Here is a 41,605-nt window from a genome sequence, read left to right on the forward strand (position 1 = left end):
ATAAAGAGGTAATTACAAATATAAAAAATATATTAATTGATGTGAAGATTGGTAGATCAGAGGGTTATAGAGCTTATAATAATGTTAAATTTGCTTATTTGTTAGGTAGTTTAGGTGCAGCTAAGATTAGGGAAATAATAAACGTTCATTTAAATATTCTTCAAGCTCAAAACGAAGCTAGTTTGGCTTTGAATAAATTAAATCAAGGTGAAAGAAAAGAAAAATTGCAGATTGATTTTAATAGTCATGTGAATGGTTACCCATTGCACTTAAAAAGTCTCTACCATGATCTTAAAGCTGATAATGTTTATAATAATGTCATAAAAAGTGATTATGCTAATAAGTATCTTGAGATTAAAAACGCTGCTGAATACATTTCAAGCGAAAAAGACATTTAATGAAGTAATTAGTACCATAGTTAGTATTTAAGCAAGGGTACTTAAAGATAGTAATTAAATTTTCAACATCGAAAGTTTTTAATTTATGTAGGTAAATTATATACAGGTAAATTAGAGGTGAATAAGGGATAAATATTGGTAGGTAAACATTTAAATACATGTATAAATGTTGAGTATGAATATATAGACAATAATGCTTGAAGATTGCAGTGATATATTGTTATAATGGTTTTATATTAAAACAATTATAACAATAAATTTATACAATAATACAATAAGTTTAATTTTAAAAAGGAGATATTAAATGATAAGGATAAAATGTCTCAGTTCATTATTAGTATTAATAATAATATTATCATTGCTAGTGGTGAGTTGTCGTAATTTTTCATTTCAAAAAAGAGGTGGAACAAACGATGAGGCTTTAACACAATTAGGAATAAATCGTAGATTTGTTTTAGATGCTGAGTTCAATAAATTGCTAGACAAATTGCAGCTATTGGATGGAGAGAAACAAATAATTGCATATATAAGAAGTATAGTAACTGATCCTAAGATTGGTAACGAATTTTTAAGGACTTACACTAATCTTGAATTTAGTAATTTATTAAATGCATTAGGTTCTGATAAGGTTAAGGAAATTATAAAAAATCATTTAAAAGATTGTAAAAAAAGGCCCCCAATTATATCAAAAATCCAAGCACTAATTGATAGTTTTAATAGAAATGATGAAGTAAAGAGAGTTTTTCAATCGGAATTAAATTATAAAAGTGATTATGCATTGCATTTAAAAGAGTTATTTAATCGTGATAATCCTAATTATGTTTATAATGAAATTATGAAAGATGATTGTATTGATGATCTTCTTGAGGAAATAGAGGATGCTCAATACATTTTAAATTATGAGACTTTATATGCAAAGTTATCTATTGATGATAAGAAACACCTTGATTTTATACGAAATGTACTAATTAATCCTCCTATGGGCATTGTGCTTGATCCTAAGAAGCCTTTTAAGATTTATAATATTCATGAATTTGAGCTCTTGTTGGGTAGGATGGGTGTTGCTAGGTCTGAGGAAATTGTAAGGATACATAAAAATGTTTTGAAAGAAGAAGAAAATACTCGAAGGTCTCTAATTACTGCTATGGAAGGTCAGATGAAACAAAGCTTATTTAGACGTTTTAACAAGCACCAGGATGGTTATAGAATTCATTTAATGTATTTATTTTTCCCTTATGCAGGATCTGAGAATAATGTGTATGATGCCTTTAAAAATAGTAATTATGCTGATGAGTATATTGCTATTCGAAACGAAGCTCTAAGCATTAGAGTAAATAAGATAAGATAAGGATTAATGAACGCGGTGGTTAATCCTTAAATTAGTTTAAATTAATGTTATTAAGATTAAAAATAGTAAGTAAATAAAAAAGCTTAAGCCTTAAACGTACACATTTAAGGCTTTTAGTTTGTATGAATATATTTATCTAATATACATACTTTATACAAATGAAGAAAATATTTGCAGACCAAGATGGATATATAGATATATAGCATTATAATAATATAATAATACTATTTTTATATTATTATAAATTTATATAATGGTGTATTAAAATATATTCAAATTTTAAATTTAATTTGAAAAAGGAGATATTGGGTGATTAAGTTAAACTATTTCAGTTTGTTTTTAGTATTAATATTTTTATTATTGCTAGTTATAAGTTGTGATTCAGGAAGCAAGGCAGGAGCAGGCCTAGGAGCAGGAACAAATACAAGAACAGTAGTAAATCCAGGAGGAGTAGTAAAGCCAGGAAGAGCAGTAAATCCAGGAGGAGCAGGAACAAATACAAGAACAGTAGTAAATCCAGGAGGAGTAGTAAATCCAGGAGGAGCAGTAAATCCAGGAGGAGTAGTAAAGCCAGGAGGTGCAGGACTAGGTGCAGGAGGATCAGGAGGTGCAGAAGAAGCAGGACTAGGTGCAGGAGGATCAGGAGGTGCAGGAGAAGCAGGATTAGGTGCAGGAGGCGCAGGATTAGGTGCAGAAGAAGCAGGACTAGGTGCAGGAGGTGCAGGACTAGGTGCAGGAGGATCAGGAGGTGCAGGAGGTGCAGGAGGATCAGGAGGTGCAGAAGAAGCAGGATTAGGTGCAGGAGGAGCAGGAGGAGCAGGAGGTGCAGGAGGATCAGGAGGTGCAGGAGGCGCAGGAGGAGAGGATTATGGCATTAAAGCTCCAAGGCTTAAAGCAATGTTAGATGATCTTAATGGATCTATAGAAGGAAAGAAGGCAATTGGTTATATACGAAAAATACTCATTGATAAGTCTGATAATATTGAGGATAAGTTGTATAATCGCTTAAATAAATTAAAAGCTGATGTTATGATTGAAAAAATAATAAATCCTACTGTGAGCCTTTTGAGTGCTAGAGATGAAGCTTTAAAAGTTAAGGAAGATCCAACAAATGAAAGCATAAAATCCAGATTGCAAGATGTGTGTGATAGGTATGATGCTTTAGTTAAAAGAGCATTTAAGCATTACTTTGTTGATAATATCGGTTTAATAGATCGTGTGGTAGATACTGTTACTAGTTGTGCTTCTAAGTTTAGCAAGTTTAAAGAGATGATTAAAAATCCACGTGTGATGGATGTATATGCCTGGCTTGATGCTGATGAGCGTGCCATAATTGATGAGATAGAGCAGATAGTAATTGGTGGTGGTACTTATGACAAAGCTAGGTTTAATAATATGTTAAATAGTATAGGTGATTTTGATATTTTTAACATTATACTGGCTTGTAAAAAGGTTTCAATTGAGCAGAAAGCAGCTGATGAAGCTATAAAAGGTGTTTCTGATGATGCAAAGAAGCAAAGATTGAGGGGTGAGTTTAATGAATTCGAAGTAAGATATTATTCTCATATAAGATATGCTTTTGCTCTACCTCTTAATGAATTGTATTATGCTATTAATCATTATTATAATGGCTATTATGCTGACTTTTATGGTATTAGATTAGAGACCGAAGATAGTTTCTAGGTAATTGGTACGACAGGTGTTGGTAGTTAATCCTTAAATTAGTTTAAATTAAGATTATTGATATTGAAAATAGTAAGTAAAAAAGTTTAAGCCTTCAACGTGTACGTTTAAGGCTTTTAGTTTGTATCTATAATAGATAATTAGATAAAATATATAAATTAAACAAATTTATTTAAAGAAATAAATAAAATAATTGCAGATCAAGATGGATATATAGATATATAGCAATATAATGGTATATTAAAAAGTTTTAATTTGAAAAAGGAGATATTAAATGTTAAAGATAAAATGTTTCAGTTTATTACTAATATTAATCTTGCTATTATTGCTATTTATAAGTTGTGATTTAGGAATCAAAGCGAGAACAAATACAGGAGCAGAGGTAATAACAGAGACAGTAGGAGATGAAGAGGAACTAGCATATTTGGATGATATTATTGATCCAAAGCTTAAAGCATTGTTAGATAAGTTTGGGGTATCTAGATCAGGAAGGAAGGCAGTTATTTACATACGAGGAGGCCTCATTGGTGATATTGTTTATGATCGTTTAAATAAATTAGAAGCTGATGTTGTGATTGAAAAGATAATAAATCCTACTGTGAGCCTTTTGAAGGCTAGAGGTGAGGCTTTGAGAGTTATTCAAGATCCAACAAATGAAGGCGTAAAAGGCAGATTGCAAGATGTGTTTAATAGGTATGATAATTTAGTTGATATAAGAGGAAAATTTATTTACGTCGTTGGTTCAGAAGATAGTTTTGCAAATGCTGTTACTCGTTATGCTTCTAAATTTAGAAAGTTTAAAGAGATGGTTAAAAGTCCACGTGTGATGGATGTATATGCCTGGCTTGATGATGCTGATCGTATTACAATTGATGAGATTGAGAAGGTAGTAATTAGTGATACTTATGACAAGGATAAGTTTAATAATGTTTTAAATAGTTTAGATGATTATCGTATTGTTAGAATTATAGAGATTTATCGAGGTATTAAAATTAAGCAGGAGGAAGCTTTGAAAGCTATAGATGCGGTTTCTGATATTGCAGTAAGTCAAGACTTGCAAGCTAGATTTGATAGGCTTAAAGGTGAGTATAATTCTCATATAAGAGATGCTTTTAATAAATCTTCAGGTGAATTGTCTTTTCAGCTTACAAATGATAGTAATAAATATCGTAGGGGCTTTGATGTTATTAAAAGCAACGCTGAAGCTGCCAAAGCACATGGTGCGGCAGGTGGTGGTAGTTAATTCTTAAATTAGTTTAAATGAAGATTATTAATATTAAAGATACTATTAAAGATAGTAAGTAAATAAAAAAGTTTAAGCCTTAAACGTGTACGTTTAAGGCTTTTAGTTTGTATCTATAATAGATAATTAGATAAAATATATAAATTTATTTAAATAAACAAAATAATTGCAGATCATAATTGTATGCTGTTATTATGTTTATATATTATATTCATTATAATAATATAATAAAATTTTTTTGAAAAAGGAGAGATTTAATGGTAGATATAAAGTGTTTCAGTTTATTACTAGTATTAATATTTTTGTTATTGCTAGTTATAAGTTGTGGTTCAGAAATCAAAACAGGAGAAGGAACAAATACAGGGGCAGGCACAGAAGAAGGAACAGGACCAGAAGAAGAAGTAGGAGATGAAGATGAGCTAGCATATTTAGATGATGAGTTTATTGATCCAAGTTTTATAGCATTATTAGATAAGTTTGGGGTATCTGGAGAAGGAAGGAAGGCAATTGGTTATATACTAGGAAAAGTCGATAATATAGAAAAAATCAATAATGATGATGTTTATGATCGTTTAAATGAATTAGGAGCTGATATTACGATTAAAAATATAATAAATCCTACTGTGAGTCTTTTGAAGGCTAGAGGTGCAGCTTTAAAAGGTATTGAAGATCCAACAAATGAAAGCATAAAATCCAGATTGCAAGATATGTTTGAAAAGTGTGATCGTTTATCTGCACTTTACTTGTGGGAGTTTTTTGGTAGACTAATCGAAGAAAATGATTTTTTAGAGTTTATTACTCGTTGTATTTTTAGGTTTAGAAAGTTGAAAGAGATGGTTAACAATCCACGTGTGATGGATGTATATGAATGGTTTGATGCTGATGATCGTGCTACAATTGATGAGCTAGGGAATATGGTAATTAGTGGTACTTATTACAGATCTATATTTAATAAGGTGTTAAATAATTCAGGCGATTATCTTGTTATTAAAATTGTAGTGGCTTATCAATCTATTCAAAAAAGGCAGGAGGAAGCTTTGAAAGCTATAGCTATTGTTCGTAATGAAGCAGTAAGGCAAGTATTGCAGAATCGTTTTGATAAACTCAAAGGTGATTATGATTTTCATATAAGAAAATCTTTTAATCAAGGTCGATATGGCTTGTATTTGCAAATTATGACTGATGGTAAGAAATATCGTGAAGCCTTTAATGCTATTCAAAAAGCCGCTCAAGTTGCCAGATCTGACAAAGCACGTGGTGCGACAGGTAGTGGTAGTTAATCCTTAAATTAGTTTAAAGTAATATTAAAGATAGTAAGTAAAGAAAGTAAAGCCTTAAACGTGTATATTTAAGGCTTTTAATTTGTATATATTAGGTAAAATATGTATAAATAATATAAATATATTTAAATAAACAAAATATTTGCAGATCACAGGTATATACTGTTATTATATTTGTATAATATATTCATTATAATAATATAATAAGTTTAATTTGAAAAAGGAGATATTGAATGGTAAAAATAAAGTGTTTCGGTTTATTACTAGTATTAATATTGTTATTATTGCTAGTTATAAGTTGTGATTCAGGAAACAGAGCAGGAGCAGGTCTTGGTGCAGGAGGAGGGACAGAATTAAAAGATGAAAATGAAGATGAAGATGAAGATGAGCTAGCATATTTGGAGGAGGAGGTTACTGATCCAAGACTTTTGGCATTGTTAGATAATTTTGGAGTATCTAAAGCAGGAAAGAAGGCAATTGGTTATATACGAGGAAGATTCAGTGCTAGTGATGATGTTTATGATCGTTTAAATGCATTAGGAGCTGATGTTACGATTGAAAAGATAATAAATCCTACTGTAAGCCTTTTGAAAGCTAGAGGTGAAGCTTTAAGAGTTATGAAAGGTACAACAAATGAAAGCATAAAATCCAGGTTGCAAGATATGTTGAATAGGTATGATACTTTAGTTGAAAGTGTATGGTATAACTTTTTTTATAATAAATTGATTGGAGAAGATGTTTTTGTAGAATTTGTTACTCGTTATGTACCTAAATTTAGTAAATTTAAAGAGATAGTTACAAATCCAAGTGTGATGGATGTATATGCCTGGCTTGATGCTGATGAGCAAGCTACAGTTAATGAGATAGAGAATATAGTAATTAGTGGTACTTATGACAAAGATAGGTTTAATAATATGTTAAATAGCTTAGGTGATGTTAAGATTATTGAAATTATAAAGGCTTATCGAGGTATTAAAATTAAGCAAGGAGAAGTTCAGAATTCTATAAATACTGTTCCTGATGATGCAGAAAAGCAAGGGTTGCAAGTTAGATTTAATACGCTTCAAGGTGAGTATGATTCTCATATAAGAGATGCTTTTAATAAAGCTTCAGGTGAATTGTATTCTCAGATTATAGATGGTAATAATAGATATCATGATGACTTTATTGGTATTCAAAACAATTTGAGAGCTGCCGCAGCTGCCAAAGCTGCCAAAGAAGCTGCCATAGCTGCCGAAGCTGCCAGAGCTGCCATAGCTGCCGAAGAAGCTGCCATAACTGCCGCAGCTGCCGCAGATGCTGCCGAAAAAGCCGCAGCTGCCAAAGCTGCCAAAGCTGCCAAAGAAGTTGCCAGCGCTGCCGCAGATTTTCTCATGGCTATCGGAACTGCCAAATATGTTACCATGCCTGCCGTAGTTGCCAAAAAAGCCAAAGCTGTCGAAGAAGCCGAAGCTGCCAAAAAAGCTGCCAAAGCTGCCGAAGCTGCCAGAGTTGCCGCAGCTGCCGAAGTTGTCAGAGCTGCCGCAGCTGCCAGAGCTGCCAAAGCTGCCGAAGAAGCTGCCAGAGCTGCCATAGCTGCCGCAGAAGCCAGAGCTGCCAGATCTGACAAAGCACGTGGTGCGGCAGGTAGTGGTAGTTAATCCTTAAATTATTTTAAATTAATATTAAATATAGTAGGTAAAGAAAGTTTAAGCCTTAAATGTACATGTTTAAGGCTTTTAATTTGCATATATTAGGTAAATAATATAAATATATTTAAATAAACAAAATATTTGCAAATCACAGGTATATACTGTTATTATATTTGTATAATATATTCATTATAATAATATAATAAGTTTAATTTGAAAAAGGAGAGATTTAATGGTAAAAATAAAGTGTTTCGGTTTATTACTAGTATTAATATTGTTATTATTGCTATTTATAAGTTGTGATTCAGGAAACAGAGCAGGAGCAGGTCTTGGTGCAGGAGCAGGATCAGGAACAAATACAAGAACAGAATCAAATACAGAAACAGAAGTAGGAGACGAAGAGGAGCTAGCATATTTGGAGGAGGAGGTTACTGATCCAAGACTTTTGGCATTGTTAGATAATTTTGGAGTATCTAAAGCAGGAAAGAAGGCAATTGGTTATATACGAGGAAGATTCAGTGCTAGTGATGATGTTTATGATCGTTTAAATGCATTAGGAGCTGATGTTACGATTGAAAAGATAATAAATCCTACTGTAAGCCTTTTGAAATCTAGAGGTGAAGCTTTAAAAGTTAAGGAAGATCCAACAAATGAAAGCATAAAATCCAGGTTGCAAGATATGTTAAATAGGTATGATACTTTAGTTGAAAGTATATGGTATGACTTCTTTTATAATAGATTATTTGGAGAAGATGTTTTTGTAGAATCTGTTACTCGTTATGTACCTAAATTTAGTAAATTTAAAGAGATAGTTACAAATCCAAGTGTGATGGATGTATATGCCTGGCTTGATGCTGATGAGCAAGCTACAGTTAATGAGATAGGGAATATAGTAATTAGTGGTACTTATGACAAAGCTAGGTTTAATAATATGTTAAATAGCTTAGGTGATGTTAAGATTATTGAAATTATAAAGGCTTATCGAGGTATTAAAATTAAGCAAGGAGAAGTTCAGAATTCTATAAATACTGTTCCTGATGATGCAGAAAAGCAAGGGTTGCAAGTTAGATTTAATACGCTTCAAGGTGAGTATGATTCTCATATAAGAGATGCTTTTAATAAAGCTTCAGGTGAATTGTATTCTCAGATTATAGATGGTAATAATAGATATCATGATGATTTTATTGGTATTCAAGACGATGTGGAAGCTGACGAAGTTCTCAGAGCTATCGAAGCTGCCATAGCTGCCAAAGCTGCCGAAGCTGCCAGAGTTGCCGAAGAAGCCAGAGCTGCCGCAGCTGCCGAAGCTGCCAGAGTTGCCGAAGAAGCCAGAGCTGCCGCAGCTGCCGAAGCTGCCAGAGTTGCCGAAGAAGCCAGAGCTGCCGCAGCTGCCGAAGCTGCCAGAGTTGCCGAAGAAGCCAGAGCTGCCGCAGCTGCCGAAGCTGCCAGAGTTGCCGAAGAAGCCAGAGCTGCTGCAGCTGCCGAAGCTGCCAGAGTTGCCGAAGAAGCCAGAGCTGCCGCAGCTGCCGAAGATGCTGCCATAACTGCCGCAGAAGCCGCAGCTGCCGAAGCTGCCATAGCTGCCGAAGCTGCCAAAGCTGCCGCAGCTGCCGAAGAAGCTGCCAAAGCTGCCAGAATTGCCGCAGCTGCCAGAACTGTCGAAGCTACCGCAGCTGTCGAAGCTGCCATAGCTGCCGAAGCTGCCATAGCTTTCGAAGCTGCCATAGCTGCCGATGCTGCCGAAGAAGCTGCCGCAGCTGCCTCAGCTGCCAGAGCTGCCAAAGAAGCTGCCAGAGCTGACGAAGAATCCAGAGCTGCCGCAGCTGCCGAAGATGCTGCCATAACTGCCGCAGAAGCCGCAGCTGCCGAAGCTGCCAAAGCTGCCGAAGCTGCCAAAGAAGCCAAAGCTGCCGCAGAAGCTGCCGAAGCTGCCAGAGTTGCCGCAGCTGCCAGAACTGTCGAAGCTACCGCAGCTGCCGCAGCTGCCAAAGCTGCCGAAGAAGCCAAAGCTGCCGAAGCTGCCAAAGCAAGTGGTGCGGCAGGAGGTGTAGTTAATCCTTGAATTAGTTTAAATTAAGATTATTGAGATTAAAGATAGTAAGTAAAGAAAGTTTAAGCCTTAAACGTACACGTTTAAGGCTTTTAATTTGTATGTATAGATAAATATATTTAAATAAATAAGATAATTGCAGATCACAGGTATATACTGTTATTATATTTGTATATTATATTTATTATAATAATATAATTTATTTAATTTGAAAAAGGAGATATTGAATGTTAAATATTAGACATATCAGTTTATTACTAATATTAATATTTCTATTATTGCTAGTTATAAGTTGTGGTTCAGGAAACAGAGCAGGAGCAGGAACAAATACAGGAACAGAAGAAGGAACAGGATTAAGAACAGATGTAGAAGTAAAAGCTGAAGAGGAGCTAGCATATTTGGAGGAAAAGGTTACTGATCCAAGACTTTTGGCATTGTTAGATAATTTTGGAGTATCTGAAGCAGGAAGGAAGGCAATTGGTTATATACGAGAAAACCTCACTGGTGATGATGTTGATAATTTTTTTTATAATCGCTTAAATGAATTAGGAGCTGATGTTACGATTAAAAAGATAATAAAGCCTACTGTGAGCCTTTTGAGGGCTAGAGGTGAAGCTTTGAGAGTTATTGAAGGTACAACAGATGCAGGTGTAAAAACCAGATTGCGACTTGTGTTTAATAGGTATGATGATTTAGTTAATATAAGAGAAAAATTTAATAACTTATTGCTTGAAAGAGATATCTTTGAAAAGACTGTTACTCGTTATGCACCTAGATTTAGAAAGTTTAAAGAAATGGTTAAAAATCCAAGTGTGATGGATGTATATGCCTGGCTTGATGCTGTTGAGCGTACCACAATTAATGAGATAGGGAAGATAGTAATTAATGCTACTTATGACAAAGTTAGGTTTAATAATATGTTAGATAATTTAGGTGATGGTTATATTGTTAGAATTATAGAGATTTATCGAGATATTAAAATTAAGCAGAAGGAAGCTTTTAATGCTATAACTACTGTTTCTGATGATGCAGTAAAGCAAGATTTGAAAGATAGATTGAAGAGGCTTAAAGATGAGTATGATTCTCATATAAGAGATGCTTTTAATCAAGCTGTAGGTGAATTGGCTCGTCAAATTCTGATTAATCGTGATGTATATCTTGGTAGATTTAATAGTATAAAAGTAACCGCTCAAGCTGCCAAAGCAAGTGGTGCGGCAGGTGGTAGTAGTTAATTCTTGAATTAGTTTAAATTAAGATTATTGAGATTAAAAATAGTAGGTAAATAAAGTTTAAGCCTTAAACGTGTACGTTTAAGGCTTTTATTTTGTATATATAGATAAATATATATAAAATATTAAACAAATAAACACAATGTTTGCAGATTAAGGTGGATATATAGATATATAGCATTATATTATTATAATAATGGTATTATTATAAATTTGTATAATAATATATATAAAATATATTCAAATTTAATTTGAAAAAGGAGATATTGAATGGTAAAGATTAGACCTATTAGTGTATTACTAGTATTAATATTGCTGTTATTGCTAGTTATAAGTTGTGGTTCAGGAAGCAAAGCAGGAGCAAATACAAGAGCAGGAGTAAAGCCAGTATCAGGAGCAGGGACAAATACAAGAACAGAACCAAATACAGATGCAGAAGTAGGAGACGAAGAGGCGCTAGCATATTTGGAGGATATTAGTGATTCAAAGCTTAAAGCATTGTTAGATAATTTTGGAGTATCTGAAGCAGGAAGGAAGGCAATTAGTTATATACAAGGAATCCTCAGTCTTGATTATAAGAATGGATTTGATGATGATTTTTATAATTGCTTAAATAAATTAGGAGCTGATTTTTTGATTAAAAAGATAATAAAACCTACTGTGAGTCTTTTGAGGGCTAGAGGTAAAGCTTTGGAAGTTATTGAAGGTACAACAGATGAAGGCGTAAAAACCAGATTGCAAGATATGTTAAGTAGTTGTGATATTGTAGTTTCTGTAGCATGGAATCCCGATCGTGCTAACTTAATCTTTCGAGAAGAGCTGTTTGCAGAGATTATTACTCGTTATGCACCTAAATTTAGGAAATTTAAAGAGATGGTTAAAAATCCACGTGTGAAGGATGTATATGTATGGTTTAATGCTGTTGAGCGTGTCATGATTGATGAGATAGAGAAGATAGTAGTTAGTGCTACTTATGACAAGGATAAGTTTAATAGTATGTTAAATAGTTTAGGTTATTATCGTGTTGATCGTATTTTATATTATTATCGAGAGGTTAAAATTAAGCAGAAGGAAGCTTTGAATGCTATAGCTACTGTTTCTGATGATGCAGAAAAGCAAGCTTTTCAAGCTACATTTAATACGCTTAAAGATGAGTATAATTCTGATATAAGAGATACTTTTAATCAATCTTCAGATAAAATTTATGCTTATTTTATAAAAATTGTTAAATATTTTAATGAATTTTCTTATCTTAAAGACGACGCCAAAAAAGCTGTCGAAAGAGCCGCTGCAGCTGCCAAAGCAAGTGGTGCGGCAGGAGGTGTAGTTAATCCTTGAATTAGTTTAAATTAAGATTATTGAGATTAAAGATAGTAAGTAAAGAAAGTTTAAGCCTTAAACGTACACGTTTAAGGCTTTTATTTTGTATATATAGATAAATATAATGTTTGCAGATTAAGGTGGATATATAGATATATAGATATATAGCATTATAATATTATAATAATGGTATTATTATAAATTTGTATAATAATATATATAAAATATATTCAAATTTAATTTGAAAAAGGAGAGATTTAATGGTAAAAATAAAGTGTTTCAGTGTATTACTAGTATTAATATTGCTGTTATTGCTAGTTATAAGTTGTGATTCAGGAAGCAAAGCAGGAGCAGGACTAGGAGCAGGAACAAATACAAGAACAGTAGTAAAGCCAGTAACAGGACTAGGTTCAGTAACAGGATCAGGAGTAAAGCCAGGAACAGATAAAGAACTAGATGCAGTAACAGTAATAGATGAAAGAACAGAGCCAAAAACAGAAGAAGAAACAGAACCAAATACAGATGTAGAAGTAGGAGATGAAGAGGAGCTAACATATTTGGAGGACAAGGTTACTGATCCAAAGCTTAAAGCATTGTTAGATAATTTTGGAGTATCTGAAGCAGGAAGGAAGGCAATTAGTTATATACAAGGAATCCTCAGAGTTTCTTATAAAAGTGAATTTGATGATAAGTTTTATAATTGCTTAAATCAATTAGGAGCTGATGTTGTGATTGAAAAGATAATCAAGCCTACTGTGAGCCTTTTGAGGTCTAGAGGTAAAGCTTTGGAAGTTATTAAAGGTATAACAGATGCAGGCGTAAAAAACAGAATGCAAAATATGTTAAGTAATTGTGATATTGCAGTTCCTTTTGCATGGCATCCCAGTCCTGATCACTTAACCTTTCTAGAAAATGATTTTGCAGAGATTATTACTCGTTATACACCTAAATTTAGAAATTTTAAAGATATGGTTAAAAATCCACGTGTAAAGGATGTATATGCCTGGCTTGATGCTGATGAGCAAGCTAAAATTGATGAGATAGGGAATATAGTAATTAGTGTTACTTATGACAAGGATAGGTTTAATAATGTGTTAAATAGCTTAGGTGATTATCGTGTTGCTCGTATTTTATATTATTATCGAGAGGTTAAAAAAATGCAGAAGGAAGCTTTGAAAGCTATAGACGGTGTTTCTGATGTTGCAGAAAAGCAAGTGTTTCAAGCTAGATTTAATGCACTTAAAGGTAAGTATAATTCTTATATAAGATCTGCTTTTAATAAATCTTTATTTGCATTGTGTCTTCAGCTTTTCTCTTCTTTTGAATATTCTAATAGATTTTCTAAGATTAAAGACGACGCCAAAAAAGCTGTCGAAAGAGCCGCTGCAGCTGCCAAAGCAAGTGGTGCGGCAGGTGGTGTTAGTTAATCTTTGAATTAGTTTAAATTAAGATTATTGAGATTAAAGATAGTAGGTAAAGAAAGTTTAAGCCTTAAACGTGTACGTTTAAGGCTTTTATTTTGTATATATAGATAAATATATATAAAATATTAAACAAATAAACACAATGTTTGCAGATTAAGGTGGATATATAGATATATAGCATTATATTATTATAATAATGGTATTATTATAAATTTGTATAATAATATATATAAAATATATTCAAATTTAATTTGAAAAAGGAGAGATTTAATGGTAAAGATTAGACATATCAGTGTATTACTAATATTAATATTGCTGTTATTGCTAGTTATAAGTTGTGGTTCAGGAAGCAAAGCAGGAGCAAATACAAGAGCAGGAGTAAAGCCAGTATCAGGAGCAGGGACAAATACAAGAACAGGAGTAAATCCAAGAACAGATAAAGAACTAGGTGCAGTAACAGGATCAGGAGTAAATCCAAGAACAGATAAAGAACTAGGTGCAGTAATAGGATCAGGAGTAAAGCCAGGAACAGATAAAGAACTAGATGCAGTAACAGTAATAGATGAAAGAACAGCGCCAAAAACAGAAGAAGAAACAGAACCAAATACAGATGCAGAAGTAGGAGACGAAGAGGCTCTAGCATATGTGAACAATATTAGTGATCCAAGACTTCAAGCATTGTTAGATAATTTTGGAGTATCTGGAATAGGAAGGAATGCAATTATTTATATGCAAAGAATCTTAACTGTTGATGATATTTATGATCGTTTAAATGAATTAGGAGCTGATGTTACGATTGAAAAGATAATAAAACCTACTGTGAGCTTTTTGAGGACTAGAGGTAAAGCTTTGAGAGTTATTGAAGGTACAACAGATGAAGGCGTAAAAACCAGATTGCAAGATATGTTTGAAAAGTATGATATTTTATCTTTATCTTACTTGTGGGAGGTTTTTAATAGATCGATCAAAGAAAATGATTTTGTAGAGTTTATTGCTCGTTGTGATTCTAGGTTTAGAAAGTTGAAAGAGATGGTTAACAGTCCACGTGTGAAGGATGTATATGCCTGGCTTGATGCTGATGATCGTGTCACAATTGATGAGATAGGGAATATAGTAATTAGTGGTACTTATGACAAAGATAGGTTTAATAATATGTTAAATCTTTTAGAAGATTCTCTTGTTATTAAAATTGTAGTGCTTTGTCAATCTATTAAAAAAAGGCAAGAGGAAGCTTTGAAAGCTATAGACGGTGTTTTTGATGATGCAGTAAAGCAAAAATTGAAAGCTAGATTTAATACGCTTAAAGATGAGTGTAATTCTTATATAAGAGATACTTTTAATCAAGGTCGATATGGCTTGTATTTGCAGATTATGACTGATGGTGATAAATATCGTAATGACTTTAATGCTATTGAAAAAGCCGCTGCGGCTGCCAAAGCAAGTGGTGCGTCAGGTGGTGTAGTTAATCCTTGAATTAGTTTAAATTAAGATTATTGAGATTGAAAATAGTAAGTAAAGAAAGTTTAAGCCTTAAACGTACACGTTTAAGGCTTTTAATATGTATATATAGATAAACACAATGTTTGCAGATTAAAATGGATATAATAATATATTAATATAATAATGATATAATACTATTATTGTATTATTATAAATTTGTATAATAATATATATAAAATATATTCAAATTTAATTTGAAAAAGGAGAGATTGAATGTTAAATATTAGATATATCAGTGTATTATTAGTATTAATATTTTTATTATTGTTAGTTATAAGTTGTGATTCAGGAAGCAAAGCAGGAAAAAATACAAGAGCAGTAATAAAGCCAAGAGCAGGATCAGGGACAAATCCAAGACCAGAACCAAATACAGAAGTAGAAGTAGGAGATGAAGAGGCGCTAGCATATTTGGAGGATATTAGTGAGCCAAATCTTAAAGCATTATTAAATAAGTTTGGGATATCTGAAGCAGGAAGGAAGGCAATTGGTTATATACAAGAAATCCTCAGAGTTTCTTATAAGAATGGATTTGATGATAAGTTTTATAATTGCTTAAATAAATTAGGAGCTGATTTTGTGATTGAAAAGATAATAAATCCTACTGTGAGTCTTTTGAGGGCTAGAGGTAAAGCTTTGGAAGTTATTGAAGGTACAACAGATGCAGGCGTAAAAACCAGATTGCAAGATATGTTAAATAGTTGTGATAATGTAGTTTCTTTTGCATGGCATTTGTATTCTAATCACTTAATCTTTTACAAAGATAGTTTTGCTGATGCTGTTACTCGTTATACACCTAAATTTAATAAATTTAAAGAGATGGTTACAAATCCACGTGTGAAGGATGTATATTCCTGGCTTGATGCTGATGAGCAAGCTACAGTTAATGAGATAGGGAATATAGTAATTAGTGTTACTTATGACAAGGATAAATTTAATAATGTTTTAAATAGTTTAAGTGATTATCATGTTGTTAAAGTTATATCTTTTTGTCGACTTGTTAAAATTAAGCAGGAGGAAGCTTTGAATGCTATAACTACTGTTTCTGATGATGCAGAAAAGCAAAAATTGCAAGTTATATTTAATACGCTTCAAGGTGAGTATAATTCTCATATAAGAGATACTTTTAATCAATCTTTAGATAAAATTTATGCTTTTTTTATAAAAATTGTTAGATATTCTAATGGATTTTCTATTCTTAAAGACGACGCCAAAAAAGCTGCCGAAAGAGCCGCTGCAGCTGCTCAAGCAAGTGGTGCGTCAGGTGGTGGTAGTTAATCCTTGAATTAGTTTAAATTAAGATTATTGAGATTAAAGATAGTAAGTAAAGAAAGTTTAAGCCTTAAACGTACACGTTTAAGGCTTTTAATATGTATATATAGATAAACACAATGTTTGCAGATTAAGGTGGATATATAACATTATAATAATATATTAATATAATGTTATAATAATACTATTATTGTGTTGTTATAAATTTGTATAATAATATATTCAAATTTAATTTGAAAAAGGAGAGATTGAATGTTAAATATTAGATATATCAGTGTATTATTAGTATTAATATTTTTATTATTGCTAGTTATAAGTTGTGATTCAGGAAGCAAAGCAGGAAAAAATACAAGAGCAGTAGTAAAGCCAAGAGCAGGATCAGGGACAAATACAAGACCAGAACCAAATACAGAAGTAGAAGTAGGAGATGAAGAGGCGCTAGCATATTTGGAGGATCTTAGTGAGCCAAATCTTAAAGCATTATTAAATAAGTTTGGGATATCTGAAGCAGGAAGGAAGGCAATTGGTTATATACAAGAAATCCTCAGAGTTTCTTATAAGAATGGATTTGATGATAAGTTTTATAATTGCTTAAATAAATTAGGAGCTGATTTTGTGATTGAAAAGATAATAAATCCTACTGTGAGTCTTTTGAGGGCTAGAGGTAAAGCTTTGGAAGTTATTAAAAGTACAACAGATGCAGGTGTAAAAACCAGATTGCAAGATATGTTAAATAGTTGTGATAATGTAGTTTCTTTTGCATGGCATTTGTATTCTAATCACTTAATCTTTTACAAAGATAGTTTTGCTGATGCTGTTACTCGTTATACACCTAAATTTAATAAATTTAAAGAGATGGTTAAAAATCCACGTGTAAAGGATGTATATTCCTGGCTTGATGCTGATGAGCGTGTCTCAATTGATGAGATAGAGAAGATGGTAATTAGTGATACTTATGACAAGGATAAATTTAATAATGTTTTAAATAGTTTAAGTGATTATCATGTTGTTAAAGTTATATCTCTTTGTCGAGATGTTAAAATGAAGCAGGAGGAAGCTTTGAATGCTATAACTACTGTTTCTGATGATGCAGAAAAGCAAAAATTGAAAGCTAGATTTAATACACTGAAAGATAGGTATAATTCTGATATAAGAGATACTTTTAATCAATCTTCAGATAAAATTTATGCTTATTTTATAAAAATTGTTAAATATTTTAATGGATTTTCTATTCTTAAAGACGACGCCAAAAAAGCTGTCGAAAGAGCCGCTGCAGCTGCTCAAGCAAGTGGTGCGTCAGGTGGTGTAGTTAATCCTTGAATTAGTTTAAATTAAGATTATTGAGATTGAAAATAGTAGGTAAAGAAAGTTTAAGCCTTAAACGTACACGTTTAAGGCTTTTAATATGTACATATTAGATAAATACAATGTTTGCAGATTAAGGTGGATATATAACATTATAATAATATATTAATATAATAATGATATAATACTATTATTGTATTATTATAAATTTGTATAATAATATATTCAAATTTAATTTGAAAAAGGAGAGATTGAATGTTAAATATTAGACATATCAGTATATTACTAGTATTAATATTTTTATTATTTCTATTTATAAGTTGTGGTTCAGGAAACAAAGCAAGAGCAAATACAAGAACAAAACCAAATACAGAAGCAGAAGTAGGAGACGAAGAGGCGCTAGCATATTTGGAGGATATTACTGATCCAAGACTTTTGGCATTGTTAGATAATTTTGGAGTATCTAAAGCAGGAAGGAAGGCAATTGGTTATATACAAGGAGTCTTAAGTGTTTCTTATAAGAATGGATTTGATGATAAGTTTTATAATTGCTTAAATAAATTAGGAGCTGATTTTGTGATTGAAAAGATAATCAAGCCTACTGTGAGCCTTTTGAGGGCTAGAGGTGAAGCTTTGAAAATTATTAAAGGTATAACAGATGAAGGCGTAAAAACCAGATTGCAAGATATGTTAAATAGTTGTGATATTGTAGTTCTTTTTGCATGGCATCCCGGTTCTGATCACTTAACCTTTCTAGAAAATGATTTTGCAAAGACTGTTACTCGTTATGCTTCTAAATTTAGGAATTTTAAAGAGACGGTTAAAAATCCACTTGTGAAGGATGTATATGCCTGGCTTGATGCTGATGAACAAGCTACAATTGATGAGATAGATAAGATGGTAATTAGTGATACTTATGACAAGGATAAATTTAATAATGTTTTAAATAGTTTATCTTATTATCGTGTCCTTAGAATTATAGAGATTTATCAAAAGGTTAAAAAAATGCAGGAGGAAGCTTTGAAAGCTATAGAAGGTGTTTCTAATGATGCAGCAAAGCAAGCTTTTCAAGCTAGATTTAATACGCTTAAAGATGAGTATAATTCTTATATAAGATCTGCTTTTAATAAATCTTCAGGTGAATTGTATTATGATTTTAAAAGAATTTATGAATGTTTTGTAGATTTTTATAATATTAAAGTCGAGGCTCAAGCTTCCAGAGTTGCCAAAGCAAGTGGTGCGTCAGGTGGTGTAGTTAATCCTTGAATTAGTTTAAATTAAGATTATTGAGATTAAAGATAGTAGGTAAAGAAAGTTTAAGCCTTAAACGTACACGTTTAAGGCTTTTAATATGTATATATAGATAAATATATTAATATAATAATAGTATTATTATAAATTTGTATAATAATATATTCAAATTTAATTTGAAAAAGGAGATATTGAATGGTAAAAATAAAGTGTTTCAGTGTATTACTAGTATTAATATTGCTGTTATTTCTATTTATAAGTTGTGATTCAGGAAGCAAAGCAGGAGTAAAGCCAGGAGCAGGATCAGGGACAAATACAAGAACAAAACCAAATACAGAAGCAGAAGTAGGAGATGAAGAGGCTCTAGCATATTTGGAGGATATTAGTGATCCAAAGCTTAAAGCATTGTTAGATAAGTTTGGAGTATCTGAAGCAGGAAGGAAGGCAATTGGTTATATACAAGAAATCCTCAGAGTTTCTTATAAGAATGGATTTAATGATAAGTTTTATAATTGCTTAAATCAATTAGGAGCTGATGTTGTGATTGAAAAGATAATCAAGCCTACTGTGAGTCTTTTGAGAGCTAGAGGTAAAGCTTTGAAAATTATGAAAGGTATAACAGATGCAGGTGTAAAAACCAGATTGCAAGATATGTTGGATAATTTTGATAAATTAGTTCCTTTTGCATGGAATCCCGATCGTGATCTCTTAATCTTTAAAGAAGATTTTTTTGCGAAGTTTGTTAATCGTTATACACCTAAATTTAGAAAGTTTAAAGAGATGGTTAAAAATCCACGTGTGAAGGATGTATATGCCTGGCTTGATGCTGATGAGCAAGCTACAATTGATGAGATAGAGAAGATAGTAGTTAGTGCTACTTATGACAAGGATAAGTTTAATGATAAGTTAAATAGTTTAAGAGATTATCGTGTTGTTGTAGTTATATATTCTTATCGAGATATTAAAAATGATCAGGATGAAGCTTTGAAAGCTATAGACGGTGTTTCTGATGATGTAGAAAAGCAAAAATTGCAAGCTAGATTTAATACGCTTCAAGGTGAGTATAATTCTTATATAAGAGCTGCTTTTAATAAATCTGCAGATGATTTGTCTTCTCAGAATATCTCTCCTTTTGAATATTCTAATGGATTTTCTATTCTTAAATACGACGCTGCAGTTGCCAAAGCAAGTGGTGCGGCAGGTGGTGTTAGTTAATCCTTAAATTAGTTTAAATTAAGATTATTGAGATTAAAAATAGTAGGTAAATAAAGTTTAAGCCTTAAATGTGTACGTTTAAGGCTTTTAGTTTGTATATATGGATAAATATATTAAACAAGTAAATATAATGTTTGCAGATTAAGGTGGATATATAGCATTATAATAATATAATAATGTAAATATATTCAAATTTAATTTGAAAAAGGAGATATTGGGTGATGAAGTTAAGCCATTTCAGTTTATTTTTAGTATTAATATTTCTATTATTGTTAGTGGTAAGTTGTGACTTAAAATCTAAGGGAAGTACTGAGATTAAAGAGAATTTGACTGTCAAAAGAGAGGTAAGGAAATTAGACAAGTTTAGTGGGGAATATACTTCAAAAATGGTTGCAACAGTTGATAATTTAGATATTAAGCTCAATAATCTGCTAGACAAATTTGGGTTACTTGATAAGGAAAGGGAATCAATTGCATATATAAGGCGTACGATAACTGATGCTAATGTTGGCAAACTTAAAGGTTACAGGACTTATACTGATGTCGAGTTTCATAATTTACTTGAAAGTTTAGGTGCAGCTAGGATTAAAGAAATTATAACATTTTATTTAGAGGTTGTTAACATTCAGGAATCATTTGAAAGGGCTATTAAAAATATTAAGGACGCTACATCAAGAGGCAAATTACAGAATGAGCTTAATGAACGCAAGAATCAGTATCAGTTGCATTTAAAAGGGTTATTTGATAGTGATAATTTTGATGATATATATAATAAGATTATAGGTGATAATTATTTTTCTGAATTAATTGAATTTAAATACGAGATTATAGAAGTTGAAGGTGGTTTGGATGTATATACATGGCTGTCTGATGATGAGCAGATTGTAATTGATAAGATACGAGAAATAGTAACTGATCCTTTGATTGGTCAATATAAAGGATATAGGACGTATACTGATATTGAGTTTAATAATTTACTAAATAAGTTAGGTGATAATAGAATTCTTGCAATGATATTGGTTTATCTAGAGGATCAAAAAGCCCAAGATGCGGCATGGGTAGAAGCTTTAACAGCTATTGATAGTGTTGATGATGCTAACTTAAGAGAGCAATTACGAGTGAAAATTAATGATGAGAGGGATAACTATAAATTACATTTGAAAGAGTTATTTGATGAATTTCTTCCTATTTTTGTGTATCGAAAATTTATGAACAATATTCATTATCATGGTAAGTTTGTTTTAATTAAAAACGCAGCTAAGCACATTATAGCTTTTAAAAAGCTATACAACAAGCTTTCATCTGTTCAGAAGAGAGAACTTTATTATATACGAATTATTGTAACCAATTTTAATATTGGTGATGCTATATTGCATAAAACATATAATGCTGTTGAGTTTGAGAGCTTACTTGGGAGTTTAGGTGCTGCTAGGGTTGAAAGGATTATAGACTTTCATTTAAATGTTCTTAAAGCAAAAGAAGATGCTCGATCAGCTATAAGTAGTCTTCCAGAAGGCATAGCAAGGCATAATTTGCAAGAACGGTTTAATGCTCACGAAAGTCTTTATGCGTTGCATTTAAAAGAGTTGTTTAGTAGTGCTTTTCCTGGTAAGGTGTATCATAATGTTGAAAGGAGTAGTTATATTTCTGGGTATTTTGCGATTATAAATGATGTTGGGAAAATTCAGTAAGTGAGACAAATAGTCCAGTACTACAGGTAGTAGTAATTAATTCTTAAGTTAAGAATAGTAATTAAGAATAGTAAGTTTAAGAAAATGAATTTTTAGATCTTAAGATATATAAAACTTTTAATTTATATTGTCAAATGGATGTATTAATTCCTATAATTTATGATATTATGGCATTATTATAATAATAATTATATTATTTCAGTTTAATTAATCAGTTTATTTAATAATAAGTTAAATTTAATTTGAAAAAGGAGCTATTTAATGGTTCAGTTAAGACGTTTTGGTTTATTGCTAGTATTAATATTACCGTTATTGTTAGTAATAAGTTGTGATTTGAACTCTCAAGAGGACATAGCACTTAGAGCAGATTTACTTATAAGTAAGCTTGCTAAAGGTCATATGATAAAATTAAACATTGATGATGTGAGCAGTGGTGCTGAAATAGTTAAAGCAGAGGTAACTATAAATGCTATGCTCAATAATCTGCTAGACAAATTTGAGATACCTGATGACAGGAAGAAAATAATTGATGATATGCGAGATATAGTAACTAGTTTGTCAGGAGTCTTTTCAGTTAGGGTTTATAAGAATGAAGATTTCTGTAATTTATTAGAGGGTTTGGGTGCTGAGAGACTTAAGGAAATTACAGAAATTCATGTTAATATTCTTAAAGCCCAAGACGAAGCTTTAGCAGTGATTGAAGGAATTAAGGACGATGTGGCAAAACGAGAATTGCAAGTGAAATTTTATGGTCGTCAGAATGCTTATCCTTTGCATTTAAAAATTTTATTTAACGGGTCTAATTCTGATGAGGTATATGGTAATTTTATAAGTGATAATTATGTTGCTGAGTTTACTGCAATTAAAGAAGAAGCTTTAGGTCTTGTGGAGGATAGCGAAGATGTTTCTGTAGGGGGTGCCCCTCAAAAAGAAGTTCCTGTAGGAGGTGCCCCTCAAGAAGAAGTTCCTGTAGGGGGTGCCCCTCAAAAAGAAGTTCCTGTAGGGGGTGCCCCTCAAGAAGAAGTTCCTGTAGGGGGTGCCTCTCAAGAAAATGTATATGAATTGCTTTTAGCTGATGAAAAGGATGTAATTAATTCTATACGAGATGTAGTAACTACTGTGTCTTCAGTTTCTAAAACTTCTTATAAACTTTATAGTAATGATGAGTTTTATAATTTATTAAATCAGTTAGGAATTGTTAAGGTCAAGGACATTATAGCAATTTATTTAAAGGACTTGGGAGAAAAAAATGCAGTTCTAGCAGAAGTTGCTGCGGTTCTTGAAAGTGAAGAGAAATATGCATTAACTAAAAATTTGGAAAGTGATTTTAAGAAATTAGAGAATTTTTATCCAACTTATTTAAAATGGATATTTGATAAAACCGATGCTGATGGGGTGTATAGTGCATTTGTGAAGGGTAATTATTCTGATAATTTTATTAAGCTTAAAAGTGATGTTAAAATCATTTCAGATTTTAATAAGCTTTGTGAAGGATTTTCAAAGAAAGAAAAGAGAGCAGTTGCATATATGCGAAGTGTAGTAACTAATTCTAATATTGGTAGTGTTGAAGGTTATAAGACATATGATGATGTAGAGTTTAATAATTTACTTCATGACTTAGGTGTTGAGAGACTGAGAGAAATTATAAAAATACATTTAAGTAGTCATAAAGCAAAAAATGCAGCATTAGCAGCTATGAATAATGCTGAGGAAAGTCAAAAAAAGCAAAACTTAAAGTTTAATTTTGATGTTTTAAGGCGTGGCTATTCATCGCATCTCAAATTGTTATTTCATGCGTTTAAGGCTGATTATGTGTATCATGATTTTATGGGGAGCAAATATGCTGCTTTATTTACTAATTTTAAAAACGAATTTGACAACATATAATCAAATGCATCGAGTTATCCTGCATTTGATACCGTAAGTTGGTACTTAAAAAAGTAGTTAAGTCTTGGATTATAAACATCTAAGGCTTTTAATTTATACTAAGGGATACTTGTATAGATGTACTAATAAGTATGTAGATATTAATATTTGGAAACTATGTTATAATGATATATTATAATAATAAGTTTTATATGATAAAAAATCGATTTATAGATTGGGGTTTATTAAAAGGAGAGATGTTTAATGAAAAAGAGTAATAGTGTGTTATTATTGTTATTGGTTATAAATTGTGATTTTAAATCCCAAGGGGCTGACCTTCTTAAAGAGGTCTTGGTTAAAAAAAATTCTTTTGTTGCAAAACCTTTAACTATAACCCATGATTTTAAATCCCTTATAGGTAAAAATCCTGCAGTAGTACAAGATCCTGTAGTAATTAAAGATCCTGCAGTAGTTGAAGATCCTGCAGTAGTTGAAGATCCTGCAGTAGTTCAAAATCCTGCAGTAGTACAAGATCCTGTAGTAATTAAAGATCCTGCAGTAGTTCAAAATCCTGCAGTAGTTGAAGATCCTGTAGTAGTTGAAAATCCTGTAGTAGTTGAAAATCCTGCAGTAGTTGAAGATCCTGCAGTAGTTCAAGATCCTGAAGAAAGAGATGTTAAAAAATTAATACTAGAGGATGTTATAAACAGTGATTCTGTAGCAGTTGTAGAAGAGAAAAGTGTGGATGTAAAAATTGATGAATTTCTTAATGAATGTGGGATATCAGTTCAAGACAGGGAATCAAATGTATATTTAAGAGATTACTTAACCAATTCTGATTTTGATAATAACTCATTTTATACCTTTATAACTGAAATAGGTTCTATGAAGACTAAGGAGCTTTTTGAAGATTGGTTAAAAGTTTGTAACTTAATAACAGAAATTAAACCAATGATTGAAAATATTAAAAGAGAGAGATCAAAACAACAATTCATATCTGAGCTTAATATTGATTTCAACGATTCTTGTATATCCGAAGAGTTAAAAGCTCATTTTGATGATAGTGATTCTTCTATTCAAATATATCATTCATTGAGATATGCAGATAATACAATGTTACAAGATTTACTTGCAATGAAAGACAGAATTACATATGTTATAAAAGGTGAAGCAATATATGAAGGTCTAATTGGTCAAGAAAAGCAAGAAATTGATGATATACGAAAATTAGCAGTTTTTTCTGATGTTAGTGATGGAAGTTATCATAAGTATATTTATAATGATCATCAATTTTATTGTGTGTTAGGATTTTTTGGTGTTTCTAAGTTGAAAAGATTGTCAGAGGTTAATTTACATGAGTTGATTAGAGTACGAAAAGAAGCAGAGGATACTATTCAAGATGTAGAGAATGACTTCTTTGTCAAAGTTTTGAAAACTGAATTTAATGAGTGTAATGAAATCGCTGTAGATATATTACAAAGTGCATTTAGTATGGATAGTGATTATGTATTGAAAGATGAAATTATAGATTCTCATAATAGAGCTGTAAGTGGCTTTATGAGAATCACAGATCGAGCTAGAGACTTAATAAAATTTAGAAAAATATACACAAATCTATCTAGGTCTGATGCTGCAATGATTAGTTATTTACGCAGTATATTAAATAATCCTAGTATTAGTATTAAAGATGAGTATGAAATAAGTTTGAAAACGTATAGCTATTATGAGTTTGAGTATTTATTGGGTGGTTTAAATGAAGATCAGGTTGGGAAAATGATAGTAAAAATTCGACAAGCTTTGGAATTTCAAAATGATATTTTACAAAGGATAGATGCTATTAAAGACAGTAAAGGTAAAGATCAGCTAAGAAGAGATTTTTTTGATCAAAAGAAGCATTATGAATTTTTGCTCAAAACTTACTTTGATTGTGTGAATATCAATTCTAATGATATATATAATGTCTTTATGTCTTTTAAAGATAATGAAGATGGATTTAACGCCATTCAAGCCCGGATTTTAGAATTAGTATAGAAGAAGTATAAGCGAGAGGGCTTGAGAAAATTAAGCCTTAGGTATAAAAGTTCCTGTAGAGGTTGTTCCTCGAGGAGATTTATTTGAAAACTATGTTATAATAATATATTATAATAATAAGTTTTATATGATAAAAATCAATTTATAGATTGGGCTTTATTAAAAGGAGAGATGTTTAATGAAAAAGAGTAATAGTGTGTTATTATTGTTACTGGTTATAAATTGTGATTTTAAATCCCAAGGGGCTGACCCTCTTAAAGGGGTCTTGGTTAAAAAAAATTCTTTTGTTGCAAAACCTTTAACTACAACCCATGATTTTAAATCCTTTATAGGTAAAAATCCTGTAGAAGTTGTAGAAGAGAAAAGTGTGGATGTAAAAATTGATGAATTTCTTAATGAATGTGGGATATCAGCTCAAGACAGGGAATCAAATGTATATTTAAGAGATTACTTAACCAATTCTGATTTTGATAATAACTCATTTTATACCTTTATAACTGAAATAGGTTCTGTGAAGACTAAGGAGCTTTTGGGAGATTGGTTAAATTTTTATAACTTAATAACAGAAATTAAACCAATGATTGGAAATATTAAAAGAGAGAGATCAAAACAACAATTGATATCTGAGCTTGATAGTGAGTTCAACGATTCTTTTATACCAAAAGAGTTAAAAGCTCATTTTGATGATGAGAATATTGATTCTTCTATTAAAATGTATAGTTCATTAAGAGAGTCAAATGATTCAATTTTAGAATATTTACGTGAACTGAAAGACAGAATTACATATGTTATAAAAGGTGAAGCAATATATGAAGGTCTAATTGGTCAAGAAAAGCAAGAAATTGATGATATACGAAAATTAGCAGTTTTTTCTGATGTTAGTGATGGCATTTATAATGAAGATGATTATAATGATCATCAATTTTATTCTGTGTTAGGATTTTTTGGTATTGCTAAGTTGAAGAGATTGTTAGAGGTTAATTTACATGAGTTGATTAGAGTACGAAAAGAAGCAGAGGATACTATTAAGAATGTAGAGGATGACTTCTTTGTCAAAGTTTTGAAAACTAAATTTGATGAGTATAATGAATTCGCTGTAAGTATACTACGAAATGCATTTAGTATGACTAGTGATTATGTATTGAAAGATAAAATTATAGACTCTCATAATAGAATTGTAGATGGCTTTATGAGAATCACAGATAAAGCTAGACGCTCAATAAAATTTAAAACAATATACTCAAATCTGTCTAGTTCTGATGCTGCAGTTATTATTGATCTACGAACTATATTAACTGATTCTAGTATTGGCAGTAAAGATGAGGATGGAGTAAGTTTTAAAACGTATACCTATTATGAGTTTGAGTATTTATTGGGTGGTTTAAATGAAGATCAGGTTGAGAAAATGATAGTAAAAATTCGAAAAGCTTTGAAATTGCAAAATGATATTTTACAAAGGATAGATGCTATTAAAGACAGTAAAGGTAAAGATCAGCTAAGAAGAGATTTTTTTAATCAAAAGAAGCATTATGAATTTTTGCTCAAAACTAACTTTAATTGTGTTAATATCAATTCTAATGATATATATAATGTCTTTATGTCTTTTAAAGATAATGAAGATGGATTTAACGCCATTCAAGCCCGGATTTTAGAATTAGTATAGAAGAAGTATAAGCGAGAGGGCTTGAGAAAATTAAGCCTTAGGTATAAAAATTATTTAAGGCTTTTGATTTCTTTCAATTTATACGGGGGAATGCTAATTAAATATACAGGTAAATATTTCAAGAATTATGTTGTAGGATATTATAATAATAGGTTTATATGATAATAGATTAAGTTATAAATTGAGTGTATTTTTGAAAAAAAGTTAAAAAAAGGGGATATTTAATGGTTGAGGTAAAGAGTCATAATTTATTAATATTACTGTTATTGCTAATAATAAGTTGTAATGCAGGTTCTCAAGGTGTTTTTTCACTTAAAGATAGCTCGTTTAAGTATAGTTCGTTTCGAAAGAGCTCGCTTGGATACAGTTCTCTTAGTGATAGCTCGTTTCGAAGAAGCTCGTTTAGTAGTAATTCTTTTAAAAGGAACTCGAGTGATATAATATCATCTAGAGAAAATTTGCTTAAAGGGGACTTGCTTGAAAAATCACTGGTTGAAGCATCCACAGTTAAAAATAATGTAAAAAAATTGGGCAAAAGTAATATCTTAAATCCTTCTGAAATGGGGAGCGTAGGGGTAAAGCTAGATGTTAAGCTTGACAAGCTTCTTGGTACATTTGGGATACCCTTTAACGAAAGGCAAGTAATTACATATATACAAAGAATATTAACTGATCCTAATATTGGTGGTTCTCTAGGTTATAAATTTTATGATAACGAAGAATTTTATAACTTGCTTAGTGATTTAGGTGCTTTAAGATTGAAAAAAATTATAGAATTTCATTTAAAGATTATTGAAGCGCAAAATGATGCTAAAGTAGCTATTCGCGATGTGAAGGATACAAAATTAAAAGAGAGATTGCAAACTAGATTTAAAGAATACAATAAGGCTTATCCATTGCATTTAAAAGGATTATTCAGTAAAGCTATTTCTGATAATGTTTATGATAAAGTTATAGGTAGTGATTATAATTTTAAGTTTAATACGATTACGGACAAAGCTCGTAGCATGATAAACTTTGAAAGTCTATATGCAGAATTGTCAGGTGATCAAAGGATTGCAGTTGATAATATACGGATGATAGTAACTGATCCTAGTATTGGTAGTACCGAAGGTTATAAGACGTATAGTACGGATGAGTTTTATAACTTACTTTATAGCTTAGATGCTTTTAAGATCAAGACACTTATAAAATTTCATGTAGAAAATGTTATAGCACGCAACGAGTCTCTAGCAGCTATTCGAGATGTTAAGGATGCAAAATTAAAAGATAGATTACAAACTAGATTTAAAGAGTACAATAAGGCTTATCCATTACATTTAAAAGAATTATTCAATGAATCTACTCCTGAGGGGGTGTATGGTAGAGTTATAAATAGTAAATATGCGTCTAAATTTGTTGAAGTTAAATCAGCCTCTCTTGGTTTTATAAAAAGTAGATCTCCATATACAGGGTTATCAGGTGATAAAGGTATTGTAATTGAATATATGCGGGGAGTAGTAACTGATGCTGATATTGGAAGTTAGCTAGGTTACAAGACTTATGATAATGAAAAATTTTATAGCTTACTCTATAGTTTAGGTGATGTTAAGTTGGGTGAGATTATAAACCATATTCAAATAACTCTTAAAGCACGAAGTGATGTCCAAGCTAGCTATAGAGGATGTTAAGGACGCGAACTTAAAACAGAAATTGGTACGTAAGTTTAAAGAAAAGGAGCGTTCTTATTTAGTTGCGTTAAAATCGGTCTTTAATAAATCTACTCCTGGGGAAGTGTATAGGGCCGCTATAGGTATTGATCATTCGAATAATTTTATATCCATTAAAAGTGATGTTGCTAGTCATTTACGCAAAAGAGAGGTTTAGTACTTAGAAGAGTAGTTAAACTTTGGATTTCAAACATCTAAGGTTTTTTATTTATACTTATAAATATTGCTAAATGAGGACTGTATACTTATGTCTTTTGAAATATTTGCTCATAACAATTAAATATGAAGAAGGATATTGCAGCACAGTCTTTGCTTGAGAAGAGATTAAACCTGTGCATGGAGACAAGATTTATGTTATCAAAATCAACATATAGTGTTTAACACTAAAAGTCTAATGCTACCCTGAGTAAGGGGCTTTATTGATGCTTGAGCATAAGAAACATTGTAATGCGTATCAGTATACCAAAATTAAGGCTTACATTGCAAGCTTGTCTAATTCTCATATGACAAAAGATTATTTAATGTAGACTTAAAATGCCTTAAAAAAGTTTGCTATTCTATCTGAATTTAATATACTGTACGGAAGTCATTGATTTCTTTTTTTGTATGGACTATAAAACTGTCAAGAACCCAAAACCTGTTTTATTCTTATATAATGTTAAAAAAAATATTATGGATGGAAGTTATGTTAATGCTTGGATGTTGTGATAATATAGTAATGTGTTTTATATGATAATGGATTAAACTTAAAAGGAGATATTTAATGATAAAGGTAAATCATCTTGGTGAGTTCTTAGCCTTAGCCTTAATATTAATGTTGTTATTCTTGCTAATTATAAGTTGTAATTTAAAATCCCAAAGAGATATTGCGTTTAGAGAGAATTTAACTGTAGACGGATCTTTAAAAAATTTAAAAAAGCCTGTTGTAGGCGATATAACTGTTAAAATTAATAATCTGTTAGATGCATTTAGGATATTTGATGATGAGAGAGACGTAATTAATAATATACAAATTGCAATCACTGATCCTAATATTGGTAGTGCTGGAGGTTTCAAAACGTATGATATGGATGAGTTTTATAATTTGCTTGATGGTTTAGGTTCTCTTAAGCTTAAGGAAATTATAAAAGTTCATTCAAATGCTCTTGAAGTTCAGGTCCAAGCAGAAAGAGAAGCTAGATCAGTTATTGATAGTGTTAAGGGAGACGTATTAAAGCGACGTTTGGAGAATATGTTTAATCAGCACAAGGATTACTGTCTATCTTATTTAAAATGGTTATTTAATGATCCTACCCCTGACACGGTGTATTTTAGAGTGATAAATGATAATTATGTTGATAAGTTTAGTAAGATTAAAGACCGTATTCAAAGTGTTATAGAGGATGAAAGGCAATATGCAGGGTGGATGTCAGCGTCAGAGCTTGAATCAATTGCATTTATACGAGATATATTAACCGATCCTAGTATTGTTGGTTATGGAGGTCTTAAGACCTATAGTAACTCTGAGTTTTATAACTTGTTAAGGAATTTAGGTGATACTATTTTGAAGGAAATTATACAATTTCATTTAAATAATCTTAGAACAGAAAATGCGGCTTTAGTAGCTATTGAGAATCTTCAAGAAGGTTATGAAAAACAACAATTGCAATATAAATTGTATTTTTATAAGCTTAAATATTCATTATATTTGAAAGAGTTATTTAGTGAGCCTACTTCGGATGATATTTATCGCAAATTTCTGGTTAGTCTTTATGATTTTTTTAATCTTTTTGCTAAGCTTGAGAGCGATGCTTTAGGCATTATGAGGGGGAAGGAACTATACTCAGGACGGATGTCTTCTTCAGAGCTTGCAGTAATTTGGTATATACTACTTGTAATAACTGATCCTGATATTGGGGGTTTCACAATATATAATTATGAAAGATTTTATAACTTATTAGAGCAGTTAGGTGATGTTAAGGTTAAAGTAATTATACAAAATATCCAAAAAACTCTTAAAGCACAAGATGAAGCGAAAACGGCTGTAGAGAATGTTAATGACGTGAACTTAAAACAAAGATTAGAAAGTGATTTAAAAGAAAAAAATAGCGCGTATGTGTTGGCACTAAAAGAGGCATTTGGTAAGTTGAGTTATGATTCTATTTATCAAACAACTAAAAATGTTGATTATGTTAATTGGTTTAATGCTATTAAAGATACTGCTTCTAGCAGTATTTAGAGCCAATGAAGCTATTATTTCCATAGTGAATCTTTAGCTATGATCCTTAAAGAATAGTTAAGCTTTAAATATTAAAATTTAAAGCTTTTAATTTTTATTTAAATGAGAAATATACAAGTGATATTTTTTAATAAATTATTTTAAATAAATAATATTTTAAAGTTATTATATTGTGTTAACATAATAAATAAGGTTTATATAATTAAATTAAATTTGAAAAAGGAGCTATTTAATGTTTAAGGTAAGATATTTTAGTGAGTTACCGATATTAATATCATTTTTATTGCTAATTATAAGTTGTGATTTAGACTCTTCAGAAGATTTTGTAACAAGTCTATTTGGAAAAGGATCTGTTGTAGAACGTGAGTATGAAAATTTAGTACAAAAATATTTGAAAGGACTTGTAGAAGAATTTACAGAAGATCTTTCAGAAGAGTCTAGAGTAATTACAGAAATGGATATAGATACGCGTATAGAAGAACAATTTGATTTAAAATTGAAGAATCTTTTAGACAAATTTGGAATATTTGACAAGGATAGGAAAGTCGTTGGATATATGTACCTTGTGACCACTGCGGATAATAGTGATGATATTTTAATGCTTAAGCAGTATACTAGCGATGAGTTTTTTAATTTGTTGGAACAATTAGGTGCTGAGAGATTAAAAGACATGATAGAAGCTTGTTTTAGTGATCTAAGAGCACTATCTGAATATAGACCAAAAGTTAAAGAAATTCTAAAGGATATTAAGAGGGATTCAATAAGACAAAAATTGGAGGGGGAGCTTGCTTGGTACGAAGAGTCTACTGCCTATCCATATTATTTAAGATGTGCATTTAAGGATTCTAATCCTGATGTTGTATATGCTCAAGTCATGTATGTAGGTCCTGCTTATGTTTTGGGTAGGATTTATTCAGAGGCTAAAAGCATTCTAAAGATTGAGAATGTGTACTCAGAGCAGTATTTAGAACAACCTTCTGAGAGCGAATGGAGAATAATTGATTATATACGAGATATATTAATTGATGAGAAGATTGCTCAGAATAAAAATTATAAGACGTATACTATTTCTGAGTTTTATAACTTGCTTGGTGATTTAGATGTTACTAAGATTAGGGAAATTATAAGCCGTACTCAAGAGACTCTTACAGCATACGAAGACGCCAAAGTGGCTATAAGTGGTATTAATGACTTAAGATTAAGGCAAGACTTTAGTAATAGGTTGGAGAAAAGATTGAGTGTTTATGGAAGGACCTTAAAAGGGGTCTTTAATAAATCTGATATTGATGCTATTTATAGAGCAGCTATAAATAGTAAATTTATTGATGAGTTTGCTGTGATTCAAGACGAAGCTAAACTTATTTCAATAAACTTAGCAAGTAGTTCTTCAAAAGAGTAAAAGAGTAGCTTGCTAAAAATTTCAAAAATTAAGCCTTGGATTTTAAACATCTAAGGTTTAATTTTATTTAACTAGTTTAATTTTAATTTATAATGTAAAGATAGGTAAATACTTATAATAAGTATATTAGTAATAACATAATAACAATGCTTGAAGTTTATGGTAGAAATGTTAATACAACAATAGGTTTATCTTATAATAAGATAATTTTAATTTGAAAAAGGAGATATTGAGTGGTCAAAAAAAGATATAAGGTTATGTTATTAGTAATAATATTATTTTTAGTAATAGGTTGTAAATTCCAAGAAAGTGCCATGCGTGATGAAAAGTTTCTTGAGAATAACCTTGTTGGAGGATTTTTTAAAGTATTTAATGATAATATAGGAGATGTTAAGCTTAATAATTTACTAAGTGCGTTTGGGATATCTTATGAGAGAAAGAAAATAATGGAAGAGATACAAAATGCAGTAACTGATCCTTATATTGGTAAACTTGAAAGTTATAAGACGTATAATACGGATGAATTTTATAACTTACTTTATAGTTTAGGTGCTCTTAAAGTAGAGGAGATGATAGATTCTCATTTTAAAAATCTTCAAGTTCAAGGTGAGGCTCGCAATGCCATAAAGGATATAATTGAATCTGACTTAAGACAAGAAATGCAAAATAGGTTTAATGATCACGTGAATGATTATCCATTATATTTAAAATGGTCATTTAATGACCTTACTTCTGGTGGGGTGTATAATCGATTTATGAATGGTGGTTATTTTATTGGGTTTGCTAAAATTAGAGACGATTCTATAGACATTTTAGGGGGTGATGATGTATACATGGGGCTTTCTGATTCACAGCAAGATGTAATTGATGATATGCGAGATATGGTAATTGATCCTAAGAGAGGCTCTTTGATGCACGTAACTTATGATACTAAAGGTTTTTATGACTTATTAAATAAGATGCGTGCTGCTAAGGTTAAGAAAATGATAAAGGTGTATTTGGAGAACAAAAAAGCACGACAAGAATTAGAACTAGAAGCTAGAGAAGCTATTTTGGAGGTTAATAGAGAGGAATTGAAACAACGCTTGGAGAATGATCTTAATAAATTGAATGATGATTACTCATTGTATTTCAAAGGGTTATTCGATACTTCTAGTTCTGATAATGTGTATTTTAGAGTTATAGATGATAATTATGCTACTAGGTTTATTAAAATTAAGAATAATGTTGGGTATATTGTAGAGTTTGATAAGCTATATAAAGGGTTATCAGATGTGCAAAGAAAAATACTTGATGATGAGATACGAGTTATAGTAACTGATGCGGATATTGGCAAGGATAAAGACTATAAAATTTATGATGATTTTACGTTTGAGCTCTTGTTAGGTGAGTTAGGCACTACTAAAGTTGAAAAAATGATACAAGTTTATTTCAAAAGACAAGTAACTCAGAACGAGGTTCGCAATGCTATAGGTAATATAAGTGGGGATGATGCAAAACAACGCTTGAGGAATATTTTTGTTCGTTACAAAAATGACTATAAATTACATTTAAAAGAATTATTCAGTGAGTCTACTGCTGATGAGATATATAATAGATTTATAAATGATGATTATACTATTGGGTATTATGCTGATTAAGAACGATGCTGATCGCAGTTAGAGGTGAAAGTTAAGGATTTTAAACATCTAAGGTTTTTAATTTATTTTAATCATTTTAATTTATAAGGTAAGTATTGATAAATTTTTATACAAATATATTAATAATGCTTGGAGGTTTTGGTATATATGTTAATATGATAATGAGTTTTATCTCATAATAGATTAATTTTAATTTGAGCAAAGGAGATATTTAATGATAAAAATTAGACATATCAGTTTGTTACTAATAGTAATATTACTATTATTGCTAGTAATAAGTTGTAAGTTCCAAGGAAATACTGATCTTACAGAGACCTTGCAAGCAAGCTTAAGACCTATAAGAGAAGCAGGAAGCGATAATGTGGATATTAAAATTAATAGTCTTTTAAACGCATTTGGGATATTTGCTGAAGAAAAGGGCGCAATTGCATATATACGAAGTATAGTAACTGATCCTAGTATTGGTAGTGTTGAAGGTTACAGAACATATGATGATGAAGATTTTTATGATTTGTTAAGACAGCTGGGTTCTTTTAAACTAAAAGAAATAATAGAAGTTCATTTAAAAATTTTCAATACCGCTCCAGACGCAGCTTTAGCAGCCATAAATAATGTTATGGAAAGTGAGGAAAAGCGAGACTTACAAAATAAACTGAGTAGTTACAAAGATGCTTATCCATTGCATTTAAAAGGGTTATTTAGTAGGTATGTTTTAAATGATGTGTATTTGTACGTTATGGGTGATGATTATGCTGTTAAGTATGCTGAGCTTGAAGATGAGGCTATAAACATTGTAGTGGGCGTGGACGTATATGCAGGGCTTTCTGATTTGGAACTAAGAGTAATTAATTATATAAGAAGTGTAGTAACTGATTTCAAGGTAGGGCCTCTGGGTCATAAAACGTATAGTAATTCTGAATTTTATGACTTATTAAATAAGATGCGTGCTGCTAAGGTTAAGAGAATGATAAGAATTTATTTAGGGGACAAAAGAGCACAAAAGGATGCCGAAGCAGAAATTAGAACAATTATTGCAAATATTCAGGGAGATAGAGCCAAAAAACACTTGGAGAGTACTATTGATAATTTGAATAATTCTTATTCAGTGCATTTAAAAATGTTATTTGATAGATCTACCCCTGATGAGGTGTATGATATAGTGACGATTGATAATTATGCTTCTAGGTTTATTAAGGTTTATGATGAGGCTAAACGCATTTTAGAGTTTGAAAATCTATGTAACAACGAGATATTAGATGCGGAGCTAAAAGCAGTTAAAGATATGCGAAATATAGTGATTAAGTCCGGTATTGGTAGAGCCGAAGGTTATTCAATGTATGATGATTATACGTTTGATTTTTTGTGTGGTAGTTTAGGTTCTGAGATACTTAAAAAAATTATAAAACTTCATTTAGAGATTATGGATAGACAAGAAGAGGCTCTTGAGGTTATAAAAAATCTTCAAGAAGGCTACGAAAAACAAAATTTGCAAGATAAGTTTATCGGGTACAAAAATGCCTATGCTTTGCATTTAAAAATGTTGTTCGATAGATCTCCTTCTAATGCTATTTATGATGAAATTGTAAAGGGTAATTATGTTGATAAGCTTATTAATCTGAAGGAAGCAGCATTTACTGAGATAAAAAAATCAGTAGGGCAGATAGTATTTTAGTTAATTCTTAAAAAAGTACTTAAAGTAATTGAGCCTTAGATATAAATATTTAAGGTTTTTAATTTTTACTGATAAATAAAATGTTAAAGATTTATCTTAAGGATTAGTTGTGTTAATGCTTGTTAAAGATTATGATATTGTAATACTACAATGATAAATTTATATAATAGTAGGTAAAATTATGGATTAATTTGAACTTAAAAGGAGTATATTAAATGGTTAAGGTAAAGTATTCCATTTTGTCTCTAGTATTAATAGTAGTATTAAGATTAATATTTCTATTATTGCTAGTGGTAGGTTGTATGACTTATATAAGTTGTAATTTAAAACCCCAAGAAGATATCACTTTTATAGATAATTCTTCAAGAAAAGAATCGCCTGGAAAAAAATCGTCTAAAGGAGAAGAGTTTAGACTGAAATTGTTTAAAAAGAACTCTTTGGGAAGAAAATTGCTTGTAAAGGACTTGTTTGAAAAGTTTCCGTTTAAAGAGAAATTGATTGTAAAAAATCCTTCCAAAGATCATCTACATTATCATGTAGATAATCATGTAGATAATCATGTATGTAAATTAAAAAAGAATGAGATGGTGAGGATTTTTGTAACAAATGCAGAAAAGAAAAATCTAGATACTGAACTTAATGATATATTAGACATGTTTGGGATATTTGATGAAGGAAGGGAAGCAATTAATGATATACGATATGTAGTAACTGAACCCGATATAGATTTTTTGTATAGTAAGACGTATTCTGATGGAGAATTTTATGATTTACTCTATAACTTAGGTTTTCTTAAGTTAAGGGATATTATAAAAGTTTATTTAAAGGTTTGCAAAGCATATTGCAAGCTGGAAGCAGCTATAAAGGATGTTAAGAGAGAAAACTTAAGAAAAGAATTGATGGATGAGCTTGTTTCTTACAAGAATAATTATCCGTATCATTTAAAAGAGTTATTCAGAGGTACCCCTGATTATGTATATAGTAAGATTATGGGTGATAATTATGCGCATAATCTTATTAAGATGGAAAATAAAGTTAGAGATGTTATAAAGGGTGAGATATTATACTCAGGACTACATGTTGAGAATAGACGAGTTGATTGAGTATATACGAAAGTTAGTAATTAGTTCTGATACTAGTGATGGTAGGCGTTATAATGATTATGAGTTTTATTGTGTATTAGGTTTTTTAGGTTTTAGTGAGTTTAAGAGACTTATAAGAGTTAATTTAGGAGCTTTTTTAGAACACTAAAAGGAGACCGAAGAGAAGCTTTGCCTCATCTACAATATTCACTTAGTAGGAATAGTAATTATATTTTTGGAGGTGCAGTTATGGATGTTTGTAATAAATGGGTGCATGCGCTTGTTTACACATGTTTAAAGATGCCCCCTCAGGAGTCATCCCATGCTTAAAGATACCAATTTCTGTGTTATAAAATTCCAATTTTATTCCCAAAGATTCAATCATTTCCCTATCAATTGAGTTAATGCGAGAACTACCATTCATCTCTCCTATGATTCCTATAGGTTCTTTTTTGATAGTTTTTTTTAGTATGTCAATATTTTTTTGATTATGTGTGTCTGAATATATTATTTGCTGCATTAATGACTTATATGAGTTATAAGATTGTGTTTTATGTCTAGCCTGTGAGGTGATAATTGCTTCATATGTTTTTAAGTGCAGAGCATTGGTATTAAACTTTTGTAAGCTTGTTATTAGATTGTTTATTAAAGTTTCATTTTCAATGTTGGATCTGATCTGACATATTATTTTCTTTATTTCATTTGAATTTAGCACGCCTCCATCATTTAATCCAATTTTAATGCCATTATATCCTGTAGGATTATGACTGGCAGAAATGTATATAAATCCTTTTGAATTTTGATGTTCTTTTGTATAAGCTAAGATTTCTGGTATTGGGAGTATTCCAAAAAAATTTACATTGTTATTGTTTAAAATTAAGGTTTTAATTATAATCTCTGAGATTATAATTCCAGTTGCTCTTGAATCTAATCCAACATTGATATATTTTTTTGGTTTATCTTTAAAATAATTTGATATTGTAAGGGTTATAAGAGCAACCAATATTTTGTCGTCATCATTGATTTCATATTCTATTGAATTTTCATTTTTTGATTTTGCAAATATCTTTCTAAATCCTGAAGGAGAAAGTATCATTTCATTAATAGCGTCTCTTAGATTTGTCATATTTAATATATACTTTTTTAGCATCTTTTCCCCTTCATTAGTATATTTTAATTTAATATTTGCCTTTATTTATAGTACTATGATTATAGTAACATATTCTATTACAATAAGCATTATTGATGGTGCTTCTTATAATATGTTAATTTTTGTTTACCTTGTCTTCAAATGAGGTTTTGGTATGTATGAAGTAATCGATGAAAATTTTTCTAAAAAAATGCTTGATATGCTTAATATGCATAAACTTAAAACTTTAAGCATATCTGTTAAGAATTTTCCTGATGAGAGTCATGGCAGTATTTTAAGTCTTGCTAATAATTCTGTTAAATTCAAGTTTAAAAAGGAACTTGTTGAACATAATTTGAAAAAATATATTGATGATTTTACAAAGTTTTCGGTTTCATCAGAAAGTAATTTTTATGTTTTTACTGGTGATGATTTGGAGAGACTAGGGTTATTTCTTTATCCTTATCTCTCGTTTGGTATTTTAAATGGGGGTTCTGCGACTAGTTATTTTGATATACTGAAAAATAACGATTTTAATGAGGAATTGTATTCTTTATATGAAGATAAAATACTTGAAGCCAGGAGTTTTTTTGGGCATTTGCCAAAGGGAATAACACCTGCATATGTTAATAGGGATGGTAGTTATGGATTTTCATTTTTAGCATTAAAAATACGACATCTTTTAATGCTTTCTAAGAGATATTGTGAGATTTATGGTAAGAGTGTTAAGCCTTCGATTTTTCAGATGACAAGTTTTAAGACTTATAAACCGATTTCTAAATTTTTAGATAATATTTTTGATGATAATTTGATTAAAGATTTGAATTCTTGTGGTTTTCAAAGGGCAGATATTTTGACAGCGATTCAGCCTTTGGTTTATTGTTATAATAAATTAGATGATGGTCAATATGAATATTTTAGCTATTGTAGTAATGGCAAGAGAACTTTTTTGGCTTTACCCGCTGGTCATGGTCAAAATTTTAAAGTTTTAAGAGATATTTATTTAAAACTTTATAATTCTGGAAAAAAAATTTGTGTACATTGGTAATGTTGATAATATTGGTTTTACTGTTAATTTACAGACTCTTGCCATAATGGCTATAACTAATAGTTCTTCTGGCTTTGAATTTAGTATTAAAACCCCACTAGATACAAAGGGTGGGGTTTTAGTCTTGGATGATGATAATAATTTAACATGTGTTGATATTGGTAGTGTTATTTCTAAAGAAGCTGTACTTAAAGCTGAATGTAGAGGTGATAGGATTTTGTTTAATTGTGCTACAGGTCTTTTTAATTTAGAATATTTGATAGAAAATATGGATAAAATAATATCAGATATGCCTATGAGAATTATTGAACAGGATAAAGAGATTGGTAGATATACTGCAATTGAGCAAATAACTTGGGAAGTTATAAGAATATTAGATAATCCATTAATTTTTGAGGTCAATAGAGAAGATAGGTTTCTTCCTGCAAAATTATTTGTTAATACGCTTATTATGAGTAATTACATGAATGATAAAATTTCGGGTACTATTTCTGATATTGCTAGATATTTAAATTATGCTCTTAATAATGCATTGAAGAATAAATATGATTTGGTATTTAGGCAAGGTAAGTGGGATGTTTAGATTTGTGTTATTTGGTCTTTTGTTGTCTAGTTTGGTTTTACTAGGCTCCATTCCTGATATAGATTATGATTATTTTGAAAATGATAAATTTGATCTTGTAGATATTGATGAATTTTTAGGAAGAGTTAATGTTAATAACATTTTGAGGGGACGTTGTTTTTTTATTGGCATTAGGAATGTTGCTAATCCTAGTGCTGTGCAAGCACTAAGTAAAGAAGACCTTGATAAACTAAGAGAGATAAATCCAGTAGGAATTATTTTATTTAGAGAAAATTTTAAGGATGCACAACAAACTAAAGAGTTGATTGAAGAGATAAAGAGACATCTTGGTTCTGACATATTGATTGCTGTTGATGAAGAAGGAGGACTAGTTAGTAGAGCTAGTGAGAATAAAAAATTGGGAGTTTATAATTTTCCTGCTATGGAATCTGTTGGAAAGACCGGAGATTCTCAGCTTGCATATAAGATTGGTGAAATTCTTGGGAAACAGCTTAGACGACTTGGTATTAATGTAAATATGGCACCTGTAGCAGATGCTAAATTTTCTCCAAAGAGCCCTTTAGGTAGCAGAACTTTTGGGTATTCATCTTATAATATTGGTCTTATGGTAGAGGCATTTATTGATGGGATACAAAGGGAAGGTGTGTTTGCTGTGGTTAAACACTTTCCTGGACTTGGAGGCACAAAAGTAGATACCCATAAAGATTTAGCCTTATTACCTTATAGTAAAAATTTTTTAATGGTAAATAATTTTATACCATTTCTTTTTGGAAAGGAAGCAAAATTTATTATGCTTGGGCATGTACTTGTTCCTAAGATTTCCGGAGATGTAAGTAGTATGTCAAAAGATATTGTAGATATTATAAGACATAATCTGAATATCTTTAGTATTATCATGACAGATGCATATGATATGGGTGCAATTGTAAATAATTTTAGTTTGGGGCATGCGATTAAGAAATCACTAAATTCAGGTATTGATGTTGTGCTTATTCCAGAAGGGTTTAAGAAACTTAATGTAGAAGAATGAATATTTTTAATTTTGTATAAAGGAAATTCTTATTAACAATAATCAGTATTGTTATGATTAGATAGGAAAGGTAATAGCTATATCGACTAAAAAATACTCACGTAGAGAAGAAGAAAATGTAGAGAGGATAGAGAATAAATTATTAATTGGAATGTTAAGTTTAACAGAGACAAAAGGTAATACAGGGAAAAGAAAAGCAGAGATATTATTACCAGTAATAATGGAAGTTCTAAGGGCTATAGGTAATTGAGTACCTACTAAGATATTGATAATGAAAGAATATATGTGTATTTGATATTTCAATATATAAAGAGAAATAGATAGAGTAAAATAGACATTTGAGAATGAAGTTGGATCGTATGGATAAAAGTGAATGGGGATGATATTGAAATCAATCCATTCATTGTAAGTTATGGTTATTCCAATGAAAGCGTAATATTTGTAATGTTGATTATAAGAAGTTAAATTTATATAATTGTGTTGAATGATACCTATTTGTAGTGGTTTTATATTTTCATTATTAAATTTTTCACTCCATGCATGGGTATATATTATTAATAAGTGTAGTGATATAAGTATTGAATTTTTCATTGTGTGTGTAAGAAATTGTAACATGTTATTAAGGAATAAAGAACGGTTTTTTCTTATGGATGGAAGGAAGGTAATAATAATATTTTATACTATTAACAATTAAACTA

29 protein-coding genes and 2 pseudogenes (1 of these 31 only partly in view) are annotated in these 41,605 nt (G+C 30.7%); 29 read left to right on the plus strand and 2 right to left on the minus strand.

What is annotated here, in order from left to right; genetic code table 11:
- The 27 genes from bpSLO_RS05840 to bpSLO_RS05970 all read left to right on the plus strand — a co-directional run.
- Positions 1–398 carry the 3' portion of a BTA121 domain-containing protein surface lipoprotein gene (locus tag bpSLO_RS05840; RefSeq protein WP_246989970.1) on the plus strand. Its footprint begins 1,096 nt before the window's first position, so only the last 398 of its 1,494 coding nucleotides appear in the window; its start codon lies off the left edge, out of view; the stop codon is at positions 396–398.
- A gap of 304 nt (positions 399–702) precedes the next feature.
- Positions 703–1,746 carry a BTA121 domain-containing protein surface lipoprotein gene (locus tag bpSLO_RS05845; RefSeq protein WP_246989971.1) on the plus strand — a complete coding sequence of 348 codons (1,044 nt, stop codon included), beginning with the start codon at positions 703–705 and terminating at the stop codon, positions 1,744–1,746.
- Between the two features lie 309 nt (positions 1,747–2,055).
- Entirely contained in the window at positions 2,056–3,429 is a 1,374-nt protein-coding gene (locus bpSLO_RS08015; protein WP_281506686.1) for a BTA121 domain-containing protein surface lipoprotein, read from the plus strand.
- Positions 3,430–3,703: 274 nt separating this feature from the next.
- A complete protein-coding gene (locus bpSLO_RS05855; RefSeq protein WP_246989972.1) occupies positions 3,704–4,672 on the plus strand; it encodes a BTA121 domain-containing protein surface lipoprotein in 969 nt (322 codons plus the stop codon).
- Between the two features lie 257 nt (positions 4,673–4,929).
- The gene (locus bpSLO_RS05860) at positions 4,930–5,952 is read left to right on the plus strand and encodes a BTA121 domain-containing protein surface lipoprotein (protein WP_246989973.1); all 1,023 of its coding nucleotides are present in this window, start codon (positions 4,930–4,932) and stop codon (positions 5,950–5,952) included.
- 233 nt (positions 5,953–6,185) lie between these two features.
- Positions 6,186–7,592 carry a BTA121 domain-containing protein surface lipoprotein gene (locus bpSLO_RS05865; RefSeq protein ID WP_246989974.1) on the plus strand — a complete coding sequence of 469 codons (1,407 nt, stop codon included), beginning with the start codon at positions 6,186–6,188 and terminating at the stop codon, positions 7,590–7,592.
- Positions 7,593–7,815: 223 nt separating this feature from the next.
- A complete protein-coding gene (locus bpSLO_RS05870; protein ID WP_246989975.1) occupies positions 7,816–9,645 on the plus strand; it encodes a BTA121 domain-containing protein surface lipoprotein in 1,830 nt (609 codons plus the stop codon).
- Between the two features lie 215 nt (positions 9,646–9,860).
- Positions 9,861–10,865 carry a BTA121 domain-containing protein surface lipoprotein gene (locus bpSLO_RS05875; RefSeq protein WP_246989976.1) on the plus strand — a complete coding sequence of 335 codons (1,005 nt, stop codon included), beginning with the start codon at positions 9,861–9,863 and terminating at the stop codon, positions 10,863–10,865.
- Positions 10,866–11,132: 267 nt separating this feature from the next.
- Entirely contained in the window at positions 11,133–12,200 is a 1,068-nt protein-coding gene (locus bpSLO_RS05880) for a BTA121 domain-containing protein surface lipoprotein (protein WP_246989977.1), read from the plus strand.
- A 242-nt stretch (positions 12,201–12,442) separates the two neighbouring features.
- Complete coding sequence (locus tag bpSLO_RS05885) at positions 12,443–13,609, plus strand: BTA121 domain-containing protein surface lipoprotein (protein WP_246989978.1); 1,167 nt, start codon at positions 12,443–12,445, stop codon at positions 13,607–13,609.
- A gap of 267 nt (positions 13,610–13,876) precedes the next feature.
- Complete coding sequence (locus bpSLO_RS05890; protein ID WP_246989979.1) at positions 13,877–15,079, plus strand: BTA121 domain-containing protein surface lipoprotein; 1,203 nt, start codon at positions 13,877–13,879, stop codon at positions 15,077–15,079.
- Between the two features lie 240 nt (positions 15,080–15,319).
- Positions 15,320–16,381 carry a BTA121 domain-containing protein surface lipoprotein gene (locus bpSLO_RS05895; protein WP_246989980.1) on the plus strand — a complete coding sequence of 354 codons (1,062 nt, stop codon included), beginning with the start codon at positions 15,320–15,322 and terminating at the stop codon, positions 16,379–16,381.
- A gap of 246 nt (positions 16,382–16,627) precedes the next feature.
- Positions 16,628–17,695: a BTA121 domain-containing protein surface lipoprotein gene (locus bpSLO_RS05900; protein ID WP_246989981.1), complete on the plus strand. Its 1,068-nt coding sequence runs from the start codon at positions 16,628–16,630 to the stop codon at positions 17,693–17,695.
- Positions 17,696–17,935: 240 nt separating this feature from the next.
- Positions 17,936–18,946: a BTA121 domain-containing protein surface lipoprotein gene (locus bpSLO_RS05905; RefSeq protein WP_246989982.1), complete on the plus strand. Its 1,011-nt coding sequence runs from the start codon at positions 17,936–17,938 to the stop codon at positions 18,944–18,946.
- 180 nt (positions 18,947–19,126) lie between these two features.
- Positions 19,127–20,146, plus strand: a complete 1,020-nt coding sequence (locus bpSLO_RS05910) for a BTA121 domain-containing protein surface lipoprotein (protein WP_246989983.1) — start codon at positions 19,127–19,129, stop codon at positions 20,144–20,146.
- 221 nt (positions 20,147–20,367) lie between these two features.
- Complete coding sequence (locus bpSLO_RS05915; RefSeq protein ID WP_246989984.1) at positions 20,368–21,837, plus strand: BTA121 domain-containing protein surface lipoprotein; 1,470 nt, start codon at positions 20,368–20,370, stop codon at positions 21,835–21,837.
- Between the two features lie 333 nt (positions 21,838–22,170).
- Complete coding sequence (locus bpSLO_RS05920; RefSeq protein WP_246989985.1) at positions 22,171–23,724, plus strand: BTA121 domain-containing protein surface lipoprotein; 1,554 nt, start codon at positions 22,171–22,173, stop codon at positions 23,722–23,724.
- 243 nt (positions 23,725–23,967) lie between these two features.
- Positions 23,968–25,734 (plus strand): BTA121 domain-containing protein surface lipoprotein, encoded by a 1,767-nt coding sequence (locus bpSLO_RS05925; protein WP_246989986.1) that lies wholly within the window; start codon positions 23,968–23,970, stop codon positions 25,732–25,734.
- A gap of 178 nt (positions 25,735–25,912) precedes the next feature.
- On the plus strand, positions 25,913–27,397 hold the full coding sequence (locus bpSLO_RS05930) for a BTA121 domain-containing protein surface lipoprotein (RefSeq protein ID WP_246989987.1): 1,485 nt from the start codon (positions 25,913–25,915) through the stop codon (positions 27,395–27,397).
- A gap of 224 nt (positions 27,398–27,621) precedes the next feature.
- Positions 27,622–28,923 (plus strand): BTA121 domain-containing protein surface lipoprotein, encoded by a 1,302-nt coding sequence (locus bpSLO_RS05935; protein ID WP_246989988.1) that lies wholly within the window; start codon positions 27,622–27,624, stop codon positions 28,921–28,923.
- Between the two features lie 115 nt (positions 28,924–29,038).
- Complete coding sequence (locus bpSLO_RS05940; protein WP_246989989.1) at positions 29,039–29,263, plus strand: BTA121 domain-containing protein surface lipoprotein; 225 nt, start codon at positions 29,039–29,041, stop codon at positions 29,261–29,263.
- 606 nt (positions 29,264–29,869) lie between these two features.
- Positions 29,870–31,324 carry a BTA121 domain-containing protein surface lipoprotein gene (locus bpSLO_RS05945; RefSeq protein WP_246989990.1) on the plus strand — a complete coding sequence of 485 codons (1,455 nt, stop codon included), beginning with the start codon at positions 29,870–29,872 and terminating at the stop codon, positions 31,322–31,324.
- Positions 31,325–31,556: 232 nt separating this feature from the next.
- Positions 31,557–32,723 (plus strand): BTA121 domain-containing protein surface lipoprotein, encoded by a 1,167-nt coding sequence (locus bpSLO_RS05950; protein WP_246989991.1) that lies wholly within the window; start codon positions 31,557–31,559, stop codon positions 32,721–32,723.
- Positions 32,724–32,956: 233 nt separating this feature from the next.
- Positions 32,957–34,363: a BTA121 domain-containing protein surface lipoprotein gene (locus bpSLO_RS05955; RefSeq protein ID WP_246989992.1), complete on the plus strand. Its 1,407-nt coding sequence runs from the start codon at positions 32,957–32,959 to the stop codon at positions 34,361–34,363.
- Positions 34,364–34,577: 214 nt separating this feature from the next.
- The gene (locus bpSLO_RS05960; protein ID WP_246989993.1) at positions 34,578–36,035 is read left to right on the plus strand and encodes a BTA121 domain-containing protein surface lipoprotein; all 1,458 of its coding nucleotides are present in this window, start codon (positions 34,578–34,580) and stop codon (positions 36,033–36,035) included.
- Between the two features lie 215 nt (positions 36,036–36,250).
- On the plus strand, positions 36,251–37,138 hold the full coding sequence (locus bpSLO_RS05965) for a BTA121 domain-containing protein surface lipoprotein (protein WP_246989994.1): 888 nt from the start codon (positions 36,251–36,253) through the stop codon (positions 37,136–37,138).
- Positions 37,113–37,286 carry a hypothetical protein gene (locus tag bpSLO_RS05970; RefSeq protein ID WP_246989995.1) on the plus strand — a complete coding sequence of 58 codons (174 nt, stop codon included), beginning with the start codon at positions 37,113–37,115 and terminating at the stop codon, positions 37,284–37,286. The genes bpSLO_RS05965 and bpSLO_RS05970 overlap by 26 nt, the downstream gene beginning before the upstream one ends.
- A gap of 111 nt (positions 37,287–37,397) precedes the next feature.
- Here the strand turns inward: bpSLO_RS05970 and bpSLO_RS05975 are convergent.
- Positions 37,398–38,267, minus strand: a pseudogene (locus bpSLO_RS05975) (phosphoglucomutase); the annotation flags it as partial.
- 154 nt (positions 38,268–38,421) lie between these two features.
- Between bpSLO_RS05975 and bpSLO_RS05980 the strand changes: the two are divergent.
- Positions 38,422–39,877 (plus strand): annotated as a pseudogene (locus bpSLO_RS05980) (UTP--glucose-1-phosphate uridylyltransferase).
- On the plus strand, positions 39,840–40,907 hold the full coding sequence (locus tag bpSLO_RS05985; RefSeq protein WP_025407547.1) for a glycoside hydrolase family 3 N-terminal domain-containing protein: 1,068 nt from the start codon (positions 39,840–39,842) through the stop codon (positions 40,905–40,907). Before bpSLO_RS05980 ends, bpSLO_RS05985 begins: the two are co-directional and overlap by 38 nt.
- A gap of 57 nt (positions 40,908–40,964) precedes the next feature.
- Here bpSLO_RS05985 and bpSLO_RS05990 read toward each other — a convergent pair whose 3' ends face one another.
- Positions 40,965–41,498: a hypothetical protein gene (locus bpSLO_RS05990; protein WP_246989695.1), complete on the minus strand. Its 534-nt coding sequence runs from the start codon at positions 41,496–41,498 to the stop codon at positions 40,965–40,967.
- Positions 41,499–41,605 lie beyond the last annotated feature (107 nt).

The organism is Borrelia parkeri (assembly GCF_023035815.1).
Taxonomy (GTDB): domain Bacteria; phylum Spirochaetota; class Spirochaetia; order Borreliales; family Borreliaceae; genus Borrelia; species Borrelia parkeri.

Excerpts from the sequence above, each read along its gene's own strand:
- bpSLO_RS05895 (WP_246989980.1), top strand. The coding sequence starts at position 15,320 with ATGTTAAATATTAGATATATCAGTGTATTATTAGTATTAATATTTTTA.
- bpSLO_RS05915 (WP_246989984.1), top strand. The coding sequence starts at position 20,368 with ATGAAGTTAAGCCATTTCAGTTTATTTTTAGTATTAATATTTCTATTA.
- bpSLO_RS05940 (WP_246989989.1), top strand. The coding sequence starts at position 29,039 with ATGTCCAAGCTAGCTATAGAGGATGTTAAGGACGCGAACTTAAAACAG.
- bpSLO_RS05845 (WP_246989971.1), top strand. The coding sequence starts at position 703 with ATGATAAGGATAAAATGTCTCAGTTCATTATTAGTATTAATAATAATA.
- bpSLO_RS05865 (WP_246989974.1), top strand. The coding sequence starts at position 6,186 with ATGGTAAAAATAAAGTGTTTCGGTTTATTACTAGTATTAATATTGTTA.
- bpSLO_RS05875 (WP_246989976.1), top strand. The coding sequence starts at position 9,861 with ATGTTAAATATTAGACATATCAGTTTATTACTAATATTAATATTTCTA.
- bpSLO_RS05855 (WP_246989972.1), top strand. The coding sequence starts at position 3,704 with ATGTTAAAGATAAAATGTTTCAGTTTATTACTAATATTAATCTTGCTA.
- bpSLO_RS05960 (WP_246989993.1), top strand. The coding sequence starts at position 34,578 with ATGATAAAAATTAGACATATCAGTTTGTTACTAATAGTAATATTACTA.
- bpSLO_RS05970 (WP_246989995.1), top strand. The coding sequence starts at position 37,113 with ATGTTGAGAATAGACGAGTTGATTGAGTATATACGAAAGTTAGTAATT.
- bpSLO_RS05935 (WP_246989988.1), top strand. The coding sequence starts at position 27,622 with ATGGTTGAGGTAAAGAGTCATAATTTATTAATATTACTGTTATTGCTA.
- bpSLO_RS05925 (WP_246989986.1), top strand. The coding sequence starts at position 23,968 with ATGAAAAAGAGTAATAGTGTGTTATTATTGTTATTGGTTATAAATTGT.
- bpSLO_RS05945 (WP_246989990.1), top strand. The coding sequence starts at position 29,870 with ATGATAAAGGTAAATCATCTTGGTGAGTTCTTAGCCTTAGCCTTAATA.
- bpSLO_RS05950 (WP_246989991.1), top strand. The coding sequence starts at position 31,557 with ATGTTTAAGGTAAGATATTTTAGTGAGTTACCGATATTAATATCATTT.
- bpSLO_RS05860 (WP_246989973.1), top strand. The coding sequence starts at position 4,930 with ATGGTAGATATAAAGTGTTTCAGTTTATTACTAGTATTAATATTTTTG.
- bpSLO_RS05990 (WP_246989695.1), bottom strand. The coding sequence starts at position 41,498 with ATGAAAAATTCAATACTTATATCACTACACTTATTAATAATATATACC.
- bpSLO_RS05930 (WP_246989987.1), top strand. The coding sequence starts at position 25,913 with ATGAAAAAGAGTAATAGTGTGTTATTATTGTTACTGGTTATAAATTGT.
- bpSLO_RS05900 (WP_246989981.1), top strand. The coding sequence starts at position 16,628 with ATGTTAAATATTAGATATATCAGTGTATTATTAGTATTAATATTTTTA.
- bpSLO_RS05880 (WP_246989977.1), top strand. The coding sequence starts at position 11,133 with ATGGTAAAGATTAGACCTATTAGTGTATTACTAGTATTAATATTGCTG.
- bpSLO_RS05890 (WP_246989979.1), top strand. The coding sequence starts at position 13,877 with ATGGTAAAGATTAGACATATCAGTGTATTACTAATATTAATATTGCTG.
- bpSLO_RS05910 (WP_246989983.1), top strand. The coding sequence starts at position 19,127 with ATGGTAAAAATAAAGTGTTTCAGTGTATTACTAGTATTAATATTGCTG.
- bpSLO_RS05985 (WP_025407547.1), top strand. The coding sequence starts at position 39,840 with ATGATTTGGTATTTAGGCAAGGTAAGTGGGATGTTTAGATTTGTGTTA.
- bpSLO_RS05885 (WP_246989978.1), top strand. The coding sequence starts at position 12,443 with ATGGTAAAAATAAAGTGTTTCAGTGTATTACTAGTATTAATATTGCTG.
- bpSLO_RS05905 (WP_246989982.1), top strand. The coding sequence starts at position 17,936 with ATGTTAAATATTAGACATATCAGTATATTACTAGTATTAATATTTTTA.
- bpSLO_RS05965 (WP_246989994.1), top strand. The coding sequence starts at position 36,251 with ATGGTTAAGGTAAAGTATTCCATTTTGTCTCTAGTATTAATAGTAGTA.
- bpSLO_RS05870 (WP_246989975.1), top strand. The coding sequence starts at position 7,816 with ATGGTAAAAATAAAGTGTTTCGGTTTATTACTAGTATTAATATTGTTA.